The sequence below is a fragment of the Sporichthya polymorpha DSM 43042 genome, assembly GCF_000384115.1.
GTDB classification, from domain to species: domain Bacteria; phylum Actinomycetota; class Actinomycetes; order Sporichthyales; family Sporichthyaceae; genus Sporichthya; species Sporichthya polymorpha.
In genome coordinates this window covers 689303-745642 of sequence record NZ_KB913029.1, presented here as the reverse complement: position 1 = coordinate 745642, position 56340 = coordinate 689303, and the positions used below count along the sequence as shown (strand labels likewise).

Sequence of the window (56340 nt, the reverse complement as noted above, 5' to 3'; positions counted from 1 at the left end):
CACGAGATCGGCCCGGCACCGCTGTGGTCGGAGAACTACCTGAGCTACGCCTCGTTCCCGGACGCCGGGATCTCCATGTGGCTGCACCTGGGCCGACCCACCTACGACCCGCGGATCTGGCAGGAGATCGCGGTGGTGTTCCTGCCGGACGGGACGCTCGCGTTGGCCAAGGCCACCGCGCCGGCCCACTCCGCGGAAAACCCGGAGGCGGCGGCCCTGTCCTACCGGTGCGACGAGCCGTTCCGGACGTGGACCAAGACCTTCCACGGCGCCGCCCGCGTGGTGTCGCCGGACCAACTCGTCGGCGGCGCGCTGACCGACGGCCCAGCCGTCCCGCTCTCGTTCGATCTGCGGTGGCAGGCCCGTGGTCCCGCCTTCGACATGGACCTGTCCCAGCAGACCTGGGCGAGCGCACACTACGAGCAGAACTGTGATGTCACCGGCACGATCTCCTGGGACGGTCAGGGGCCGCTGGACATCGCGGGCGCGGGGCTTCGGGACCACTCCTGGGGGGCCCGCGACTACTCCAAGGTAGGCCGGCACTGTTGGCTGCACGCCCGGTGGGACGACGGGCGGGCGTTCATGATCTTCCACCTCGTCGCGCCGAGCGGACACGTGCTCTCCCACGTCACCATCGACCGCGGTAACGGCCCCACGCCGGCGAAGCTGATCAGTGAGGCGCCGCTGATCTCCGACCTCGCCGCCGCGGGCGGCGATTACGTCCTCGAGATCACCTCCGAGGACGGGCCGGTGACGATCACAGCCGACGTGGGGGACGTCGCGGTGATGTCCCTCACCGGCGAGAGCGAACTCGTCCTCGGGGCGGACCCGAGCCCGGTCAGCTCGCACTGGCTCTGCGAGGGCGCGACCCGCTTCACCTGGGACGGGGCGGACGGACACGGCCTCTCCGAGCGAACCGTGCGGAGGACGCCATGACCGCCCAGGATCTGACGAGGCATCCGCTGCCGCGCGGGCTGACCGAGCGGGACGAAGGGGTGCACACTCCGGTCGACCTGCCGGGCTGGTCGGAGAACTACCTCACGCAATTCTACGCGCCCGCGGCTGAGATCGGGTACTTCTTCCACCAAGGCCGCGCGGCGTTCGACGTCGAGCTGTGGAACTACTTCTTCGTCGCGTTCCTGCCCGGTGACCGATTCGCCGTGGCGAACTCCTTCGCCTACGGCGGAGGGTTGGCGGGACCGGACGGCTGCGGGTCGTTCTTCCGCTGCGAAGATCCGTTCCAGCGCTGGACCAAGGGGCTGCGCGGCGCAGTCAGCGTGGTCTCCGGCGAGCAGCTGCGCGCGGGTCCGTTCGCCGAGGGTGAGCACACGGTTCTGGAGACCGAGCTGGCCTTCGAGGCCTGGGGGCCGGCCTTCGACCTCGGGAAGCTCAACAACGACAGCTGGGCTACCGCGCACTACGAGCAGCACGGCTCCGGCTCCGGCCACCTCACTCTCGGCGCCGAGCGTGTCGAGTTCACCGGCTCCGGCCTGCGGGACCACAGCTGGGGGCCGCGCGACATGTCGCGCATCGACCGGCACATTTGGATCCACGGCCAGTTCCCCAGCGGGCGGACCTTCGAGCTGTTCCACCTGACCGGTGTCGACGGGCGGCAGGAGACCCACGCGATCGTCGGGGACCGCGAGAGTTACGCACCCGCCGAGGTGGACGTGACCGACCTGCCGCTGCTGAGCGATGCGACCAACGCGGCCGAGCCCTACAGCTTCACGCTGAGGACCGCCACGGGCGCGGTGACGGTGCGGGCTGAGGTACTCCAGGTCGCCCCGCTGTCGCTGGCCGGGCCCAGCGAACTCCTGTTCGGCATGCACGGTGCGGACACCGCGCACCACAACCTGCTCGAAGCGATGACCCGCTTCGAGTGGGACGGCGAAATCGGGCACGGGCTGACCGACCGCACGATCCGGCTCCGACCCCTTCCCTGATGCGACCCCGGATCCACCCAGGAGGAACGATGAACCCGTTCGACACCGACCTTCCCGGCGTCATCCGCTACCAGGTGGCGACCACCAGCAGTGGCACCTACGACGCGATCATCGTCGGTGGCGGGCACAACGGACTCGTCGCCGCGGCCTTCTTGGCGAAGGCCGGGCGTCGGGTTCTGGTCCTGGAGGCGCGCGAGGTGGTCGGAGGGCTGTGCTGGTCCCGGGAGATGACGAACGCGCCCGGTTACCAGGTCTCACCGTGCTCGCTGGAGTTCCTCCTCACGGGGGTCAAGCCCTCCGTCATCGATCAGCTGAACCTGGCCAAGTACGGCCTGAAGTGGGTGTACCCGACCACGCTGACCACCGGCCTGTTCCCCGACGGGTCCTACATGCCGTTCTACAAGGACCTCAGCAAGACCGTGGAACACATCCGTCGGTTCTCTCGGCGCGACGCCGTCAAGTACGAGCAGCTGGTCGGGCAGATTACGGCCACCTTGTCGGCCGCGATGCCATATTTTCAGGGCCATCCCTTCCGCGTGCGGCCCGCGATGCTGGCGCAGACCATGAAGCACCTGGCCAAGGGCCGCAAGGATGTCGCCCGCGGCGCTCGGGTCTTCCTCAATTCGATCGAGTCCGTGCTCGAGGAGAACTTCGAACGCGAAGAGGTCAAGGCGCCTCTGGGTACCTACTCCCTGGCCAGCTGGGGACCCATCGCCGAGCCCGGCAGTGGGGTGTACATGGCGGTGCTGACCGGCATCCACCAGTGGGGGGTGCGCCGACCGATGGGCGGGAGCGGGCAGTTCACCCGAGCCCTGGCCGCCTGCGTCGTCGATCACGGCGGTGAGATTCGCGTCGCGACCCCGGTGCGGCAGATCCAGGTCCGAGGCGGCCGGGCGACAGGGGTCGAGCTCACAAACGGTGAAGTGATCGCGGCCAAACAGGTGATCGGAGCGGTCGACCCGTACACCCTCATCGAGCGTCTGGTCGACCCGAAGGAGATCCCGGACGACACGCACGGCGAGATGCGCGGAATGCAGGTCTCGCGGCACGGGGTGTACATCTTCAAGTCCGACATGGCGCTCAGCGGTCGCCCCACGTTCCCGAAGCTCAAGGGCGAGGTCGACGACGAGGTGATGTCGACGCTCACCCTGTGCCCGACCCTGGAGCATCTGCGGCGGTCGGCCTATCTCGGCATGACCGGGGACTACGACGACAACATCCCGCTGACCACCATCGTGCCGTCGATCTCCGACCGATCGCTGGTGCCGCCGGGCAGCGGCGGGGACACGCTGTACATGTACGCCTTCAACACTCCGATCAAGCTCTCCGGCGGGCGGGACTGGGAGACCGAGTCCGAGCTGTACGTCAAGCGGGCGATGGCGGTGTTCGACAGTTACGCGCCCGGGACCAGCGACATGGTGCTCGACCGGTATGACACCAGCCCGCCCGAGTTCGAGAGCCGGTACCACGTCTACAAGGGCAACTACTCCCATGCAGACCTGAGTCTCGCGCAGCTGGGACCATGGCGGCCCACCCCGTCCCTGGCCGCGTACCGCACCCCGGTGAAGGGCCTGTGGCATTCCGGTTCCGGCGCGTTCCCGATGTCCTATCTGAGCGGGTGGCCGGGCCGGAACACAGCACGCGAGGTGGACCGTGCACTCGCCAAATCTGAGTAGGGCAGACGCAGTGCGTGTGGGCGAGGTGGCCAGGGTGGCCGGGCTGGCGGAGAACTACGCTGGGGCCACCATGACCGCAGTCTCCCCGTCGGGACCAGTGGGCGCGAAGCCCGACCGGCGAGATCTCGAGCGCAGCAGGCTGGTCATCGAGCAACTGTTGCCCGCGGTGGAGAGACTCCTCGCGACGGAGACGTACCCGGGTCTCACCGTTGAACGCATCATCGTCGAAGCCAAGATTTCCCGGTCGACGTTCTACAAGTACTTCGGAGACAAAACCGTCCTGTTGCAGGCGTTGTTGGCAGAGGTCATGGCCGACATCGTGGACGCGACGCGAAGTCTCTGGCAGCTACCGCCTGAGGCAACGCCGGCCGACCTCGAAGATGCGCTGCGCCACGTCTTCACCACTCACGCGCCGCATGCGGGCCTGATGCGAGCAGTCGCCGACGCCGCCGCGCACGAGCCGGCGACAGAACGCGAGTTCCTCGCCCAGGTCGAAGCCGGAACCGTGAACAACGCGGAGTACATCCGCGCCGGACAGCGAGCGGGAGTCTTCCGGGACGACCTCGACCCTGAGGTTGCCGCGGAGTGGCTCACCTGGATGGTCGAACACTCCCTCGCGCAGCTCAGCCTGCGCAAGGGCGAATTCGATCCGGAACGCGCGGTCCAGGCGGCTGTCGCCGTGTTCTGGAAGGGCCTCCATTGACCGATCAGGTCGGCAGATCCTCCAGAGGCCGTCTCGACTCACGGGGCCGCCGCGCTGACATTCGCGGCCGTTTGCTCGCGGCGGTCGAGAACCTCGCTGCCGATGGTGTCTCCTACTCCACCGTCACTGTCGAACGCTTGGCGATGGCGGCCGGCATCTCCCGCGCCACCTTTTACATCTACTTCGAGAGCAAGGCCGACCTCGCCGAGGCCTGGCTCGCGGAGACCCTGAAGGAGATCGCGCGTGCGGCAGTCGGCTGGGAAGAACTCGACGCCGCCCCGTCACCGGAGCGGCTCACTCTGGTCGTCGGCGACCTCATTGACGCCTACACCGCCCATGCCGCACTGCTCGTCGCCGTGCAGGCGGAGGCGACGCAGCATCCGTTGCTGCGGCGGCGGCTCGCCGAGGCTTCCGACATCGCGGTCGACTCGATCCGCGACCACATCGCGGCGGGTCAAGCCGCGGGATGGGTGGACCGCGACCTCCCGGCGCTGGAGACCGCGGCCTGGCTGTATTGGATGTTTGAGAGGGGGCTGCGGCAGCTGGTGACCGGCGCGAACGTCCAGCGCAAGCGCGCTCTGCGCGACAATCTGGCGTCGATCCTGTGGCACGTGCTGTACGGCCCGCCCGTCCCCGCGGGCGGTTCGGCCTGAGCGGCCGTCGGCGGCAGCGCTGGCACGGTCACCATGCGGACGAGTCGTCGATGCTGACGGTCCGGTGGACGCCGTTGATTGCCAGGCGGATGTCGAGCCATTCCCGCTCGATTTTCGATAGGCCTGCGAGTAGGGGCGAAGCCCCAATGCGAGTTCCCGAACGTGAGATGAGGACAGATGAGTGCGTCCGATGTGAGTGCCGATTTCGTGGTGGTCGGGACCGGTATTGGAGGCGTGACGGCCGCGATCGTCGCTGCCGACGCGGGGCTGGACGTCGTGCTGGTCGAACGGGCGGACAAGGTCGGGGGAGTGAGTGGCATCTCCGGCGGTCTGGTCTGGATGCCGCGCACCCGCTACGCAGAGGGATACGAGGGTTCCGCGGCCGCGGTCGACACGTACCTCGTCCACGTCGGGGCCGGATTCAGCGAGGAACCACTGCGGCGCCGTTACCTCGACACCGGCCCCGAGGCGGTTCACTATCTCGCGGACAACGAGCGGAGGGCCACGTCGACAACTTCTTCGGCTGGGCAGACGGCGCGCGGGAGGATTGCCGTGCCCTCGACGTGGAACCGTTCGAGGGCCCCGCTCTCGGGGAGTGGCAGCAACGCACGCTGCGCTCGAAGTTCTTCGGTGGCGGAGTCAACATGAACGAGGTCCGTGGCTGGGGCGGCCTCGGCGCGTTGCCCGCCTGGGACTATGCCCTGATTGCCGAACGGATGGGCCGGGACGCCCGCACGTGGGGCGAGGGCGTGATGGGCTACCTGCTGAAGGCCGCGCTGGTCGACCGCCGCATCCCTGTCCTGCTTGACACTCGCGCCGATCGCCTGATCATGGAGGGCGGTGCGGTCGTCGGAGTGGAGGCCGAGACCGGAAGTGGTGAACGCATCGCCGTGCGCGGGCGCGCCGGGGTCCTGCTCGCCACGGGTGGATACGGCTGAAACACCAACGGGACGATCGAAGCGGTGCCGAGTTTCGGATCGTCCTGCCCGCCCTTTCTGACGGGGGATCACCTGGTGATGGCCGGTGAGATCGGCGCACGTGCCGTGACGCTCCCGCCGATCGGCCTGCACACCGATTTCGGGACCACGTTCCCCGGCGAGGAGTTCGAGGGCCGTCCGCTGTGGCGTTGGCTGTTAGCCGAGATCGGGCAGGCTCACGCGATCCTCGTTAACGACCAAGGACGACGTTTCTGCGACGAGACCTTCTTCTACAACCAGCAGGCCCGCCTGCGGGAGTTCGACACCGAGCGGCGCCGTTACACCAATCTGCCGGCGTACCTGATCTTCGATCAGAACCATCGGGACAAGACCAAATTCGGTCCCTTTCCGCCCGGCGCCGACCTTCCGGACAGCGTCGTGCACCGCGCGGACACTCTGGCGGACCTCGCCGGCAAGCTGGGCGTGGACGCCGCGGGTCTGGTTGCGACCGTGCAGCGTTTCAACGGCTTCGTCGACGCGGCCGCGGACGAGGACTTCGGTCGGAGCAGCAAGCGGTTCGTGTCCTTCACCTTCATCTCTCCGGAAGGGGAGAACTGCATGCTCGGCCGCCTCGAGCACGGGCCGTTTTATGGCCTCGAGGTGGAGATCGGTGGGTCTGGGCGCGAACGCCACCGGGTTAAAGATCGACGAGCACGCCCGCGTGCAACATGTCCGGGGCCGTGCCATACCGGGTCTGTACGCCGCGGGTAATGCCGCCGCCCACACCGACGTCGGGCCGGTGTATATCAGCGGAGGGCTGATGTCCCGCGGGTTGCTCTGGGGCTACATCGCCGGCCGTCACGCGGCGGAGCGAGCCCACGCCGAGCCGGCGAACGCCGAGGCCGCGGGAGCCGCGGAATGATTGCGCCCGCGCTCCGGACGGTTGCTCTCCCTGGAGGGACGGACCGCCGTCGTCACCGGCGCGGCGCAAGGTATTGGCGCCGCGTGCGCCCGCACCCTTGCCGAAGCGGGCGCGAACGTGTTCCTCGGAGACCTCAACACCGCGGGCGCGAAGGAGGTCGCGGACGATTGTCGGGGTGCGGGGGTCGCGTCACCGCCGGGCATCTGGACGTCTCCGATGCCGCGGCGACAACGGCGGCGATCCAGGCGGCTGCCGCCGAACTCGGGGGGATAGACATCCTGGTCAACAACGCCGGCGTCTACCCGCCCACCCCGCTCGAGGACCTCGACGCCGAGGGCTGGTCGAGAGTGCTCGGGATCAACCTCGACGGCGCCTTCACCTGCGTGCGCGCCTGTCTGCCGTTCATGGTCGACGCTCCCCGGGGAGCGACGATCGTCAACATCACCTCGACCGGAGCCCACCGACCTCAGGCGGCCGGCATGACCGCCTACGTCGCTTCCAAGCACGCACTGGATGGCCTCGCCAAGTCACTCGCGTTGGAACTCGGTCCCCGTGGGGTCCGCGCCCTGGCCGTCGCCCCCACCATGGTCGCCACTCCCGGCTTGACCGCCTTGGCCGCGGGTGGGGATGTTGACGCTCTCGCGCAACGGATACACGAGGCCATTCCGCTGCGGCGGGTGGCGGCACCCGAGGACGTCGCCCGAGTCGTCCTGTTCTGTGTCAGTGACCTCGCGTCCTTCGTCACCGGCAGCACAATCTTCGTCGACGGCGGTGCGATGACTGTCTGAGTGCATGGCCTGAGGGTGGAGCCGGATCCCTCGAGCGACCAACCATCGACGCCGCCGGCACCGCCCGCGCCGCAGACCTGGCTACCCTCGACCCGCAGTCAGCCTTCAAGCCCACGGTTCGCGGGCGCGGGCCATGCATCCGCAGTGCCTGCCATGGACGTGCGCCACCTCTGCGGGCGCGCGAGACATCCGTTCATCAATCCTCACGCAGACCGGCCGCGACGGGCGGTTGCCCCGCGTCGGTGGGGGTTCTTGCGCGACCTCCGTCGCCGACTAGGTGCCGAGATGGAGGACTTCTCGCACTCCTCGGAGTACGCAACGCTGGCCCACGACCTGGTCGTGGCCATGGGCGTCATCCCCGCCGGGACCTGCGTGGCCAACATCACCGGTGGGCGGGCTGAGCCGGGGATCGATGTCCTGAGCATCACCAACATTGGTCGCTCACCCGCGACGTGCCTAGCTGGGAAGTGCGGCCGAACAGCCCCGCAGCCCCCGGCGTCGTCTATCCGGAGCGCGGCAACATCCCTAAAGTCAGCTGGGCACAGCTGGCGTGAACGCCGCCGGCTGGTCGATCGCCGCAGGAGTGGTGCCGTTCCTTTGCATTACATTGCACAACCTCACTAGACACAATGTGCATCCGTGAGGATCCTGAGCGCGACAGCGGTTTCACCAGGCAAAAAGGGTCGGACATAGCCTCTAGACATCATGTGCAAGTTCGCCCATCATGGTGGCAAGCGTTGGGCCGACCCTGACGGGTAGCCCCATTCGGCCCTCACCGGGTGACGCGTTTGCTGATCGCCCCCAACTGGATAACTCGGCTGCATCGACGTCAGTGAGCGCTCATTGATCACCACCGATGCCGACCCGAGCGAACTGCCGTCCCGGACGGAGAGGAAGTCTGCTGATGGATCTCGGACAGTGGCTGCGACTCGGCTGGGACCGAGCCGGCGCGTGGGCGTGCGTCGTGCTCGGCGTGGTGGCGCTGGTCGTCGGTTGGATCGGCGTCAGCGACAAGCTGTACACGGCGGAGCAGGTCCCTTACGTGATCTCGGCCGGGTTCGGCGGGCTGTTCCTGCTCGGTCTCGGCGGCATCCTGTGGCTGTCGGCGGACTTGCGTGACGAGTGGACGCAGCTGGACAAGATCGAGGACCTGCTGGCCGCTCAGTCGGAGGAGGCTGGCGCGACCGCCGCCCCGCGTGCGGATGCGCCGCAGTCGGACCACCTCGTGAGTTCGGTGAAGTGAAGACTCGTCAGCGACGGCGGCCGGTGGTTGCCGCCACCTTGTGGAGCCCGGCGGACCTGTTGGTCACGACGATCCTTGTCGCCGTCGGGGTTTGCCTGTGGTTTGTGGGCTGGTACAGCGCGTCGGACAAGTTGGTCGAGGGCGACCAAGTGGTGTCTCTCAACGTCGCGGCCGCGGGGATCATGCTGGCCGGCGCGGGCCTGGTGTCGTGGTTTCTCAACGGGCGGCGCGCGATCCGCAGCCGCCGCCGTCTGTTGATCGAGCGGCGCCGCGCGCAGCTGCGTACGGAGCAGGTGCCGGAGTCTGTCGGCGCTGTCCACGCCGCGTCGTTAGCGCCGCGCTCCTACTCCCCGGTGCTGGTGGCCGGTCCGGACCTGCGGCGATACCACCGCGAGGACTGTCCCCTCGCGGCCGGCCGGGACTGGCCCGCCGCCGCTCGCGAGCAGCACGAGAGCGCCGGTCGGACCCCCTGCGGAGCGTGTCTACCGTGACGACCTTGATCACCCGCGCCGGCAACCTGACCCGCGCGGGACTGAAGGGCAGGCCACAACAGGCCGCTCTGGCTGCCGTGCTCCTCGTCCTCGGCAGCTACTTGGCCTCGGCGAACAACGTGTGGCCGTTCGTCATCAACGGCATCTCCGACGGCTCGATCTATGCCCTCGCTGCCCTCGGTCTGGTGCTGACCTTCAAGACCTCCGGCATCTTCAACCTGGCGATCGGCGGTCAGGCCGCCGCGTCGGCCTACGTGTTCTACAGCTTCCGGATCGACGCCGGGCTGCCCTGGCCGGTCGCCGCCCTGCTGGCGCTGCTGATCGTGGGGATCGGCGGCTCGCTGATCCTGGAGCGGATGGCCTACCTGCTGGCCGAGGCACCGCCGGTGATGAAGATCGTCGCCACCATCGGCCTGCTCGTGTTCCTGCAGTCCCTGCTCACCGGTGCGTACGGGCCGGCGACGTTGCAGTTCTCCCAGTACCTGCCGACCGAGAGCTTCGCGGTCGGCGAGGTGAACGTGCAGGCGTTCCAGGTGATCATCACGGTGTTCGCCCTGGCCTCGACCGCCGGGCTCTACCTGTACTTCAAGCGCGCGCGACTCGGCGTCGCGATGCAGGCGGTGGTCGAGGACCCGAACCTGCTGGCCCTTGAGGCCACGAGCCCCATCGTCGTGCGGCGTTACGCCTGGGCCATCGGGTCCTCGTTCGTCTCGATCTCCGGAATGCTGATAGCGCCGGGCCTGGGCATCCAGGTCAACCAGATGCTCCTGCTCTACGTGACCGCGTTCGGTGCCGCGGCGCTCGGCGGCTTCTCCAGCCTGCCGCTGACGTTCGCCTCCGCGATCGGCATCGGCATCACGATGAACATCCTCTCGGACAAGCTCGCCGGCCAGACCGATGTCGTGCTGTCCCAGCTCTACACCCAGGTCCCGTTCCTGGTGCTGGTGGCGGCGTTGCTGCTGGTACCCAAGCGCAAGTTGATCGAGCGCGGGGCGAAGCGGGCCCGGCGTGCGACCCCGATCCGACCGATCCCGGTGAACCTGCTGGTGCCGGCCGGGGCTGTCGGGCTGGCCGCCGCGGTGATGGTGCCGTTCGTGGTGAGCAAGTCCGACATCAACCAGTACACGACCGCGATCGGGTTCGCGATCGTGCTCGCCTCGCTCGGTCTGCTGATCTGGACCTCGGGCCAGCTCTCGCTGTGTCACATGGCGTTCGCGGCGGTCGGCGCGACGACCTTCTTCCACGCCCAGAACGCGGGATGGCCCTGGCTCCTGGCGTTGCTGGCCGGTGCGTTGGTCGCCATCCCGGTGGGGGCGATCGTCTCAATCCCGTCGTTCCGCCTCTCGGGCACGTACTTGGCGGTGGCGACCTTCGGCTTCGGTCTGCTGTTCCAGAACCTGATCTATGCCACCGACCTCATGTTCGGTCCGGCCGACATCCGGTCGGTTTCCCGACCCGAGCTGTTCGGCCTGAACACCTCCAGTGACCGCGGTTACTACTTCACCGCGCTGGCCGTGTCGCTGGTCTGCGTCGCGCTGATTCTGACGGTGCGTCGCAGCCGTCTCGGGCGGTTGTTGCGCGGGCTCGGTGACTCCCCGGCGGCCCTGGCCGCCCACGCGACCAACACCCGGGTCACCTGCCTGCTGGTGTTCAGCCTCTCGGCGTTCTTGGCCGCGATCGGCGGTGTACTGATCGCGGGCGTGCCGCAGTCGGCATCGGGCAACGCGGGCGGGTCCTTCGGCTACTTCAACTCGCTGGTGCTGGTGGCGGTCCTGACCTTCTGCGGCCGTCGCCCGATCCTGTCCCCGGTCATCGCCGCCGTGCTGTTCGTGGTCATCCGGATCTACGAGCCGTTCAACAGTGAGTTCTTCGTCGACTACCAGGGTGCCCTGTTCGGTGCGCTGGCCCTTGGTGTGGCGATTGCCCCCGCACTGCGGGTGCCGACCGTGGGCCGCCGCGGCGTGGCCCGGGTCGGGCGACGGACGCCAATGGCTGTCCGCGCGCAGCGCGTCCGGGAAGGAGCACCCGCATGAGTAGGGAAGCATCCCAGCTGCCCGGCCTCGACATCGACGACGTCACCGTGCGCTTCGGTGGACTCGTCGCGGTCTCGGGGGTGACGCTCAATGCTCCGGCCGGCCAGATCACCGGGTTGATCGGCCCGAACGGGGCCGGCAAGACCACGACCTTCAACGCCTGTACCGGGGTCGTCCCCACGTCCTCGGGCCGGGTCCGCCTCGGCAACACCGTCCTCGACGGGCACGGGACCTCGAGCCGCGCCGCGCGTGGCCTGGGTCGCACATTCCAGCGCATGGAGCTGTTCGACTCCATGACAGTGGTCGAGAACGTCGAGCTCGGCGTCGAATCGTTCCTGGCCGCGGGCCGGCCTTTCGGCCAGTTGTTCTGCCCGCCGGGGGAGCGTAAGAAGATCGCGGCGCTCGCGAAGGATGCCGTGGAGCACTGCGGCCTCACGCACTTGGCTCGCCGGAACGCCGGTGACCTGTCGACGGGTCAGCGGCGGTTGGTCGAGCTCGCCCGCGCCATCGCCACCCCCTTCACGTTCCTACTGCTGGACGAACCGTCCTCGGGCCTGGACCCGAGCGAGACCGACCGCTTCGGCGAGATCCTGCGCGACTACGTCGCCGAGAGCGGGGTCGGGATCCTTCTGGTCGAGCACGACATGGCGCTCGTTTCCGGGATCTGCAGCTACATCTACGTGCTCGACTTCGGTCGCCTCATCCATCAGGGCCCCACTGCCGAGGCACTGGCCTCGCCGATCGTGCTCGAGGCCTATCTCGGCGCGGAGTCGAGCGCCCTGGAGTCCGCGGCCGAGGAGACCGCCCATGCTTGAGCTGCGGGGCATCACCGCCGGGTACGACACCGGCACTGTGCTGCGTAACGTCGACCTGATCGTTCCCGATTCCTCGGTCGTGGCTCTGATCGGTCCGAACGGCGCGGGCAAGACGACGCTGCTGCGCGTCGCCTCCGGGCTGCTCAAGCCCACCTCCGGTCAGCTGATTCTCGACGGGGTCGACGTCACGGGCCGCCCGCCCGAGGACCTCGCCCGCCGCGGTATCTGTCACGTCCCGGAAGGCCGCGGAGTCTTTCCCGGCCTGTCCGTCGCCGACAACGTCCGCCTCCAGGCGCCGGCCTCGGTGGACAAGCGCGCCATGACTCGCGCCGCCGAGGCGTTCCCGCGCCTGGGGGAGCGCGCTACCCAACTGGCCGGGACCATGAGTGGCGGCGAGCAGCAGATGCTCGCGCTCGCCCACACCTACGTCTCCGATCCCTCGCTCGTGCTCCTGGACGAGGTGTCGATGGGGTTGGCGCCGAAGATCGTCTCGGAGATTTTCGAGTTCCTTGAGGGTCTGGCCCGGTCCGGGAAGTCCCTGTTGCTCGTCGAGCAGTACGTCGCGCGCGCGCTCGAGTTCGCCGACTACGTCTACATCCTCAACCGCGGCCGGATCACCTTTGCCGGCGAACCCGGTGAGCTCAGCGAGAGCGCCGTGGCGGAGTCCTACCTAGGAGCGAGTCGATGACACGCATCGTGATTACCGGTGCCCGGTCCCTGCGGACCGTAGCCGGCCTGGGCGCTCTGGCGGTCCTCGCCGTCGGCACGCTCGTACTCACCGACTCGGTCGCGCACGCCGAGGCGCCCACCGATTACGAGTTGCTCGCCGGGGCGAGCGCGCTCGACATCCATATCGCCGACAACTCGCTCCCGGTGACCCAGACGGTCGACGCCAGCCCCTACGGCAGCACGGCCGCGCTGAGCAGCACCGGAGTGGTCAAGGCCGACGCCGGTGCGCCCTACGCGCCGTTCGGTTACTCCCTGCCCTCGACTCTGACCGGGCTCGGATCAGGTAACCTGCCGGCCATCCCGCCGTTCCCCGGCTACGTCTCCGCCAGCTATCCGAGCAAGTCGATCGACGAGCAGAAGACCGGTGGCTACGAACTGTCGGCGCGCACCGCGGAGCGGTCCTCGCTCGGCAGCGTCAAACTCGGCCAGATCGGATCCGACAACTCCACCGGCTTCGCGGTGGCGCAGGCCACCGCGAACGACGACGGCACCGTCACCACCGGCGGGGCGGCCGGGGCCTCGGCGTTCAGCTTCGGCGGAGTCCTCGACATCGGCCGGGTTTCTTCGGTGCTCTCGCTCACCCAGCCGCAGGGGGGCAAGCCCGTCATCACCGGTGCTACGGACTTGGGCACGGTAACGGTCGCGAGCAACTTCTCCTCCGGTATCAAGGACGACGGTTCTCTGGTGTTCGGGACTCCCATCCCGCTCACGCCGTCCTCGATCGCGACCCTGAACACGGTCCTGGCTCCGTCCGGCCTGGTACTCACCTACCTGCCGCGCACCTTCACCTACACCGACGGCACCACCAGCACCGGCGCGCAGCCCGACGCCAAGAAGACGATCCGGTCCGTGGTCTCCGGTGCGCTGCAGGTGGCCTCCACCCAGAATGTCCCGAGCCAGGGCAAGGTCGACATCGTCTACACCTTCGGCCGGGTCACCCTCTCCGCGACCAACGGAGCAGCCGGAGCGCTCGGCGGCGAGGTCGTGAACTCCACCGTCGGTGCCATCTCGCCCGAGCTCTCGGGCGCGGTCGACGCCGCCGCCGGACAGGTCGACGCCGTCGCGGGCGCAATCCCGCCCGGCGCCGGTGCAATTCCTGATGCAGCCTCAGGTGTCGCTCCCGGCAGTGTTCCGACCGTGGACCTGACGCCGGCGGCCTCGCCCCAGGTCGGACAGATCTCGCTCGCGGGCCGAGCCACCACCGACGGCGCGAGCGTCTACCTGATGCTCGTGTTCGCAGCGCTCGGCGCGCTCGGCGCCGCGCAACTGGTCCGCTTCTTCGCAGTCAAGTAAAGGGAAGCCCACCTATGCACGCGAACCGAACGGCTCCGCGCCGGCAGTTCACCGCCGGGATTCTGATCACGGCCCTGACCGCCACGCTTGCGCTCTCGGCCTGCGGCTCGCGCCGCGACGCCCAGGAGTTCGTGGCGGCCAATACCGGGACCGGCGTGGTGGCCGACGCCGGCACCGGTGTCGCGACCGACGGTGGGCTCGGGACGGTGCCGGCTCCCGGCGCGGTCCCCGCTCCCGGGACCGTCGCGGGCGCGACCGACGGGGCGACCAGCCCCGATGCGGTCGCGAGCCCGGGCGCCGCCAAACCCGGTGCGTCCGGGACGAACTCATCCGGCACGGCCGCGAAGGGCACCAAAACGGCAGCGACCGGCAACAAGTGCGCCACCTCCGGATCGGTCCTCATCCTCGGCAACATCAGTACCCAGTCCGGCCTGCTCGGTGAGCTCTTCAAGGGCCTGCCCGAGGCGCTGCAGGTGTGGGCGAAGGCCGCGAACGCCTGCGGTGGAGTGGGTGGACACCCTGTCCGCGTTCTCTCCGCCGACGACGGCGGCGACCCGGCGACCGCGTTGACCATCGCGCAGCGCATGGTGCAGAACGACAAGGTGCTGGCCTTCATCGGGCTGGACATGCCGCTGTCGGTCGCCGGGATCGAGCGGTACCTCAAGGAGGTCGGTGTCCCCTCCATCGGCGGCGACTCCTCCGAGCTGCCCTTCTTCACCAACCCGATGTTCTTCCCGATCGGGCCGTTCGTCAGCGTGATCGGCGCCGCCGACGCGGAGATCGCGATCGCGCGCGGGGCCAAGAAGCTGGCGGTCTTTTACTGCACGGAGATCCCGAACTCCTGCGGCCCGGTCGCGGCGAGCAAGGACCTGCAGGTCGGCTCCCCGGTGGTCAAGGCGATGGGCGGTGAGGTCGTGCTGTCGCAGAAGGCCTCGGTCGTCGCGCCCAGCTACACCTCCCAGTGCATCGCGGCCAAGCGCGCCGGCGCCGAGGCCATCATCGCGATCCTCGACGGACCCAGCGTCGGCCGCCTGGCCACGAACTGTCACGCCCAGGACTACAAGCCGCTGTTCCTCGGCATCAGCCTCGGGCTCAGCGGGAACCTCACCGACTATCCCGCTTTGAACGAGGACAACTTCTTCGCGCCGCTCAACACCTTCCCCTGGGTGGACACATCGCTCCCCGCGACCAAGAAGTACACCGACGACGTGCAGAAGTACTTCGGGCGGGCCCTGAGCGGTCCGAGCCCGGCGATGGCCTACGCATCAGGCGAGCTACTGGCCGCGGCTGCCCGGGCTGGCCTGCCGGCCAGTCCGACATCGGCGGACATCGTGAAGGCCATGTACACGGTCAAGAACGAGACGCTCGGGGGACTCGTCGCGCCTCTGACGTTCACGCCGAAGCTTCCCCGGGAGGGCATCACGTCCTGCTACTTCCTGGTGGCCATCTCGAAGGGCAAGTACACGGCGCCGGAGGGCTCCAAGTGCCTGAAGGTCAACGCGAGAGGCCCGCAGTAAGGGGCCAGGCCCGGGCGCGGCGCCGCGCCCGGGCCGTAACACGGCGGGGTTAGGCTCTGGTTGCCATGTCCTCTGCCTCCCCGTCGTCGACGAGCCGCCGTGCCGAGTCGCTCGACCGACGCCACATCGAGCGTCGTGAACTCATCTCGCGGTGGCTGCTGCCGGCTGTGGAGCGACTCCTCGAGGAGCAGACCTACCCGAGCCTCACGGTGGACCAGATGGTCGCGGAGGCCGAGCTCTCCCGGTCGACGTTCTACAACTACTTCGAGGACAAGAGCGACCTGCTCCGGGCCCTCACGGGCGACGTCATGTCGACGATCGTCGACGCCACCCGGATGTGGTGGCAGCTCGCACCGAGCGGGACCAAGGACGAGTTCCACGCCGCGCTGGCCCACCTCTTCGCGATCTACAGCCCCCACACCACGCTGATGCGGGCGGTCGCCGAGTCGATCTCGCACGACGCCCGGGTGCGGGAGGAATTCATGGCGTACATGGCCAGCGGTCAGCAGGGAATCGCGGACTACATCCGCACCGGCCAGACCGCCGGCGTGTTGCGTACCGACCTCGATGCCGACGCCACTGCCGCCTGGCTCACCTGGATGATGGAACGCGGGCTGTCCCAACTCAGCCTCGGGTCGGGGGAGTACGAGCCCGAGCGGGTCCTCGCCGCGGTCGTCGACATCCTGTGGAAGGCGCTGCATTGACGACCGCGGCGCCGCGCAACGGCAAGAAGCGCATCGACTCAAAGCAGCGGCGGCGGGAGATCCGCGACCGACTGCTCGCCGCCATCGACGCCCTCGCTGCCGACGGCGACACCTACTCGACGGTCAGCGTCGAGAAGCTGGCGACCACAGCCGGCATCTCCCGCGCCACCTTCTACATCTACTTCGAGGGCAAAGCCGACCTACTACAGGCCTGGTTTGCCGAGATCCTGGAGGAGTTCGCCGACGCCGCCGACCGATGGTGGTCATTGGGCGCGGACGCCACCCCGGACGAACTGGCCACCGCCCTGGACGCGGTGCTGGACGTCTACCTCGGCCACGCGGGCCTGATGGCCGCGATCAACGACGAGGCGACGCAGAACGACGAGCTGCGGGCCACGTTGAGCGGCGCCATCCAACGCGGGATCGAGGGGACACGCCAGCACATCGAGCGCGGCCAGGCCGAGGGCTTCGTCGACCCAGACCTGCTGGCGGCGGAGACCTCCGCGTGGCTGGTGTGGCTGATCGAGCGCGGTATGAATCAGGGCCTCGGAGCCGGCGACGACGAGCAATCCCGCCTGCTGCGGAGCAATCTCACCTCCGTGATCTGGCACGTCCTCTACGCGGGATCACCGGCACATCGGGCCGCGGCCGGGCGGGTCTGACCTCTCGTCCGGCGTCCCTGCACAAAGTCTCTGGACAGTCCGTCCGATCCGTTGCACACGTTGTCTAATCGAGTTACCGTGGCTCGACGCGGACGCCCCTGAACGGAGCACGGAGATGGTCAGGATTGGCCGAGGCAGCCCTCGCGCGCAGATCGTCGCGGTGCTGGCAGCCTTAGCACTGCTTGCAACCCTCACCGCATGCGGCTCCCGCCGTGACGCGCAGGAGTTCGTCGCTGCCAACCCACCGGCCGGCACGGTCGCCGGCGCGGCCGTCGATGGCTCCGTCGATCCGTCACAAGGGTCCACCCCGGGGGTGGTGGACCCCGCAACCGGAGTCGCGCCGCCGGTGGCATCCGGCAGCACCGCTCCAGGGGGGACCGCGGCGCCGCAAGCCGGCAAGCCGAGCGCCAAGCCTGGCGGAGGGGCATCGTCCAGCGGCGGCGCCACCGCGACGAACAAGTGCGCCACGTCGGGATCGACTGTGACCTTGGGGAACATCAGCACCCAGTCGGGCCTGCTCGGTGAGCTCTTCAAGGGGATCGCCGAAGCCCTGCAGGTGTGGGCGAAGTCGGCCAACGCCTGTGGCGGGCTCGGCGGTCACCCGGTCCGGGTGGTTTCCGGCGACGACGGCGGTGACCCGGCTACCGCGTTGACCCTCGCGCAGCGCATGGTCGAGAACGACAAGGTGCTGGCCTTCGTCGGATTCGCGGCGCCGCTGTCGGTCAACGGGTTCGAGAAATACCTGAAGGACAAGGGCGTTCCGTCGATCGGGGGAGTGTCCTCGGAGCTGCCGTACTTCACCAATCCGGTGTTCTTCCCGATCGGTCCCTTCGTCAGTGTGATCGGTGCGGCCGATGCCGCGATTGCGATCGAGAGGGGCGCCAAGAAGCTTGCCGTCTTCTACTGCGTCGAGCTTCCGGCCTCCTGTGGTCCGGAGGCGGCGAGCAAGGATCTGCAGGTCGGTTCCCCGGTCGTGAAGGCGATGGGCGGCGAGGTGTTGCTCAGTCAGAAGGCGTCGCTGGTCGCTCCGAGCTACACCTCGCAATGCATCGCCGCCAAGCGGGCCGGCGCCGAGGCGATCATCGCGATTCTGGACGGGCCGAGCGTGGGCCGTCTCGCGACGAACTGTGCGGCGCAGGACTTCAAGCCGCTCTTCCTCGGGATCAGCAATGGGATCGGTAGCAACCTGCTCACCTACCCCGCGGTGAACGGCAACTTTCTCGCGCCGCTGAACACCTTCCCCTGGGTCGACACGTCGGTGCCGGCGACCAAGGGCTTCGCCGAGAACATGCGGAAGTACTTCGGGCGCATGTTGGAGGGACCTGCCCCGGCGATGGCATACGCCTCGGGAGTGCTCGCGGCGGAGGCGGTCAAGGCCGGTCTTCCTGCCAACCCCACCCCGGCCGACGTCCTGAAAGCCATGTACACGATCAAGAACAACGACCTGGGCGGCCTGGTTGCACCCCTGACCTTCACTCCGAAGGTCCCGCGGGTCGGGATCCCGTCCTGCTACTTCCTGATCGCCATCGAGAACGGCAAGTACGTCGCCCCGCAAAAGAACAAGTGCCTGCCGGTGAACGCGAAGGGTCCGCAGTAGTCATTCCCCAGCTCGGTTCCGCGATTCACCGGTCCGATGCACAGCCTGCTGGACAGCGTGTCCATTTGGTTGCACACACTGTCTAATCAGGGTTATCGTGAAAATCCGCGAGACCCGGCACCCCGCCCCGACGAGTTCGAAAGAGGACAGCCGCATGGGATGGTCCGACCAGATCGACGTCTCCGACGAGCATTGGCACCAGGGAAGTACCGACCCGTACTGGAGCGAGAACACGCTCTTCGGGTTCACGGTGCCGGAGCGGAACATATGCGGGTTCGTGTACTGGTACTGGCGCCCCAACATGAACCTCGTCGTGGCCGGCCCGGCGGTCTGGGACCACACCGGCGAGGACGTTTACAACTGCCTGTACTACGGCTGGGACCAGCATCTGGCGATCCCGCCGAACTCGGACATGTACGACTTCACGCTCTCGAACTCGCTGTCGTGCGAGATGATCACTCCGCAGAAGGAGTACCACATCACCTACGACAAGAACGGGTTCAAGCTCGACCTCACATGGACGGCGACCGCCGAGCCGCACTACATGAAGTTGTCGAAGGGCGGCGAGGAGGACCCCGGGATCAAGAACTGGGTCGCCAAGGACGGGGACTACTCGGTCGGGCACTACGAGCACGCGGGTTGGTTCAACGGCCATATCGAACTCGAAGGCGAACGGATCGAGATCAACTGCGGCGCGCTGCGCGATCGTGGGTGGGGCCCGCGCCACGCGGACATCAAGGACCCGCTGCGGGCGGGGTGGCCCTACTGCTTCGCCTCGCCGCAGAGCGGCTTCCACCTCTACGACCCGCAGACCACGCTCTCGTTCGAGGAGGACCCGATCGAGGGGACCACCGAGACGATCACCACCGGCCTCTACATCCGCGACGGCGTCAAGGCTCAGGTCGTCAGCGGGACCCGCACCGCCGTGCGCGGCCGCGACGGTCGCGTGCTGTCCCAGGTCATCGACGCGGTCGACGAACTCGGACGCGAACTGCACGCCGAGGGCCAGACGATGAACTGGCTCAAATGGCCGATCAACAGCGACATCATCAACTGGTGGTCGATGGTCAAGTGGGAGTTCGACGGGCAGGTCGCCTACGGCGAGGACCAGGACTTCATGAACTTCCGGCACTACCGCCGCTACTGGCGCCGGCTGCTGGAGAAGGATCCCGGTCTTCTGCACTGCTTCCCGGACTCTCCCGACTACCCGCCGTACGGGAAGTAGGCCACTCATGTCGATCGTGAACTCCGTCGAGGAGATGACCGCGGACTGGTTCACCGGTGTGCTCGCCGGTGTCCTCGGATCCGCCCGCGTGGAATCGGTGGCGACCGAGCAACTCGGCGGTGGCGCCTTCGCCCGAATGGTGCGGGCCACGCTGACCTACGACGGCCCCACTTCCGCCCCGGCTTCGGTGATCGTGAAGATCCCGTCCACCGATCCGGGCAGCTTCGGGATGGCCAAGGCCATGGGCATGTACGACCTCGAGGTGAGCTTCTACCGCGACGTCGCTCCGCTCGTTCCCGACATGAGCGTGCCCACCTGCTACGCCGGTGAATCTGACCCCCAGTCAGGTCTGTTCACCCTCGTGCTCGCCGACCTCAGCGACGTGGCGAAGCCGCTGGCCAACGTCGGCGCCGGCTCATCGGTCGAGGACATGCTCGCGGCCTGCCGCGCGGCGATCACCGAGCTGGTGAGGTTCCAAGCCCCGCTGTGGAACTCCCCGCAGGTGGCGAAGCTCGAATGGCTGGCCGACCCGCGTCGCGCAATCGGAATGTTCGAGGCGATGGGCCAGGGCTTGGAACCCTTCGTCGCCCGGTTCGGCGACAGCCTGGACGCCCGGCACATCGAATTCTTCCGCACGAACCTGCCCCGCGCCGGCGACTGGGTCCGGAGTTGGAGTGCGCCGACTGTCGTCCAGCACGGCGACTTCCGCAGCGACAACCTGATGATGGGCACCGCCCCCGGAGCCCCGCCGGTCACCGTCATCGACTTCCAGACGGTGCGCCTCGGCCCGCCCGGAATCGACCTGGCGTATCTGATCGGCTCGTCCCTGCCGACCGAGGACCGTCGCGCGCACGAAAAGGACCTCGTCGCCAGTTACCACAGCCAGCTCGTGGCCGCCGGCGTTCACGACTTCGACGCCGATGCCTGCTGGAACGCCTACCGCGAAGGCGCCCTCTACGGAGCCTTCCTGTTCGTCGGCCTGGCCGCCCAGGTCGTCTCCACCCCGGAGCTCGACGCCTTCATCGCCGCCCAGGCGAAGCGCTACGCCGACATGGCGATCGACCTCGACTCTGCCGCCACCCTGAAGGGCATCTGATGACCGAGACACAGCAGCAGCCAGGAATGCTCGACATGCTGCGCAGCACCTGGGACACCTGCCCGATGTTCGGGCAGCTGCGCGAGGCCGCGCCGGTCATGTACGTGCCCGAGATGGACGCCTGGGTGCTCAGCCGGTACGAGGACGTCGTCGTCGCCGCCAAGGACACCAAGCGATTCGGCAGCATGCCCGCCGACCTCGTCGGGGAGGTTCCGGACGAGGTCAAGGACCAGCTCCCGCACGGTTACGCCCCTTGGATCCCCGCGCTGGTCAACACGAACCCACCCGAGCACACCCGGATCCGCCGCCTGGCGAACCACCCCCTGACGGCCAAGTCGGTCGCCCGCCGTGAGGATGCGATTCGTGAGGCCGCGAACGCTCTCATCGACGAGTTCGTGGCCGACGGACGCGCGGACCTTGTCGAGAAGTTCGCGACCCCGATGCCGCTGCACGTGCTCATCCGGTTCCTCGGCGTGCCGGAACAGGACCTGCAGCGATTCCGGGACTGGACGCTCGGCATCGTCGAGCTGTTCCTGCCGAGCATCGCCCCGGAACGCCGGCTGGAACTTGCGCGTGACCAGGTCAAGTTCAGTGAGTACCTGAACGAGGCGATCGCGGCCCGCCGGAAGGAGCCGGGCGACGACGCGATCAGCGAGCTGGTGCTGGCGCAGGAGGAGGGCGAGAACAAGCTCACCGACCTCGAGATCCTCGGCATCATCGGCCAGTTCATCATCGCGGGCTTCGAGACGAGCGCCGGTGGGATCAGCTTCTCCCTCTACATGCTGGCGCAGCACCCGGAGATCGCGGCCCGCCTCCGGGACGACCTCTCATTGGTTCCCAAGGCCGTCGAGGAGTCGCTGCGCCGGCTCACCCCGGCGCGCGGCATCGTGCGTCGCGTCCTGGAGGACGTCGAGTTCGGGGGCCAGAAGATCCCGGCCGGCTCGAACCTGTTCCTGCTCGTACAGTCGGCCAACAACGATCCGACGGTCTTCAACTGCCCGGAGAAGTTCGACATCGACCGCGAGAACTCCGAGATGCGCAAGAGCATCCACTTCGGCACCGGTCCCCACCTGTGCATCGGCGCTCCGCTCGCCCGCCTGGACATGCGGATCGCGCTCGAGACGGTGCTGACCCGCCTGCCGAACCTGCGAGTCGTGCCGGGCCAGGAGATCCGGGTGCAGGACGGGATGATCTTCCACCGGCCAGAGCGGCTGGAGTTCGAGTGGGACGTCTGACCGACGGCTCCTCCACCGATCCCGAGCAGATCGATCCGCTCGAGGCGTGGGATCCGCTGCACGCGTTCAGTCGGCCGGACGAGCACTGGACGCGGACGAACGTCGGCGAGGCGATGCCGGGGGTGCTGACCCCGCTCGGATGGACGTTCTGGGGCGGCAACGCCGAGCGGGCCTTCCGCGGCGTGATCGCCGACATGGGAGTGCTGACTGCGGCCGAGCGCGCCGTTCCCCTAGACCCGAACACCTGGACGATGCGCCCGTTCTACGGCCGGATCGGCTGGAACGTCGACTTCTTCGCGACCATCGGTGACCGGATGCCGGGCACCAGCGCGGAGAAGGTGGCCCTGTCCCTGCTCGGCCGGGTTCCGCCGACGCTGGCCTCGAACCCCACGAAGCGGTTCTACGCCCGGGTCGGTGCGAGCATGGCCCGGGTGGTGGCGACGTCGCCGCGGGAGGTGCGACGGGTTTCCGCGGAGACCGACCAGTGGTACCGGCGCACCATTCTGAGACTGCCTCAGATGGAGCTGCCCGAGGCGAGGCGGACCCTGGCGGAGGCCGGTGAGGTCTTCGTCCGAGTCCTGGTCGCCCAGGGCCACATGACCTTCGGACTGATCACTCCCCTCTACGAGGCTGTCGAGGCGTTGGTGCGCCGCACCGGCGTCGGGGACGCTGCGGTGCTCAGCGGGTCCGGCGGCGCCGAGGCGGGCATGTTGACCGACATGTGGCTCGTCTCGCGGGATCAGCTCGCCCTCGACGAGTTTCTGCTGCGCCACGGCTACCACGGACCCGCGGAGGGCGAGGCATCCAGCCGGTCCTGGCGCGAGGATCCGACCCCGCTCACCCGCATCCTCGACGGCTACCGCAGCTACGGCGACGACGAGTCGCCGGCCGCGCGGGACGCGGCGGCGCATGCGAACTACCGGCAGATGGTGGACGCGGTCGTGGCGGCTGTGCCGACCTGGCAGCGCCCGGGGGTGCGCGGGCTGCTCGCCGCGGCGGGCCGCTTCATCCCACAGCGCGGCGTTCCCAAGCGGGGGATGTTGCAGAGCGTGGACGTCTGCCGGGCCGTTGCGCGGCGGATGGGCGCCCTGCTCGCCGACGACGGAGTGCTGGCCGACCCCGAGGACGTCTTCTACCTCACGACCGACGAGCTGACCGCCGGGTCGTTGCCCGCGGATGTGCAGGACCTCGTCGCCCGGCGCCGGGAGCGCAGAGCGCTCTATTCGACCCTGGTGATCCCCAGCGAGTGGCGCGGCATGCCGGTGCCAAGCCGCGCCGTCGATGCAGCGGCCGAGATCCGCCAGTCGGTCGAGGGGCAGGACTCGGTGCGTGGCATCGGGGTCAGCCCGGGTGTCGTCGAGGGGGTGGCCCGGGTGGTGCTCAATGCCGACTTCGGCGAGGTGGACGACGGCGAGATCCTAGTCTCGCCGACCACGGATCCGAGCTGGGCCTCCATCATGTTCGTGTCGGCCGCCCTCGTCGTGGACATCGGCGGCGCGCTCAGCCACGCCGCGGTCGTCGCCCGCGAGCTCGGGCTGCCGTGCGTCGTCAACACTCGGGTCGGCACATCGGTGATCAACACCGGCGACCGGATCCGCGTCGACGGGGCGGCCGGCACGGTGGAGATCCTGGCGCGGGCCGAGGCGGTCGGGTCATGACCGATCCCCGCCTGCTCGACGTGGCGTCGGGTGCCGACAGCTTCAAGCGGGGCAGCCCCGACCCCTGGTGGAACGAGTCCGCCTGGTTCGGGTTCCAGATCCCCGACCGCGACATCAACGGGTTCTTCTACTACTGGGTGCGCCCGAACATGAACCTCGTCGCGGGTGGTGTCGCGGTGTGGGACGCCCACGGTTCGCGCCGCGACGACTGCCTGTACTACCACTGGTTCCCGTTCAACCCGCTGCCCGCCGATGCCGACATGTTCTCCTTCGAACTGAGCAACGGGATGAGCGTGCGCACAGTGGACCCGTTGCGGGAGTACCGCCTCGGCTTCTCCTCCGAGGCCTGCTCGCTGGACCTGAACTGGCGCGGCGTGACGCCCGCGTACGACGTTTCGTTCAGCACCGGAGGCAAGGACGGCACCGAGGACTTCGGCAACTTCCACTACGAGCAGATCGGTCACATCCAGGGCACGCTGGTCATTGACGGCGAGCGCCTGGACGTTGACTGCCACCAGATGCGCGACCGGTCGTGGGGGGTGCGCCGGCCCTTCCTGTCGCACATGCGGGGCGGCCTGGAAATGGCGTGGGTCTCGGACCAGCTCGGCTTCAGCGTCACGATGATCACCCCGGACGCCACCAAGGCCGAGACCGACGTCGACCACTTCGCGTACGGGATGATGCTTGTCGACGGCGTACTCTCCGTCCCGGTCTCCGGACACCGTCGCGTCACCGAGCGGGCCGCGGACGGTGCCCCTCTCGCGGTCCAGGTCGAACTTCGCGACCCGGACGGCCGCGCGATCTCCGCGACCGGCCGGATGCGCAACCGGTTGCGTTACGTCGACCTCTGGTACGTCGACTGGTGCCTGGTCGAGTGGGAGGTCAACGGCGAAGCCGGCTGGGGTGAGTCCCAGGACATGGCATCGGTCGACGACGTCCGCCGTCGCCAACGCCGCGCCCGTATGATCTGACGAAGGGTCAACAATGCCCGCGATTCCGCAAACCTCCGCCTTCTTGTGGGGAGACCGCCACTTCCCGCCCGCCGTGGTTGCCCAGCAGGCTCAGGCCCTGCAGGCCAGCGGTGTAGTGGACTTCATGTCACAGTCCACCCAGATGGGTAGCTTCATCCCGCCGCAACTGTGGCGCACGGAGAACGCGCCGATGGCCGCGATGCTGCGCGACCCCGACTCCATGCACGACGCGTTCCTCATGACCTCCTACACGCATGCCGCGGCGCCGGAGCTCGGGATCTCGGTGCTCACCGACGGTCTGCGCATCGGACCGGCCCAGCTCACCCAGATGCTGCTCACGCTTGCGGACATGGCGCAGGGCCGCATGGTCGTCCATGTCGGGGGCGGTGAGGTCAAGCAGACCGGTCCCTTCGGCTACAAGCGCAGTCGTGGCATCAAGAGCCTCGAGGACTTCGCCCGGATCTTCGACGCCTTTCTCACCAGCGACGGCCCGTTCGACTACGAGGGCAACCACTGGCAGATGAAGCAGGCCTTCCTCGGGTCCGCCCGCGCGCACCGCCCCCGCATCCACGCCATGGGATCGGGCCCGATGCTGCTGGACGTCGCAACGTCGTACTGCGACGGCCTGTCCTCGGCCGCGCCCTGCGCCTGGGGCACTCCCGAAGAAGCCGCTGAGGTCATCGCGCAGGTGCGCAAGGACGTGGAACGCAAGGGCCGGGACCCCGAAGCCTTCACCTTCGGCATCTTCTGCCCGGTTCTCATCCACGAGGACGAGAACGTCCTCGACAAGGCGCTGGACAACCCGATCGTGCGCTGGATCGCCGCCACCTTCGGCCGCATCCAGGGAAGCGACTGGGCCAAGGCCGGGCTGCCCTCGCCGACCCCCGAGGGCTGGGCCTACTTCAAGGACTTCCTGCCCAAGGCGACGCCGACGGCCTTCATCGACGACGTGCTGTCCAAGACCACCCGCGCGCACGCCGAGGTGGGGTACTTGTGGGGTACCCCCCAGCAGGTGGCGGACAAGCTGCTCGCCTACGCCGAGGCGGGCGTCAGTTTCGTGGCGCCTGCAGATTACCTGCCCGTGGTCTGCGACCCCGAGGATGCGGCGCTCGGTCTCGATCGCAGCATCGCCTGCCTGGGAGCGGTGAAAGGCGGGTGAGCGCGCCGCCGCAGGCCGGAGTGAACCCCGCGGGCCTGGTGCCGAATCTCCGAGATCTTGGAGGCTTCAGCCTCGCGCAGGGGGGCGTGACCCGCTCGGGGGTGCTGTTTCGTAGCGAAGCGCCCAACTTCCTGTCGGAAGCCGATCGCCGCGGTCTCGACCAGATTCAGCTCGTGTTGGATCTGCGGTCGCCGGGGGAAGGCGCCGCCCGGGAGGAGCTTTGGTTCGCCCCGCACGCGCCCGAGACGGTGGCTCTGCCGCTGTGGTCGAACACCCGGCTGTCGGCCGAAGCCGCGTTGGAGATGTGCCGCGACGAAGAGGTCGCCTTGGACTACATGGAGCGCACCTACCGGGAGATCGTGGAGGCCCTGCCCCGCGTCGCCCTGGCCGAGGTCGCGCACCGCCTCGGTGAGCGCGAACAGGTTCCGGCGCTGATCCATTGCACCGGTGGCCAGGACCGGACCGGCGTCCTCGTCGCCGTGCTGCTCCTCGTTCTCGGCGCCTCGCGCGAGGCCGTTCTCGAAGACTACGCCCGCACGACCCTCTCCTGGGACCTGGAGCGCATGTCTCGACACATGCAGGCGATGCTCGGTGCCGAGGAGCGCGACCTCGTCGACACGGCGGTGGGGCGAATCGTGGCGGACCCGCGGTATCTGGAGGGGGCGCTGGCTCAGATCGAGAGTTCGTACGGTTCCGTCGCCGGTTACTGGGCGGCAGGTGGTGTGGACAGCGCAGCCGTCGAGCGGATGCGTCGGGTGCTCTGCGTCGCCCCTGCTTTCGCGCCCGTCGAGGACGGAGTGCCCGTATGACCGCGGGGGTGGAGGCGCCGCCGAAGAGGCCGGCGCAGGAGGTGCACGTCCCGGGTGAACCGGGGCTGTGGGTGTTCCTGCTCGGCGACATGGTCGTGTTCGGCATCTTCTTCGGCACCATCCTCGTGCTGCGGGGCCGAGAGACCGAGATGTTCGTGTCCTCGGCCGAGACGCTGCACCTCGAGTGGGGCGTCGCCAACACCATCGTGCTGCTGACGTCGTCGCTGTTCGTCGTCATCGGCATGCATCTGGCCCGCGAGCGCCACCCGCACGCGCCGCGGTTCTTCCTGGCCGCGATTGCCTGTGGGCTGATCTTCGCCGGCGTCAAGGCGATCGAGTACACCTCACTGGTACAGGACGATCACACCGCCTCGGTGAACGACTTCTACACCTACAACTTCATGTTCACCGGCATCCACCTCGGGCACGTGGTGCTGGGCATGGGGGCGTTGCTGGCCGCGTCGCGCATCGCGCGGCCGGCCTCGACCGGGACCCACCGGACGGCGGCGCTGGAGGGCATCGCCAGCTTCTGGCACCTCGTCGACCTGCTGTGGATCATGTTGTTCGCGACGCTCTACCTGGTGCGGTGACGGCCCGATGACGCTGCTGGGCAGTTCGGCCACCAAGGGTTCCGTCATCGTGTGGGCCGCCCTGGTCGTTTTCACCGTGCTCTCCTTCGCCCTCGGCGGGGAACACCTGATCGACGACAAGACCCTCGCCGCGGCGATGGTGATCGGTATCGCGGCGATCAAGATCCGCCTCGTCGGCCGGCATTTCATGGAACTCCGGGGTGCACCCGTCGCGTTGCGGGCGGCCTTCGAGGGCTACTGCGCCGGGCTCTTCGTCGTCCTGATGGGGATCTACGTCTTTGCCTGACGCCTGCACGGCGACCCGACCACCTTCGAAAGGACGCCACGCGTGAAGCGCTACATCGAATTGGTCTGCGCCTCCGGCGGGATGATCTTCGCCGTCCTGTTCGGAATCGGGTTCGTAGGAATCGCGCAGTTCGTGCCTCCGCTGGATCCCAGCAACACCGCTGAGGAGACCGCAGAGATCTTCCGGTCGGACACCAACGCGATCAGGACCGGGCTCCTGGTGTGCTACATCGCCTGCCCGTTCTACCTCGCGTTCGGTGCGGCCATCAACGCGCAGACCCGCCGCATCATCGACCTGCCGAAATCGCTGGTCCAGCTTCAGGCCGCCGCCTTCTCGGCCAGCCTGATCCTGATCATTGGGCCGTTCATGCTCTGGTGGGTGGCCGCGTTCCGTCCCGGCGAGATCTCCCCCGAGCTGACCCAGACTGTGAACGACATGGCCTGGATCAGTTTCCTGATCGGGTGGGTCCCGTTCGTCACGTGGTACGTGACCACCGGGCTGGCCATCCTGTGCGACACCACCGCCGCGCCGGTCTACCCGCGCTGGGCAGGCTACGTCGCCGTGATGATGGGGATGGGTCAGACGTCGGCCACGTTCTTGATGTACTTCAAGACCGGGCCCTTCGCCTGGGACGGCATCTTCGCCTGGTGGCTGCCGGCTACCTGGTTCTTCATCTTCTTCATGGTCATGACCGTCACCACCTGGCAGGCGATCAACCGACAGTACGGGCACGACTCCGACGTAGTGCGGTCCGAGTCACCGCTCCCGGCAAGCAGCACGCTTTGAGCAGGCGGACGTTCGTCCCGTCATGTGCCATTGAACAGCGGGGGGCGGCGTTCGAGAACCGCGGCCAGCCCTTCCCACGCGCAGCAGGAGGTACGTCGCCGTACGAAGGCCGACGAGCTGGGTCAGAGTAGCGGCATCGGCGTCGGGAGCCATCGACGTGGGGTCAAAGCTATGGGTGACGTGCCAGAACAACGGCTTCCTGGCCTTGACGTTCAGCAACGGCGTCTATCCGTTCAACTGATCATCGGCGGCGGGGCGCTCCTGCTGGTGGGGGCCATCTTCGGTGCGGCCCGCGCCGTTGCTCCCGATCACACCTCGTCGGCCGACACGCAGGCAGTGGGGGTCCCGGGTGAGGTGGACATCGGGTTCAGCCAGGACATGGTGGTTCACCACCATGAGATCGGCATGATGAGCGGCTGGCTCGCTCTGTGGCACGCGCCGCCGGTCAGATCAGGCCCGTCGATGGCCTGGATGCCTGGCCACGCGGGAGGACGATGCCGGGATGGTGACTTCGGCCGACCTGGACGCGGTCGCTGAACTTCGTGGCTCTGCGACGACCCGTCGCACTGTCGAGCTGATGGTCCGTCACTACGAGAGGGGCCTGGAGATGGCGACCTACGCCGGCGCGCATGCCAGCGCGGGTCGTTCCGGCTGCTGCCCGCATGCTCCTGCGGGAACGCCAGGAGATCACCTTGATGAGGCAGTTGCTGGCGCCGCCGGCCTGACGAGCGACGAGCACCTAGAGGGGCTCCGAGCGGGAGCAGACGGCTGCAATCCTCGTTCCAGCCCGATTGGCGCCGGGTCAGGAACCGTCGGGGGTCGACCCCGCGAGGAAGCGGATCGTGTTCCCGGAACCGGCCACGGTCGGACCAAAAGGTGCGAGGGCCGGGGAGTATGACGTCCCGAAGTCCGTGACAGCGGTCGCGAGCTGCTCGATCACTGGATTCGCGACCGGGTTGAACTGCTCGGCGTACGGAGCCTGAGCGACCTTGCCCTGCTCCACGAACGAATTGCCCTGTTCGGCGAACGTGGCGCAGCCCTGGTCGATGCCTTCGGTGATGGCGCTGCCCTGCTCGGCCGCGTTGAACTCCTGGAACCCCGATCCGAGGCTGGCGGACAGCGTGCCACAGAGAACGGGGGCGCCGACCGTAGTGCCGAAGCCGAAGAAGTCGAGCAGAGGACCGACCACGGCCGTCTTGTCGCCCTCAGCGGCTTGCGCGGGAGATGCAGTGGCGGTGCTCAGAGGAACGACGCTCAGCGCCGCGGCGGCCCCGGCCGCGCTCAAGCGGCGGCCCATCGCAGACGGCTTGCGGTGCCTGTTCGCGTGTCCCATGGCGACGTCCTCTCCCTCGCGGTCTCCATCGCGCGACCGCTGGTTTGGTTACCGGCGTTCATTTTGTCTGGACACGGTGTCCGCGTCAATGCACGCTGTGTCTATCCATGGAAGCACGGACCGCCGTGTTCAGGTAGACGAACCCGAAGTTCTCTCGGATCACGCCTTGTCGGCGGGTGACCGGGATTGCATCGGGCATGATGTCCGGTCATACTGTCCGAGTTGTCGAAGCAGGCTCCGGAGGTTGGTACGTGCGAATCGTTGCCGATCACGCCAAGTGCACCGGCCTCGGCATGTGTGAGGCGGAGGCGCCGGAGTTCTTCGAGGTGCAGGACGACGGAAGTCTGAAGGTGCTCAAGGTCAACCCAAGCGCCGAGGAACTCGCCGCGGTGCAGGCGGCCATCGACTCCTGCCCGACCGAGGCTCTGACATTGGTCGAGGACTAGTCGGTTCGACCGGCCCGCCTTCAGTCTCAACCTCCCGAGGAGCACACGTATGGCCTTCTTCGCCGAAGCCAGCGAGGTCGACAAGTACATCGGTGGGTCTTCCGCGCCGCTGTCGAGCATCCCGAGTCCGGGCCGAAGCTGAAGGCAGCCGACCTCGTCATGAAGGTCGTCTACACCGACCCCGACGTCGAGATGAACCTCGTCATGCGCGAGCCCTACCAGGTGGTCTTCGGGTCGATCCCGGAGGACGCCGACGTCACCCTGATGATGAAAGGCCGACACGGCAGACAAGTTCTGGCGCGGCGGGCGCCCAAGGCTGGGCATGGGCGACCTGACGGGTCAGATCACGCGGGAGTACGAGCGTGAGCAGTCATACGGAGCGCTCGCGGTCGAGCCCGGTGACATCCCGCTCTCCTACGAGGCGATCAAGCCTGCGTGGTTCGATGCGTTGGCTCGGTGGACGTTGACGATCGCGCCGTCCTCGGGTCACTCCGACGAGCCGCCGCCGGACGTCCAGCCACAGGGAGCGTCTCTTGCCTTCATCGGGACGGATGGCGAGCGCGATTCGACGAACTGGCCGCGTTGAGCAGCTTCAGCTGACGGTCCGGGCCCTACTCCCTTTGCGCACGCCTGACTGCGCACAACCTTGGACAGGTCCGGCCGGGCGGATGGATCGAAAGCGAAAGGACAGGTCGACGTGAAGGAACTCGTCTTCTCTCGGACTCTGCTGCCGGCGTGGCAGATGCACGGCGACGCAGTCGGCTTCATCAACGCGGCCACGGGGGAGGAGCGGTCCTTCCGCCAGCACGCGGACCGCGTCTCGCGGCTCTGCGCCGCGGTCGAAACCAAGCTCGGTGTCACGCGGCGGGACCGCGTCGCCGTCCTGAGCGTGAACAGCATGGAGTACCTCGAGCTCTGGCACGCCGGGTTGCTCGGCGCCTTCGTGGTGAACCCGCTGAACCTGCGGTTCGCCCCGGACGAGCTGATCTACGTCCTGCGGGACGCCGAGAGCACCGTCTGCTTCGTGGATGCCACCTTCGCCCCGTTGATCGAGAAGATCCGCGACGCGGCCGGACTGAAGCACGTCGTCCTCATCGGCGGCGGCGAGGGCGCCGCCGATATGCGCTACGAGGACCTGCTGGCCGATGCGGGCAACCGGTGGCCCGAGGTGCCGGAGGAGGACGACCTCTGCGTTGTCATGTACACCGGCGGCACCACCGGCAAGCCCAAGGGCGTGATGCTCGACCAGCGGGCCGAGGTGCTCAATCAGTACCACGTCGCGATGAGCGTCCCGTGGGAACGGGGGGACACCTATCTGTTGGCGACCCCGATGTTCCACGGCGCGACGATGCTGGGTGTCGTGGGTGCGGCGATGTTCGGAGTGCCCGTCGTCATCCAGCCAATGTTCGAGCCCGAGGGGTTCATGACGGCGTGCGAGCAGTATCAGTGCACGGCGACGGTCCTGGTGCCGACCATGATCGGCATGATCGTGAACCACCCGCAGTTCTCGGCGGAGCGAGTCTGTTCCCTGAACAGACTGATCTACGGCGCGTCTCCGATGCCCCGGCCGCTCCTGGACAAGATCCTCGATTTGTTGCCGAGCACGCGCATCATCCAGGGCTACGGCATGACCGAAGCGGCAACGGGACTGACGCTGTTCTTCGATGAAGACCATCGCGAAGGCTCGCGGCTGGGCTCCTGCGGCCGAGCCTTGCCGGGTATCGAGATCAAGATCGTGGACACCGACGGCAACGACCTGCCCCCCGGTGCGGCCGGCGAGGTGTACGCCCGCGGCGGAAACTTCATGCAGGGCTACCTCAAGTTGCCCGAGGAGACGGAGAAGGCGTTTCGCGACGGCTGGTACGCCACCGGAGACGTCGGCTACCTCGACGAGGCGGGCTACCTGTTCCTCGTCGACCGCGCGAAGGACATGATCATCTCCGGCGGCGAGAACATCTACTCGGTCGAGGTCGAGAACGCGATTGCTTCTCACCCGGAAGTTCTGCAGGTCGCGGTCATCGGTGTCCCCAGCGAGCAGTGGGGCGAGGCGGTGCACGCGATCTGTGTGGTCAAGCCGGGCTCGGCGCTGACCGCCGAGGACGTCATCACCCACGCGCGTACGTCGATCGCGGGCTACAAGGTGCCCCGCTCCGTGGACTTCCGCACCGACCCGCTTCCGCTCTCCGGCGCGATGAAGATCCTCAAGAGGGACCTGCGCGCCCCTTACTGGGCAGGCAAGGACCGGGCCATCAACTAGATGAACGATTTCAAGGGCTTGGTGCCAGCGCGCGGAGACGGCTGAGCGTTGAAGCGTGTCCAGGGTCGACGTTGCAGCCCATGACGTCGAACCCCTGGAGGTCCTTCGACGGACGCCGACCTGGACACCTTCGCCACCGCACTGTACGCGCGCGCACCGACGAAATGCTGAAGAGGGCGCCGGAGTTGTCTCGGCGCGTCCCGCGGTCGGGATCCGCCGCGTATCGGCGACTCCGAGATGGTCGTGCTGGCGTTACTGCAGGCTCTGCTCAGATTCACCAGCGAGGCCCGCTGGCTGCGCCACGCCCGGGCCCATCTGCGCCAACTGTTCCCGTACCTGCCCCAAGCAGACTGGTACAACGAGCGGGTGCGGCGCCTGGGCCCCACGATCGCGGCCCTGGTCCGGGTCCTGACCCGCGACACCACGTTGGGGAGCGATGACGTGTGGGTGGTCGGCTCCACCGGTCGAGTGCGCCCGCTCGTGCGAGACCGTGCAACGACATCTGCGGGACGCTCACGGCCACCCAACACGCGCTGGGCGCGCTCACAACCAGTCGGGACGAAGTGCCCGACGCGATGACCGAACGAATCCGATCCGGGTTCGATCGGTCATCGCCCAGTTGCGCGTGATGACGGGGAACTTGATGTCATCGAGGGCATGATCAAACTCGGTTTTGGGGATGACCCGGATGCGCGAGGGCGGACCGGAAGACGGGGTCCATCTCACGTAGCACCGATGCTGACCGGCCCCGCTCCGCGCTCCTGGGCCCGGCATCAATTGCGCGACGAGGTTTCCGGGGGCCGGAACGAGACCAAATTGGCTGCTGCCAAGCCTGCGTAGCATCCGCGACATGTTGCGTATGACCGGAGTCACCGGCAGCCGTGCGCGCCGCAATGCGCACCGTCGCTGCGCGCTGGCGGGGTTCTCCGCCGTCGTCCTCCTGCTGTCCGCCTGCGGCACTCGCGTCAGCGACGAACGACTGACGGCCGCGGGCAGTCTTGGCGGCGCGCAGTCCGTGGCCGTGCAGACGGACACGCAAGCGCCCGGGGCCGCGGCCGATCCACGCGTGTCCGGATTGGCGCCCGCGACAGGAGCGCTTCCTTCGAACGAGGTCCCGGGGACCGCCAAGAGTGGTGGGACGGCTGCGCCCTCGGCCGGCGTGGCCGGCCCAGCCGCGGGCGGCCCGACCGGGGGCCCCGAGGCGAACCCCGTGGCCGCCGTGGGCGACGCGAAGGTCGCGGCGGCGGAGGCTCCGTGCACGCGTCAACTCGAACCGATCTCCCTCGGCCAGGTCGGGGCGTTCAGCGGCTTCCTGGAGCCCACCCTCGGTGGCTTCCGCCCCGGTCTCGCGGCCTGGGCCAGCGAGGTCAATGCGCGTGGCGGCGTCCAGTGTCATGCCATCCGGCTCTCCCAGCGTGACGACGGTTCCGATCCCGCCCGGACGACCTCGGCCGTCAAGGGTCTGATTGAGGATCAGAAGGTCGTCGCGCTCGTCGGAGCCGATGTACCGATCACGCTCGCTGCGTATCGCGCCGCGGCCACCGCAGGGGGCATCCCCACGATCGGCGGCGACGCGATCAACCCGGAGTGGAACACCGATCCCCTCATCTACCCGCCGGGCGTCGTGTCCCTGACCGGATTCGCCGGCGCCATCAAGGCCATGGTCGGGGACACCGGCAAGAGCAAGCTCGGCCTGATCTACTGCGTCGAGGCCTCCATCTGCGGGTTGATCCGCGACTCGATCGACGACATGGCCAAGCGGGCCGGCGCCACCGTGGTCACGAAACAGTCGGGCTCCTTGACGCAGACCGACTTCACGTCGCAGTGCCAGAACCTGAAGAACGCCGGCTCCGAGGTCGTGTTCACCGTCCTGGACAGCTCCGCGGTGCAGCGATTCTTCAAGTCGTGTGCCTCCATCGGCTTCCGTCCACCGTCGGCGACCACCGGCATCGCGGTCGGGCCGAGCACGGCGGCGGACCCGAACGTGCAGGCCGCGTCCATCTACCTCAACTCGCCGACCCCGCCGTACTTCAACGACTCCCTGCCCGGCGTGCGGGCGTTCCAGGAGGCGATGAAGCGGTACGCCCCGGGTGCGCGGGTGGACCAGTCGGCCATGGGTGGGTACGCCGCTGGAAAGTTGTTCGAGGCCGGGCTGGCCAAGGTGGCCGCGCAGGCTCGCAGTGGCCCGGTCACCACGAAGATGATCATCGAGGGCATGAACAGCCTGAAGAACGAGACGTTGGGCGGGCTCACCTCGGCACCGCTGACCTTCAAGGCGGGACCCCACCCGACCGAGGCCTGCTACTTCGTGACGCTGATCAACAAGCAGGGCGTTTCCGACCTGACGAAGGGTCGCCCGCAGTGCCTCTGAGGCGCCCTTCGCGCTCGTCGCGTCGGGGTCGCCGCCTGACCGGCGCTGCCGCGGCGGTGGTCCTGCTTGCCGCGTGCGGTACGCGGGCCAGTGACGAGCAGTTGGTCGCGGCGGGCAGCCTGCGCACGGACGGCGGTCAGGTCGCGGCGGTGCCGCAGTCTGGCGGCGCTCCGGCAGCGGCGAACGCTGCGGCAGCGGAGCCGGGAGCAACGACGCTGACTGCGGTCGAAACGCCCGCAGTCGCGGGCAGGCCCGCTCCGGCCGTACCACGCACCGGCACACCAGTGGGAGCACGACCCGCTGGCGGCGCGCCGGCAGCGGTCGCGGGCGCCGCCGTGGCCGCGGCGGACGCGCCTTGCACGGCGCAACTCGCACCGATCTCCCTGGGTCAGGTCGGCGCATTCAGCGGCTTCCTCGAGCCGACGCTGGGCGGGTTCCGCCCCGGCCTCGCCGCCTGGGCGGCCGAAGTGAATGCCCGCGGCGGGGTGCAGTGCCACCCGATCCGGCTTTCGCAGCGCGACGACGGCTCTGATCCGGCGCGGACGACGTCAGCGGTCAAGAGTCTGATCCAGGATCAGAAAGTGGTGGCGATGGTCGGGGCCGACATCCCGATCACCATCAGCGCCTACCGAGCGGCTACCGCGGCCGCGGGCGTCCCCACCGTCGGTGGCGACCTGACCCATCCGGACTGGAACCGGGACCCGTTGCTGTACCCCTCAGGAAACGTGTCGCTGGCCGGTAACACCGGTGCCATCAAGGCGATGGTGCAGAACACGGGCCTCAAGAAGATCGGCCTGATCCACTGCGTGGAGGCGGAGATCTGCGGGTTGCTGCGCGACGGACTGGAGGAGATGGCAGCAAAGGCCGGCGCAACTCTCGTGTCGACCCAGGCGGCATCGCTGACCCAGACCGACTACACCTCGCAGTGCCAGAACCTGAAGACGGCCGGCGCCGAGATCATGTTCACCGCTCTCGATACCTCCGGCAATCAGCGCTTCTTCAAGTCCTGCGCCTCGATCGGATTCCGCCCGCCATCGGCGACGAGCTCCATTGCTGTCGGCCCCAACACGGCGGCCGATCCCAACATCCAGGCGGCGAGCGTCTACTTGAGCTCCTCCAACCCGTCGTACGTCAACGATTCCATCGCGCCGGTGCAGGCGTTCCTCAACGCCATGAAGCGATATGCCCCCGGGGCGCGCATCGACCAGTCGGCCATGGGCGGTTACTCGGCCGGCAAATTGTTCGAGGCGGGGATGGCAAAGGTTGCCGCGAAGGCCCGAAATGGCCCGGTTACCACCGCTCTGATCATCGAGGGAATGGACAGTCTGAAGAACGACACCATCGGCGGGTTCTCGTCGGTCCCCCTCACCTTCAAGCCCGGCGGTCCGCATCCCACTGGTGACTGCTACTTCATCACGTTGATCAACAAGCAAGGTCTCACTGACCTCACGAAGGGCCGGCCGCAATGCCTCTAGTGCGCTCGTCACGCCGGCGTGCCACAGCCGCCACATCCTTGGTCGCGCTGACCGTCGGCGCGGGGTACACGATCATCGGCATCAGCCCCGCGAAAGCCGACTTCGCGCCCTCCGCCGCGTTCGACGCCTACGCGCAGGGCATCGCGGTCAATGCCACCGCGCGCAACCAGAGCTTTCCGCTGGGCGTCGTGATCGAAGGCATCGGCCCGGAGGCGTCGTCCCGGTTGACCTCGAGCGGGCAGTCCGATGCCGAAGCGTCGTTCCCCTACCTCGGCCCGGTCGTACCCGGTTTGCCGGGGATTGCGGCGGGCTTGTACGGCCTGCCCTCGCCGGGATACCCGTTGCAGGCCGCTACGGGGGCAGGTGACGCACCGGCGGATGTGGCGTATCCGGGGATCAGGTTGCACGCCGAGAGTGGGCAGGAGTCGAACATCGGTTCGGCGTCGGTGGTGAGCCCGTCCGGAGGCGGGACCGCGGATTCCCGGATCTCCGTGGCGCCCTCGGGTGATGTCCGCGCCTTCGCGGACTCCGCGCTGGACGGCATCGTGATCGGTGGAACGGTCCGCATGTCCGGGGTGCATTCGACCGCGGTGGTGCTGGCGGACGGGACCACCGGCAAGCTCACGCGCTCGTCTTCGCTGAGCATTGCGCGGATCCACGTTCCGGGGTTGGCGATCGCGGTGCCGAAGACGACACCGGGCTCGGCTCCGGTGCCGGTTCCGATTCCGGGGGTGCCGCAGTTGCCGGACACTCCCTTCCCGCCGATCCCGCTGCCGTTCGGGGGGCAGACTCTGCCGGCCCCGGACATCGGGTTCAAGGACGGGTACTTCTCGATGACGTTGCCGGGGTTCGGCGACAACCAGTACGCGGTCCCGGCTTCCTCGGTGCTGGACGCGTTCAAGCAGGCCGGCTACGGCATCACGTATCAGCCGGCCACGGAGACGCCGACCGGCATTGAAGGCGCCTCCTTCAACTTCACCTACGAGGCACCGGGCTTCCCGGACAATCCCTACTTCTCCGGTCCCGTGCCGATCACCTACACCGTGGGCAAGGTCCTGGCCAACGTGACCCTGAACCCCGCGACCTATGACGCGACGGCCGGCGTGACTGACTCCGCAGCGGCCGGTACCGGCAGCGTGGGGACCGGGGCGGCCGGCGCCGCGCCGGGTGGAGTCCTGCCGAGTCTCGATGCCGCCGGGATCGGGGGGCTGGTGCCCGGTGGCGCTGCGGTCGGCGCAGCGCCAGCCGCTGTGGGTGCGGGCGTGGGGACCGGGATCCCCACCGCGACGTTCGTACCAGCCGGCGCTGCAATCAACTTCAGCGATTCGACCAATCTCTATCTCTTGTTCGCCGCCATTGCCGTCGCGGCCCTGTTGTCCATGATGGCTCTGAGCCTGGTGGGAGTGCGTTCGCCATGGAAATCCTGACACTGCTGCGTGCACAGTGGGACCGGGCGCTGGCGGTAGCGCTCACCGTCGCCGGCGCGATCGTCCTGGTGGTGGGGTGGGTCGGGGTGAGCGGCGCCGAGGCGGTCGTGAAGCAGATGCCGTACATCACCTCGGCCGGGGTCAGCGGGATCGTGCTGGTTGCGATGGGCTCCGTGCTGTGGGTCTCGGCCGACCTGCGTGACCAGTGGCGCGAGCTGCGGCTGGTGCGGACCACCCTGCAGGAACTGGCGGGGTCCGGCCGCCCTCTGCCGGCCCTCCCTCCCATCGCCGGGGCGGGCGTGGAGGTTGACCGCCTGAGTCCGGCTGGGTCATCTGCCCACCGCAGGGCCTGATCGGTGACGACGCATCAGGTGAGCGTGCCCGCCCGGGCGCGGCGCCGCAGTGAACCCGCCGCCCCGCAGCCCGAGCCCCTGCTGTTCGCGGTGCCCGACCGCGCCGAGCCGTGGCAACGCAGCCACGCGCTGGGCACCGGGGTGCTGATCGGAATCGGCCTCGTCGGCATGGTCGTGTGCTGGTACGTCGGGGCCGGAAAGCTGACCTACGACGACCAGGTTCCATGGCTGGTCGGCAGCATCGCTTCGACCGGCGTCGTCGTCCTCGGCGGGGTGTACTGGCTGATCTGCGCGTTCCGCCAGGTCACGGGCATGGAGCGGGCCGTCGCGCTGTACCTCGGACCCTGGCTGTCCGAAGCGCAGGCTTCGGTACGCCCTGCGGTCAGCCTCGCGGCGGACGAGTTGGTCACGGCAACCGGGATGGGTCGCGCGCACCGTCCGCACTGCCTGCTGGCGCGGGGCAAGAAGAACCTGCGCCCCGTCACCGCAGCCGACATGGCCGCCCTCGGGCTGGCCGGATGTGGGGCGTGCGGGTCATGAGCGAGTACCTGCCCTACCTCATCTTCGGACTCACTGCCGGAGCCATCTACGGCATCTCAGCGATGGGTCTGGTCCTCACCTACAAGACCTCGGGCGTGTTCAACGTGGCGCACGGTGCCATGAGCGCGGTGGGGGCGTACATCTTCTACGAGCTCCGTCAGGAACAGGGCCTGCCCTGGCCGGTGGCCGCGGTCATCGCAGTCCTGATCTTCGGTCCGTTGTCCGGGCTGTTGTTCGAACGACTGGCGGCGGCGCTCGCCGGCGTCACCGTCACCTACAAGATCGTCGCCACCGTCGGGGTGTTCGTCTGCATCCAGGCCGGGGTCGGCCTCATCTACGGGCCGCAGTCCACCTTCGTCTTCGAGACGTTCCTGCCGCAGGACGAGGCTTTCGCCGTCGACAACGTGTCGGTCACGTACGACAACCTCGCCGACATGGCGTTCGGGCTCGCGCTGGCCGTGGGGTTGTTCCTGTTCTTCACCCGCACTCGGGCGGGACTGAACATGCGCGGCGTCGTCGACGATCCCTCCCTGCTCGACATGACCGGTGCCTCTCCGGCACGGGTGCGGCGCAACGCCTGGATGATCGGGTCCACGTTGACCGCGGTCTCCGGTGTCCTGTTCGCCTCCACCCAGCAGCAACTCGACATCAACGTGCTGTCGCTGCTGGTGGTACAGGCCTTCGGAGCGGCGGCGCTGGCCCGGTTCACGTCCCTGCCGATGGCTTTCGTCGGCGGCATCGTGGTCGGGGTCCTGCAGAAGCTCGTCGCCAAGGAGGTCGCGACCTACCCGGACCTGCAGGGCCTGGATCTCAACGTCCCGTTCATCATTCTGTTCATCACCCTGCTGGTGGTGCCGCGCCACAAGCTGGTCGAGGTCGGCCGCCCGATCAAGATGCGTCCGCTGCCGCCCAGCCCATTCTCCAAGCGGAGCCGGATGACGACCTATGGCGTGATCGCCGCGGTCAGTCTGATGGTCCCTCACTTCGCGGGCGCCCACCTCATCGCCTGGACCCAGGCCGCCAGTCAGGTCGTCCTCTTCCTCTCTCTGGGTCTTCTGGTCCGAACCTCCGGGCAGATCTCGCTGTGTCACGTGGCCTTCGCGGCGATCGGCGCCGCCGGCTTCGGGCACTCGCTCGACGGTGGCCTGCCCTGGGGCGTCGCGGTCCTCATCGGCGGTCTGGTGGTGATCCCGGTCGCGGCGTTCATCGCGATCCCGGCCATCCGGCTCTCCGGGCTCTACCTGGGTCTGGCGACCCTGGGCTTCGGCATCTTCGTGGCCCAGTTCGGGTACACCAAGAACTTCATGTTCGGCATCGGTAGCCTGGACACGCAACGCCCGGCCGGGTGGGAGTCCGACACCCGCTTCTACTACCTCCTGCTCGGCATCGCCGTCGCGGCGATCGGGCTGGTCGTGCTGATCGAGAGTTCCCGCCTCGGCCGGCTGCTGCGCGGTCTCGGTGACTCTCCAACCGGCCTGGTGACCCTCGGTCTCAACGTCAACATGTCGCGCGTCATCGTCTTCTGCATCTCCGGTTTCCTGGCCGGCATCAGCGGCGCCACCTTCGCCTCGCTGTTCGGCTCGGTCAGCCAGGAGAGCTTCGGCTACTTCCAGTCGCTGCTGCTGCTCGCCGTCCTGGCCATCTCCGGCCGACGCCTGGTGACCTCCGCGATCGTCGGCCCGATCCTGCTGTTCGTTGTGCCCAACTACATCGACGACGCCAAACTCAACTATCTGCTGCAGTTCGGGTTCGGGCTCTTCGCCATCCTGGCCGCCGCGGCCTCCCAGGGCGGCGTCGCCGCCCTCATCGGCCGGCTCAACGTCAGATCCCGGCACAAGCTCAACGGCCCGACCCAGGACCGCATCGAGATGGTCCGGGCCAGGAAGGCCGCAGCCGTACCCGAAGCCGCTCGAGAGAAGGTAGGGGTCTAGATGACGGACGTCACCAGCGTGACCGAGACCAACCGGGCCACCGTCGCGGCGTTCTACGAGGCGGGGATCCGAGGCGATCTCGAGGCCCTGCTCGCGATGATGCATGACGACGTCGTCGTCCACGAGCCATCGTTCCTGCCCTACGGCGGTGATTACGTCGGCAAGGGCGCCTTCGTGGACATGTTCTCCGTCGTGGTGAAGTACCTCGACGTCAGCGGACTGAAGGTCCAGTACCTGGTCGCGGACGGTGACCGGGTTCTCGGCATCATCCGGATTCCGGATCTGAACACGGGTCAGGAGACGCTGCTCGCCGAGGAGTCGACGCTGCGCGACGGAAAGATCGCCTCGGTCCGGGTCTTCTACTTCGACGCCCAGTCCATGATCAGGCAGGCGCTGGGTCAGTGACGGTGCGGTGACGTCGGCTGATCTCCAGGAACCCGTAGCCGACCTCGCCGTCGAGGTCGAATCGGCACAGCACCTCACGGCAGGACCACAGCGGCTCCGTGGACCCTGATTCGTAGCCGAGGATGATCTCCGAGGGTGCGGCGACCGTGAAGTAGAAGCTGGGATCGAGCAGCTCACCGGTGAACGTGACGTCGTTGCCGCCGGCGCCCGTCGTCACGGTGAAGCCGGCAGGCTCGTAGAGAACCAATCCTTCGGGCCACTCCGGGAACTCCAAGGTCTTCTCGTCGCGGAGTTCGCCGTCGAGGACGCTGTAGGAGTTGATGTGCCGGCGGGCGTCGTCGGCGAAGGACAGAGTGATCAGGCCGAAGTGCCGTCGACTCTCGGGGAAGCCGGCGTGCAGCCAGGTGTGCCCGATCCCCTTCGAGAGTTCCCGGGGCCCCATGCTGTGGTCCCGGTAGCCCGGGCCGGAGAAAGTGATCGTCTCCCCGCGCCAGCGCAGGTGGCCACGGACCACTCCGGACTGCTCCAGGTGCATGTGCCAGATCGAGTGGTCCTCGGCCTCCTCGGCCGACTCGCCACCGATGCTCCAGATCGGCGTGCGGGCGTCCCAGAGCAGGTCGAACTCGACGGGCTCGGGCTGTGCCGTGGCCGGTAGGAAACTCGTCCGGTTCTCCTCGCGGGTCGTGCGCGCGGCGACCCCGTCGTACTGGATCCGCCATCGTTTGAGCGGCTCGATGCAGGTGGCGCGGAACGCCCCGGCGACAGGCCCGGTGGTGCTGAGGTCCTTGCCGTAGTTCTTCCAGGACAGAAGATCGCCGCTCGGCAGGGTGCACTGGAAGACCGAGCGCCAGTAGTGCGGGTTGCCCGCCATGCGCCCGATCAAGTGGTAGAAGAAGATGCCCTTCTCCGGATCGCTGCCCTGGAAGATGTAGTTCTCGCTCCACAAGGGAACGTCCAGGCGCGGTGGCGACTGGTTGTAGTCCATCGCCGGTGAGATGCCGTACGGGTTCGCCAGCACACCACTCATGACTGCGCGATACCTCCGTCGATCGACAGCGTGACGCCGGTGATCGAGGCCCCGGCGTCGGAGGCGAGCAGCACGGCGGGCCCGACGCAGTCGGCCAAGGTCGGGGTGCGGCCGGTCGCGGACTGCTGGGCGAACATCGCGGAGAGGTCATCCACCGAGCCCAGGCCGAGCATGGGAGCGATGTCCGCACCGATGTTGCGCGCCAGGTCGGTCTCCGGAATGTAGCCGGGGCAGAGGCAGTTGACGGTCACGCCGGCGCGACCGACCTCCTTGGCCACCGCCTTGGTGAAGCCGTGGATCGCGTGTTTGGCGGCGCAGTAGGCGCTGATCATCGGCAGGCCCACCTTGCCCTCGAGCGAGGAGATGTTCAGCACTCGCCCCCACCCCTTGGCCATCATGTGCGGAAGCGCCCGGCGGGTGGCCCAGAACGTGGCGTGGAGATTGAGATTGATCGTGTCCATCCACCCGTCGTCGGACAGATCCCAGACGGTGCCCAGGGTCTGGATGCCGCCCGCGTTGTTGACGAGGATGTCCAGGGCTCCGAAGTGGGCGACCGTGCCGTCCACGACCTGGTCGACGCTCTCCCGGACCGTCATGTCGCCCGCGAGAAACGTCGCTCGATCGCCGGCGTCGAAGCTGTGCAGGGCCTCCTTGCCGTTGGCCTCGGACCGGCTGCTGATGACCACACGCGCGCCCTCGTCGAGGTAAGCCTGCGCGATGGTCCGGCCGATGCCGCGACTGCCGCCGGTCACGAGAGCGACCTTGCCGTCGAGCTGTCCCATGGGTGCTTCCTCCTGTTGCTTCAGGCGTGCTGTCGGGCGAGGCGTACGACGCCGGTGGTGCCGTTCACATGGATCCGGTCGCCCGTGCGGCAATGGCGGACCGCGTCACGTGTGTTGATGACGCAGGGGATGCCCAGCTCCCGGGCGACGATCGCGCCGTGACTCAGCGGGCCACCGACGTCGATGACCACCGCCACGCACTGCAGGAAGAGCGTTGCCCAGCTCGGGTCGGTGGCTTGGCACACAAGGACCGCGTCCGGGCCGAGGTCCTCGACGAGCGAGGGATCCGTCACGACCACAGCGACCCCGTCCACCACGCCGCCGCTGACGGCGAGACCGCAGAGCTCGGTCTCCGCCGCCCGCGTGACCTCGACCTGAGGTGCGGCCGTCGGCATGCCTCGCCACACCTCCTCGATCTGGAGCTGCGCGTGCTCCTTACGGCGGCCGCGCCGCAAAGTCACGGTGTCCTGCGTGGAGGCCGGCAGCTCGCCGAGGGCCTCGGTCATGGTCAGGAAGAACACGTCATCCGGATCGGTCAGCATTCCCCGGCTGCACAGGTCGGAGCCGAGCACGCGCGCGGCCGCGCGAGCCACGTCCACCGCGTGCAGGAAGGAGGACTTGCCGAGCTCGCGCAACGGCACGAACGTGCGGGCCATCCGTAGGGTGGCCTTCACCTGCGCGCGGCGCAGGCGGGGGGTGGCGTCCAGCAGGCGGGCCTCGGCCGCCAGCCGAATCGCCCGGGCGCGCTCCGTCGTCGCCTGGGGTCCCTCATCCTCCGTCATGCTCCGGTAGCGCGCCAACAGCGTCTGCACCGGAGCGGGGTCCTCGCGCCACGAGCGGCTGGAGAGCTCGGACTCGAAAGGCCCGTGGTACCCGTGCGAGGCGAGGAACTCCTCCACCGGGAGCTCGCCCCGGGCGGCCCGCCACAGGTCGCCGACGAGCGAAAGCTCCACGAGCGAGCCGTAGCCGGTGACGAGATCCCGCTCGAGGCCAGGCGCGCCCACCCGGGCTGCGGCCAGGGTGAGCTGTTCGAACTGGCCCTGGGCCAGCATCGTCCCGAGAGAGTGCAGGAAGAACGAGTGGCGGAAGTGGTCCCACGCCTCGGACAGAACGGCGCGGGCGGTCCGCGGCTCCAGGCGGGTGAGCGAGTCGGTCCGCCACCGGATGACGTCGGTGTGATCCGCGCGGAGGCGCTGCGGTGCCGTGAGCATCGCGCTCGGCAGCTTGACCGCGACGACCGGGTAGCGGCGCAGGGTGTTCTCGCCGGCCCCGCCGACCTTGACTCCGCCGAAGAGCGCCGTCTCCATGGCGTCGCCGGAGGTCATCGGCATCCGGGCGGCCATCTCGCGGAACAGGTCGACGTTGAGGGCCGGACGGCCGTGGAAGATGGCGCAGCTGCTCTGGTCGGGTGACCGCGGAGCCCTCAGCTCGACCCGCGACAAGGCCCCGAGCGCGTGGAATCCTCCGAAGAACGCCTCGTCGATACCTCGGGCGAAAAACGTCCAGGTCAACGGAGTGGGGACCTCAGGCAGTGCTTCGCTGACGTTGACGGTGGTCCAGGCCGCGGTGGACTCAGGCCCCTGCCAATGCAGCGGATCGGGATGGGCCTGAGGGCTCGTTGACATCTGAGGGCTGGTCAGTGACCGATGTCGGCGCCGACGTACTGGGTGAACACGTCCTCGCCTTCCAGTTCGCTCGGTTCACCGGCGAAGGCCACCTCGCCGCGGTTGAGCAGGTACACGTAGTCCGCCACGGCCAGAGCCCGGGTGACGTACTGCTCGACCAGCAGGAGGCTGGCTCCTTGTCCGCGCAACAGGGTCAGGAACTCGAAGATCTCGTCCACGATTTTCGGGGCCAGCCCCATGCTGACCTCGTCGAGCAGGACGAGGTTCGGGTGCTGGACGTAGGTGCGCGCGAGGGCGAGCATCTGCTGTTCGCCGCCACTCATCGTGCCGGCGGTCTGGGCGAGGCGCTCGCCGAGGCGGGGGAAGGCCTCGACGGCGCGTTCGAGGGCCTCTTTCTCCTCACCGCGGGCGGACTGCAGGATCAGGTTCTCCTGCACAGTCAGGGAGGAGAAGACCCCGCGTCCTTCGGGGACGTGACAAATGCCGCGGCGGACGAGTTCGTGCGGGCTGGAGCGGGTGACGTCGTTGCCGTCGAGGAGCATCTGGCCCTCGGTCGGGTGCAGCAGGCCCGAGGCCACGCGCAGCAGGGTGGTCTTGCCGGCGCCGTTCGCCCCCAGCAGTGCGACGACTGCGCCGTCGGGGACGATCAGGTCCACACCTCGGAGCACGGTGGTCCCGCCGTAACCGGCGACGATTCCTCGGAGCTCGAGCATCAGACACCGGCCCTGTGGTTGCTGTGGTCGTGGGAGTCGACGGCGTCCTCGACGGCCTCGCTACCGAGGTAGGCGGCGCGGACGATCTCGCTCTCTCTGACCTCGGCGGGCGTGCCCTGGAAGATCGGCTCGCCGAAGTCCATGACGTAGAGGTAGTCGCAGACGCTCATGACCAGCGCCATGTCGTGTTCGACCAAAAGGATCCCGACGCCGTTGTCCTGGATGAGCGAGCGCAGGATCTTGCCGAACAGGACGGTCTCGGTCTTGTCGAGGCCGGAGCTGGGTTCGTCGAGCAGCATCATCCGGAACCCGCCGGCGATGCAGCGGGCGAGTTCGACGAGGCGGCGCTGTCCGGTGGACAGGTCGGCGGGGCGGCGGGTGGCGAGGGACTCGATGCCGCACTGGGCAAGAGCAGCTTCGGTCGCCTGGCGGACCTTCGTCCCGTCGCTGCGGGCTCCGCGTAGGTGCCGCCAGGGCAGGCTCCCGGCCAGCCCGGCCTCACGCCCAAGGGCCACGTTCTCGCGCACGCTGAGGGAATCGAAGAGCTCCATGCGCTGAAAGGTCCGCCCCAGCCCCCGTTGGGCCCGCAGCTGCGGCGGTGCGTGCGTCACGTCCTGGCCGAAGAGGTTCACGGTGCCGCCCGCGGGCCGGACCAGGCCCGTGCAGGCGTTGAAGGTGGTCGTCTTCCCGGCCCCGTTCGGCCCGATCAGGCCGACCAGGCCGCCCAGGGGCGCGAACAGCGAGATCCGGTTGACCGCGGTGTGCCCGCCGTACTTGACGACGATGTTCTCGACCACCAGGCCGTCGGCGCTCGCGTCACTCACGACGTCCTCCGTGTGTTGGCTGGCCCGTTCTGTGCCCGGAGTGTGGCCTGCCCAGCGGCGCGGCAGAACAGGCTGTTCCGGGATGTGAACCGGCGTGAGAGGCCGCGTTCAGCGATCCGGAACTTGTCTGTCATCTGGTCGGCCCGGTCGCCATGGTGAGTGTCACAGCGCCGCCAGGGCGCTCAGCCTCACGGATGCGGAGGGACGTATGTCTCGACGGTGGGTTCGGGCATTGCCCCTGCTCGGCGTGCTCGGAGGGGTCGCCGCGTCGTCGCTGATGCTCGCCAGCCCCGTGGGGGCGGAGACGAGTTACGACGCCTACGCAAAGGCGGTCGGCATCGACTTCACGCTGCGCAATCCTTCGATTCCCGTGGGTTTTGTCGTGCAGGCGATCGGGCCGGAAGCTGATGCGCACCAGACGAGTCTGTCGACCCGGGATGCCAATGCCTCGTTCCCCTACTTCGGCGACGTCGTCCCGACCCTGCCGGGTCTGGGATCGGCCATCACGGGTTTTCCGGTGCCGCCCTACCCCTTCATCGCCTCCTCGGGCGCTGGACAGAAGCCGGTCGTTCGGTCGTACCCCGGCATCACGCTGCGCGCCGAGAGCGGTACGACCTCCACGATTGCGTCGGGTGTCGCCGGTACCACCGCCTTCGGCGGCAGCGCCGACGCGCGCGTGGACGAGGCCGAGGACGGGTCGGTGACCTCGACCTCCGAGGCCGAGTACAAGGCCGTGGACCTGTCCGGGGTTTTCAAGCTGTCCGGGGTCCGCTCGCGGGCCGAGACGACGGCAGACGGAACCACGGGCAAGCTCACGCGCTCCAGTTCACTCAGCATCGGTTTGATCTCGGTGCCCGGGCTGTCTTTCACCGTGCCGAAGAGCTCGCCGGAGGCGATCCCGATCCCGATCCCGGTGCCGGGCGTGCCCAACGTGCCGCCGATCCCTGCACCGCCGTTCCCGTTCCCGGCCGGGGGGACGACGTTCGTCGCCCCGCAGCTCGGGATTCAGGACGGCTACTTCGTGGTGACGGCACCTGGCCAGGAGACGCAGAAGTACACGGTCCCGGCGCAGCCGGTGATCGATGGCTTGAAGGCAGCCGGCGTCACGTTCACCTACCAGGCCGCCGAGATCACCAGCAACGGCATCATCGCGCCGGTCGCGAACTTCAGGTTCGACATCCCGGCCCCACCGGAGAATCAGTACTACTCGGGCCCGACCCCGGTCACCATGACCACCGGCCTGACGGTGGCGAACGTCGACCTCACTCCGCTCGGATCGGAGGTGCCCACGGGCATCCAGCCGAGCGGTGCGGAGGGCGGGACGGCGGCCCCCGGGACCGGAGTGGCGGGCGTGGACGCAGCAGGCCTGGGAGTGCTGCCGGGAACCACGGCAGGAGTCGCCGGTGGTGTGCCCGTCGCTGGTTCCGGAGTGCCAGGAGTCTCCGGGGCCGGCGAGGAAACGGTTGCCGCTGAATTCGTGCGAGTCGGCACTGCGCTCAAGGGCGCCGGCGGCCTTGACATCTATCTGGCGCTGGCTGCCGCCGGTGTCGTCACCTTGTTGGCCGCTTGGGCCCTGGGACTGATCGGAGTGCGACGGCTGTGGACCTGATCAAGTACGTCCGGACCCAGTGGGACCGCTCTGGCGCGGTCCTGAGCGTGGTCGCCGGCCTCCTCGTGCTTCTCCTCGGCTGGGTGGGGACCTCGGGCACCTCGCACGTCGCCGGGCAGATTCCCTACGTCATCTCCGCCGGATTGCTGGGCATCTTTCTGCTCGGGCTGGGCGCCGCGCTGTGGCTGTCCGCCGACCTACGCGACGAATGGCGCGAGTTGAGGGAGCTCAACGGTCATCTGAACCGCCTCGATGTGGATCGTTCCGGCGGTCGCGCTGAGGCCGGCGCCGGCGCGCGTCACCGCTCATGAGCGCAACCGCGGCTCCGGCGCGAGCCATGGTCGCCCGCCGCCGCCCCCAGGCCGTGTTGCCGGTGGCGAGGATCGACGAGCCGTCGCCCTGGACTGCCGTGGACCGGCGCAGGGCCGCGATCCCTGCCGCTCTGGGCCTGATCGGCATTGGGGTCTGTTGGTGGATGGCCAGCGGCGAGTCTGCCCTGCGTGACCAGGAGATCTGGCTCGTGGTCGGGATTGCCTCGCTCGCTGTGTCCGGCCTCGGACCCATGGTCTGGCTGGCGGCCGGTTTCCGTCAGGTACGGGCCGCCCGGGCGATGCTCCTGCCGCGGGTGTACCTCGCCTATCCGGTTCGGGCGGTCTCCGTGGAGGACCTCGGCAACGAGCTCCTCGTCGGGTCCGCGATGACGCGGGCCCACCGCGCCGGGTGTCTGCTCATCGCCGGTAAGGACGTGCGGCCGGTGTCGGAGAGCGCGCTGGCCGAGGCCGGACTGCGCCGATGCGGAGTGTGCCGGCCGTGAGCGAGTGGACTCCTTTCATCGTCATCGGGATCGTCACGGGATCGGTCTACGGCATCTGCGCCATGGGCCTGGTGCTGACGTACAAGACCTCTGGCGTGTTCAACATCAGCCACGGCGCTGTCTGCGCCGCGAGCGCCTATGCATTCTTCGAGCTCCGCCAGGAGCGTGGTCTGCCCTGGCCGGTGGCGGCGGCTCTGGTCGTGCTCGTGTTCGCCCCGCTCGCCGGGCTGCTTCTGGAACGTCTGGCCGTCGCGCTGTCCCCGGTTCCTACGGTCTACAAGATCGTCGGCACCGTCGGTCTGCTGGTGGCGATTCGCTCGACGATCAGCCTGATCTTCACCGATCAGGGCAAGTACTTCGCCCCGTTCCTCCCTCGCGACACCGCGTTCACGGTGGCGCAGGTCGGGATCACGGTGGAGCAGCTGATCATTGCCGGCATCGGTGTGACGTCCGCCGTAGGGCTGGCCTTGTTCTTCAAGCGGACCCGACTCGGGCTCGCGATGCGCGGGGTCGTCAACGACCCGCAGCTCTTGGACATGACCGGTCAGGCTCCGGCCCGTGTTCGTCGAAGCGCCTGGGTGATCGGGTCGTGCTTCGCCTCCGTCTCGGGCATCCTTTTCGCCTCGACGCAGGCCCAACTCGACGTCAACGTCCTGACCCTCTTGGTCGTCCAGGCGTTCGGGGCCGCCACCATCGGGCGTTTCCAGAGCCTGCCGCTGGCCTTCGTGGGCGGCCTGGTTGTGGGCGTGGCACAGAAGGTGGGCAGCAAGGCCGTTGGCACCCACGAGTACTTCCAGGGCCTCGACCTGGCCGTGCCGTTCATCGTGCTGTTCATCGGGCTGCTCGTGATCCCGCGTCACAAGCTCGTCGAGGTCGGCCAGGTCGTCAAGTCTGTCCCGGCTCCGGCGCCGCTGGCGATTCGGACCCGCACCCGGCTGCTCGCCTATGCCGCCGGCGGCGCCTTCATCCTCGGCATTCCCCACTTCGGCTTCGTGGGGACCCACCTCCCTGCCTACAACCAGGCGCTGACGCAGGTCATCCTCTTCGTCTCGCTGCATCTGCTGGTGCGGACCTCGGGCCAGATCTCCCTGTGCCACTTCGCCTTTGCGGCGATCGGAGCCTGCGGGTTCGCACACATGCTGGGACGGGGAGTGCCGTTCGGGCTCGCCGTCTTGATCGGCGGCCTGGTCTGCGTCGTGCCCGCCCTGATCATCGCGGTGCCCGCCATCCGACTCTCCAGTCTGTATCTGGCGCTGGCCACGCTGGGCTTCGGCATCTTCGTCGCGCAGTACGGCTACGGCAAAAGCTTCATGTTCGGCTTCGGCGCTCTGGAATCGGGCCGTCCCAGCGGCTTCGACGACGACAAGAAGTACTACTACCTGCTACTCGCCTTCGCGGTGGCGGCGGTTGCGCTCGTCCTCCTGCTCGAACGGTCGCGGATGGGGAGGCTCCTGCGCGGGCTGTCGGATTCCCCGACGGCCTTGGTCACCCTCGGCCTGTCCGTCAACGTGGCTCGAGTACTGGTCTTCTGCATTTCCGGGTTCCTGGCCGGAGTCAGTGGGGCGTTGCTCGCCTCGCTGTTCGGCTCGGTCAACCAGGACTCCTTCGTGTACATCCAGTCCTTGGTGGCGCTGGCCGTGCTCGCCATCTCGGGGCGCCGCACCATCACGGTCGCGATCGTCGCACCGGTGCTGCTCTACGTCGTGCCCAACTACATCAGCAACCCGGACGCGAACATCGCCCTCCAGATCAGCTTCGGCGTGATCGCGATCTTCACCGCGATCAACTCCCAGGGTGCCGTGCAGAAGCTCCTCGCAACGGGTGCCGTGAAGAACGCCAAACGCAAGGCGGGCCCGGCCGGGGTACGGATCGCACTGGGCGAACGTCCGCGTGAACTGAGCAACGCTTGAACCGTCCCACTCCGCTGGGCGTGGCCGATCCGTTCCTAGGGAGCAACCAGACATGATGAAGTTGCAGTCAAGCAAGGGAATCGCCGCCCTGGTCGTGTGCGGCTCCCTGATCCTGGCCGGGTGCGGCACGCGCCAGTCGGAGGCCGATCTCGTCAAGGCCGAGGGCGGCGTGGTCTCGGTCGAGGAAGCGGGCCTGGGCGCCCTCGGCGAGTCCGACGCCGCCGTCGGGGCGACGACGCCGGACGCGACCGGCGCAGTCGTGGGGGCGCCGGACGCTGCTGCCGCCGTCCCGGGAGCGGTCGCCCCGGGGGGCGGCACGACGGCGACCACGAACACGGCCCAGACGAGCGGATCGACCAGCGCGAACACCGGTAAGACCAAGCCGGCGGCCGGGACGTCCACCAACGCCGCGTCGGCCACCGCGGCCGCCTGTACCAAGCAACTCGAGCCCATCGTCATCGGACAGACCCTTGCCGCGTCGGGCATCGTCGGTGCCTCCACCGGCCTGTTGCGCCTCGGTCTGCAGATGTGGGTCAAGGACGTCAACGCCCGGGGCGGGGTGCAGTGCCATCCCATCGTGCTCTACACGATGGACGACGCGTCCGACCCCACCCGGGTCCAGTCGAACTTCAACGAACTGGTCAACAACAAGAAGGCCGTCGCGATCGTCGCCGCCGGGGTGCCGATCACGGGTGCGGCGATGCGCCCGGCCGCGGAGAAGGCGAAGATTCCCGTCGTGGGCGGCGAGATGACCGCGCCGGAGTGGACGCAGAGCACCTACATGTTCCCGCAAGGCGGATCGCCGATTCCGAGCCTCGTCGGCTCCATCAAGACGATGGCGCAGGCAGCCGGAGCCAAGCGGGCCGGCCTGCTCTACTGCGTCGAGGCCTCGATCTGCGGCCTCAGCAGTAAGAACTGGGCACAGATCGCGAAGGACGCGGGTGTCGAGGCCGGCCTCAACAAGGCCGTGTCGCTCACGCAGTCGGACTACACCGCGGAATGCCAAGCGCTCAAGGCCGACAACAGTCAGGTGGTGTTCGCGTTCCTCGACGCCTCCGGGCTCTCGCGGCTGGTCCGCAGCTGCAACGCTCTCGGCTTCAAGCCTCCGTTCTCCACCGTTCCGCTCGCGATCGGGGCGCAGTCCTCGAGCGATGAAGCCCTGCGCAATGCGCCCATCTACCTCGGCACCTCCACCGTCCCCTTCATGGTGAGTGACTTCCCGGCGGCGAAGGCTTTCCAGGACGCGGCCAAGCGCTACGCGCCGGGCCAGACGATGGACCAGTCGTCGATCTCCGGGTGGATCGCGGGCAAGCTCTTCGAGGCCGCGCTCGCCAAGGTCGCCACCGAAGCGCGCAGTGGACCGGTGACCTCGGCGATGATCTACAAGGGCGTCACGTCGCTGAGGAACGAAACCCTGGGCGGACTTACGCCGCCGCTCACCTACCAGGCGGGTAAGCCCACCCCGATCAATCCCTGCTACAGCGTGGCCAAGCTCGGTACGGACGGCTGGACCGCTCCGCAGGGCAGCAAGATCACCTGCATCGGGGACTGAGGGCTCGGCCAGCAGGGACCACGAGAATCCCCCTCCGCGGGTCGCGGAGGGGGATTCTGTTTCGTTTCGTGGTCTTCCCGGCGGCCGACGGTCCGGCTTGAACCGCGATACGAGGCCGTCGGGGGAGAGGGCGGTCACCGCCCGGTCGCTGCCGACCAGGCTCACCGTGGCGGCTCCCGCGAAGGCGGCTGCACCGTGTCGGGTGCAGGACAGTGCTCCGTTGGCCCGCCGGTCCACGATGGATCTCGAGCAGACACGGGACACACAAAAGAATCCCCCTCCGCGTTCTGCGGAGGGGGATTTCCTCGTGTGGTCCAGCGGACGCCGGCTCAGGCGGTGCCCTCCAGGTAGGGACCCAGGCGACGCGACAGGCGGGCGGCCGCCTCCCGGACCAGGCCGGCGTGCTGGTCCGGCTTGAACCGCGTCACCGGGCCGTCGAGAGAGAGGGCGGCCACCGCCCGGTCGCTGCCGACCAGGCTCACCGGCGCCGCGACGCCGGCGAAGGCCGGCTGCACGGTGTCAGTGCAGGACAATGCTCCGGTCGCCCGGAGGCCGGCAGCCCAGGACTGCCGGCCCAATTGGGCCGGCTCCCCGCGTTCTGCAGCGCACACCTGGAGGACGCGTCCGATGGCCGTGGTGTTCGCGGCAACGCGCATCCCGACCTTGGTCCGCATGCGGCAGCCGCCGCGCCCGTTCACCTTCTCCAGGTAGAGCGCGTCCGGCCCGTCGAGCACGGCCAGGTGGACCGTCTCCCCCGTGCGCTCGAAGAGCCATTCCATGGCCGGTGCGGCGTGCTCCAGAAGGATCCCGTACTCGGACCAGCGGGCCACCGAACTCAGCTGGAGGCAGCGGGTGCCGACCCGGTACTTCGACCCGGTCCGGCCGACGAACCCGCGCTGCTCCATCGCCTTCAACAGGCGGTGTGCAGTGCTCTTGGGCATGTCGGTGACCATCGCGAGGTCGGAGACGCCGATGGCTCGGCCGTCGGAGAGAGCCATGACCTCCAGAATGACCAGGGCCTTGGACACGGATGACATCGAGTCCTCAACGGCGGTGGTGGCAGTCATGACGGTTTACCTCCGAGGGGGCGGGGGTCGTAGAAGCCGAAGGAGGCCACGACGTCGGTGTAGCGTTCGATGAACTCGGGGTCGCGGGGGTCGACGCCGAAGAGCATCTGGCACTGACTGGGGACGGCGAAAATGGTCGACGCCGCGCCGAGGAACAGGTAGCAGGCCATCGCCTCTTCCTCGGCGGTCACCGAGTCGGAGGAGGATCCGGTGACCTCGCCGAAGAAGTTGAGCGTCTCCTTGAGACCTTTGACCAGCCATTCCATCCGGCTGGACTCGTCCGCGCCGTGCACGATCAGCAGGCGGAAGAACTCCGGGTGCTTGCTGGCGAAACTCACGTAGATCTTGAGCAGGACCTTGGCGCGTTCCTCGGGAGAGACGACACGCAGCACGCCGCGATACTTCGTCATCTCTTCATGGAACTTGGCCATCAGCAGGTCGATGCACGCCCGCCACAGCTCTTCCTTCGATCCGAAGTGGTAGGCGATCAGACCGCGGTTGACCCCGCAGGCCCGTTCGACCTCACGGACGCTCACACCGTCGTAGCCGGTGGAGGAAAAGGCCTGCAGCGCGGAAATCACCAGCCGCTCGCGAGTGCTGATCGCATCGGCCTCGTCGAACAGGAGTTCCGCCATTCGTGCGCCGCTCATTGCCAGAAACTAGCACGAAAAGTTCGTCACCTGACAAGTCCCACGGTTAAAGTTTCGTCAGCTGTCATGGGATGAGCTGCCTACACCTGCTCACTGACCAATTTCGACCCACACCTGGCCGTCGTCGATCAGGACCGGGTAGGTCTTCAAAGGCTCGGTGGCGGGGAAGCCGGTGGCCTCGCCGGTGCGCACGTCGAACCGAGCCTGGTGCAGGGCGCAGATGACCTCGTAGCCCTCGGTTTCGCCGTCGTCCCCGAGGGACCAGTCCTCGTGGGTGCAGGTGTCGTCGGTAGCGAAGAATTCGCCGTCAACCCGGAACAGGGCGATGGTCGGGCCTGCCTTCAGTTGCATGCAGCCGCCGTCCGCCAGATCGTCGACCCCGCATGCCCGCACCCTGCCCATTACGCCGTTCCTCTCTTGCCTGCTGACTGAGTTCTCCTGCGGTCTACTGTCCGGCATCCCCCGGTCGCGTCCTGCCCGGGCGTTCCGTCGGTCGGCACATCGACCGCTCCGGAACCCGGCAGGGCGCGACAATCCTCGAGCGATGACGACAACTTCTCCCGTGCTGCGAACGCGGGTCACCGAGATGCTCGGGGTAGCAATCCCGATCCTGCAGGCGCCGATGAGTTGGGTGTCGCGGGCGCAGCTCGTGGCGGCGACGTCGGAAGCCGGTGGGTTCGGCATCCTGGAGGCCGGCTCGGGGGACCTGGCCGCCATGACGGCCGAGGTCGCCTCGATGGCGGATCGGACCGGCAACCCGTTCGGCGTGAACCTGCCGCTGAACCTGCTGCGCAACCGCAGTATCGAGGTGGCCGGCTATCTCGACGTCGTCCAGGCCGCCGGGGTGAAAGTGCTCACCACCTCGGCGGGGGACCCCCGCCCGGTACTGCCCATGCTCAAAGCACGGGGTTTTCGCGTGCTGCACGTAGTCGGCACGCTCGCCGCGGCGCAGCGCGCCGAGGAGGCCGGGGCCGACGGCCTCATCGTGGAGGGGAGTGAGGGCGGCGGATTCAAACAACCGGGCGGCGCCTCGACCATGGTGTTGCTGCCCCTGGTGACCAGCAACACCGATCTGCCGGTCGTCGCCGCCGGGGGCGTGGTGGACGGCGTGTCGATGGCGGCGGCCTTCGCGTTGGGCGCCGAGGGCGTGCAGATGGGGACGGCGCTGGTGGCCTCGCAGGAGTCACCCGTCCACGCGAACTACAAGGCGGCTCTCGTGGCGGCCGCCGAGACCGACACCGTGCTGCTCAACGAGAACACCAAGCCGACCATTCGCGCCCTGCGCACCGCGCATTCGTTGGCGCTGTGCGGCCAGGTCGTGACCCTCGCCGAGTTCGACCGTGCCGACGACCTCTACCGCGACGGCGACATGGACGCCTCGCTGGCCGGAGCCGGGCAGTCGGTGGGCCGGATCGACCGGATCCGGCCGGTGGCGGAGATTCTCGCCGACACGATCGCGGAGTTTCACGCGACGGTGGCCCGGCTCGCGGCCTCGTGCGCCGCGACGGGAGCCAGAACCTGACGTACCGTCAGTCCGCGCCGCTCACCCCGCAGTGACGGCACCCGGTGCGGGTCGGGCTCTGCGCGAGCCGTTCCAGCGCCTCCTCGACGTCGGCCCAGGCCAGCGCGACCGCCCGTCTGCGCGCGGCGAGCAAGGCCGCCTCGTTGACCAGATTGGCCAGCTCGGCGGGGGAGCGCCCCGCCGTGGCATCGGCGACCTGGGACCAGTCCACCTCGGGCTCGCACGGCCGTGCGCCCGCGTGCAGGCGCAACACCGCGAGTCGGCCATTCCGACCAGGGAGTGGCACGGCGATCTTTCGATCGAACCGGCCCGGCCGGACCAATGCCGGATCGAGCAGCTCGAGCCGATTGGTGGCTGCCAGGGTCACGACGCCGGTCGCCCCGAGAAAGCCGTCGAGCTCGACGAGCAGCTGGTTGAGGGTGTGGTCGAACTCCCGGTCCCCGGCGCCGTCGCTCCGCCGGCGGCCGGCGGCGTCGATCTCGTCGAGGAACACGATGCAGGGTGCGTCCGCGCCGGCGGTGTCGAACAGCTCCCGCACCCGGGAGGCGCCGAGGCCGACGAACCGCTCTACGAAACTCGTGGCAGAGACGAAGTAGAACGGAACGCCGACCTCGCCGGCCAACGCCCGCCCGAGCAGGGTCTTCCCGCACCCGGGTTCGCCGTGCAGCAGGATGCCGGTGGGCGCCCGCGCGCCGAGCAGGTCGAACCGGGCCGGGTCGGCCAGGTAGTCCACGATGTCCCGCAGCTCGGCGATCACCTCGTCCAGCCCGGCGACATCGGCGAAGGAGTAGGTGGACGCCGAGTCCGTGAAGCGCAGGGGTTCTTCGTTGGGGGATCGGACCTCGGGCGCTCGGCGGAAGACCCTCATGGTTTCCACAGGTCCCGTCGAACCGTGTGCAGATAGGGCAGGAGCACGAGAGGCCCGAGGAACGGCACGTTCACGAGCAACCAGAAGCCGATCACGCCGTAGTCCGAACTACCGAATCGCAACGGGTAGTCCTGCATCATGTTGGTGAGGTAGACCATCCAGAACGCGAAGTACATCCAGTACGAGATCAGCGTCCACTGCAGGCCCCACTGCTTCAGCCGGAGAAAGCCCCAGGCGGCCACCATCTTGATCGGCATGCCCATCAGCACCATCGCGAGCTGCACGGACTTCTCACCGTTGTCGGCCACGCCGCCGAGCCGGTCGGTGTTGTAGTCGTA

At 68.3% G+C, this 56340-nt stretch carries 58 protein-coding genes and 1 pseudogene (2 of these 59 only partly in view); 48 read left to right on the top strand and 11 right to left on the bottom strand.

Features of this window, described 5'->3' with window-relative positions:
- From SPOPO_RS0103720 to SPOPO_RS34710, 31 genes are all read left to right on the top strand, one after another.
- Positions 1-936 carry the 3' portion of a DUF7065 domain-containing protein gene (locus SPOPO_RS0103720; RefSeq protein WP_019873435.1) on the top strand. 69 nt of this gene lie to the left of the window's left edge, so 936 of the gene's 1005 nt are visible here — the last part of the coding sequence; the start codon falls outside the window, past its left edge; its stop codon occupies positions 934-936.
- Positions 933-1943, top strand: coding sequence for a DUF7065 domain-containing protein (locus tag SPOPO_RS0103715; RefSeq protein ID WP_019873434.1), 1011 nt, complete (start codon positions 933-935; stop codon positions 1941-1943). Before SPOPO_RS0103720 ends, SPOPO_RS0103715 begins: the two co-directional genes overlap by 4 nt.
- A 29-nt stretch (positions 1944-1972) precedes the next feature.
- Positions 1973-3619 carry a phytoene desaturase family protein gene (locus SPOPO_RS0103710; RefSeq protein WP_019873433.1) on the top strand — a complete coding sequence of 549 codons (1647 nt, stop codon included), beginning with the start codon at positions 1973-1975 and terminating at the stop codon, positions 3617-3619.
- Positions 3620-3653: 34 nt separating this feature from the next.
- Positions 3654-4322 (top strand): TetR/AcrR family transcriptional regulator, encoded by a 669-nt coding sequence (locus SPOPO_RS27550; protein ID WP_245541694.1) that lies wholly within the window; start codon positions 3654-3656, stop codon positions 4320-4322.
- A 71-nt stretch (positions 4323-4393) separates the two neighbouring features.
- A complete protein-coding gene (locus SPOPO_RS27545; RefSeq protein WP_019873431.1) occupies positions 4394-4975 on the top strand; it encodes a TetR/AcrR family transcriptional regulator in 582 nt (193 codons plus the stop codon).
- A 177-nt stretch (positions 4976-5152) separates the two neighbouring features.
- Positions 5153-5623, top strand: a complete 471-nt coding sequence (locus tag SPOPO_RS33550; RefSeq protein WP_084670873.1) for an FAD-dependent oxidoreductase — start codon at positions 5153-5155, stop codon at positions 5621-5623.
- Positions 5620-5913: an FAD-binding protein gene (locus SPOPO_RS0103695; RefSeq protein ID WP_084670872.1), complete on the top strand. Its 294-nt coding sequence runs from the start codon at positions 5620-5622 to the stop codon at positions 5911-5913. The genes SPOPO_RS33550 and SPOPO_RS0103695 overlap by 4 nt, the downstream gene beginning before the upstream one ends.
- Before the next feature lie 24 nt (positions 5914-5937).
- Positions 5938-6663: an FAD-binding protein gene (locus SPOPO_RS0103690; RefSeq protein ID WP_169577152.1), complete on the top strand. Its 726-nt coding sequence runs from the start codon at positions 5938-5940 to the stop codon at positions 6661-6663.
- Positions 6563-6814, top strand: coding sequence for an FAD-binding protein (locus SPOPO_RS36120; protein ID WP_425424119.1), 252 nt, complete (start codon positions 6563-6565; stop codon positions 6812-6814). Before SPOPO_RS0103690 ends, SPOPO_RS36120 begins: the two co-directional genes overlap by 101 nt.
- Positions 6815-6981: 167 nt before the next feature.
- Entirely contained in the window at positions 6982-7602 is a 621-nt protein-coding gene (locus SPOPO_RS31905; RefSeq protein ID WP_019873428.1) for an SDR family NAD(P)-dependent oxidoreductase, read from the top strand.
- A gap of 904 nt (positions 7603-8506) precedes the next feature.
- On the top strand, positions 8507-8845 hold the full coding sequence (locus tag SPOPO_RS0103675) for a hypothetical protein (protein ID WP_019873427.1): 339 nt from the start codon (positions 8507-8509) through the stop codon (positions 8843-8845).
- A 23-nt stretch (positions 8846-8868) separates the two neighbouring features.
- Positions 8869-9336, top strand: coding sequence for a hypothetical protein (locus tag SPOPO_RS34715; protein ID WP_019873426.1), 468 nt, complete (start codon positions 8869-8871; stop codon positions 9334-9336).
- Complete coding sequence (locus SPOPO_RS27535) at positions 9333-11369, top strand: branched-chain amino acid ABC transporter permease (protein WP_051098272.1); 2037 nt, start codon at positions 9333-9335, stop codon at positions 11367-11369. Before SPOPO_RS34715 ends, SPOPO_RS27535 begins: the two co-directional genes overlap by 4 nt.
- Positions 11366-12184 carry an ABC transporter ATP-binding protein gene (locus tag SPOPO_RS32340; protein WP_051098270.1) on the top strand — a complete coding sequence of 273 codons (819 nt, stop codon included), beginning with the start codon at positions 11366-11368 and terminating at the stop codon, positions 12182-12184. The genes SPOPO_RS27535 and SPOPO_RS32340 overlap by 4 nt, the downstream gene beginning before the upstream one ends.
- Entirely contained in the window at positions 12177-12872 is a 696-nt protein-coding gene (locus tag SPOPO_RS0103660) for an ABC transporter ATP-binding protein (RefSeq protein WP_019873425.1), read from the top strand. The genes SPOPO_RS32340 and SPOPO_RS0103660 overlap by 8 nt, the downstream gene beginning before the upstream one ends.
- Positions 12869-14206: a hypothetical protein gene (locus tag SPOPO_RS0103655; RefSeq protein ID WP_019873424.1), complete on the top strand. Its 1338-nt coding sequence runs from the start codon at positions 12869-12871 to the stop codon at positions 14204-14206. Before SPOPO_RS0103660 ends, SPOPO_RS0103655 begins: the two co-directional genes overlap by 4 nt.
- Positions 14207-14220: 14 nt before the next feature.
- Complete coding sequence (locus tag SPOPO_RS0103650) at positions 14221-15723, top strand: ABC transporter substrate-binding protein (protein ID WP_019873423.1); 1503 nt, start codon at positions 14221-14223, stop codon at positions 15721-15723.
- Positions 15724-15788: 65 nt separating this feature from the next.
- Complete coding sequence (locus SPOPO_RS27530) at positions 15789-16427, top strand: TetR/AcrR family transcriptional regulator (RefSeq protein ID WP_019873422.1); 639 nt, start codon at positions 15789-15791, stop codon at positions 16425-16427.
- Positions 16424-17089 carry a TetR/AcrR family transcriptional regulator gene (locus SPOPO_RS0103640; protein ID WP_019873421.1) on the top strand — a complete coding sequence of 222 codons (666 nt, stop codon included), beginning with the start codon at positions 16424-16426 and terminating at the stop codon, positions 17087-17089. Before SPOPO_RS27530 ends, SPOPO_RS0103640 begins: the two co-directional genes overlap by 4 nt.
- A gap of 115 nt (positions 17090-17204) precedes the next feature.
- Positions 17205-18686, top strand: a complete 1482-nt coding sequence (locus tag SPOPO_RS0103635; protein WP_084670870.1) for an ABC transporter substrate-binding protein — start codon at positions 17205-17207, stop codon at positions 18684-18686.
- Between the two features lie 154 nt (positions 18687-18840).
- Complete coding sequence (locus SPOPO_RS0103630) at positions 18841-19911, top strand: hypothetical protein (protein WP_019873419.1); 1071 nt, start codon at positions 18841-18843, stop codon at positions 19909-19911.
- A 7-nt stretch (positions 19912-19918) separates the two neighbouring features.
- Entirely contained in the window at positions 19919-21007 is a 1089-nt protein-coding gene (locus SPOPO_RS0103625) for a phosphotransferase (RefSeq protein WP_019873418.1), read from the top strand.
- The gene (locus tag SPOPO_RS0103620; protein WP_211210846.1) at positions 21007-22242 is read left to right on the top strand and encodes a cytochrome P450; all 1236 of its coding nucleotides are present in this window, start codon (positions 21007-21009) and stop codon (positions 22240-22242) included. Before SPOPO_RS0103625 ends, SPOPO_RS0103620 begins: the two co-directional genes overlap by 1 nt.
- Positions 22230-23900 (top strand): PEP-utilizing enzyme, encoded by a 1671-nt coding sequence (locus tag SPOPO_RS0103615; protein WP_019873416.1) that lies wholly within the window; start codon positions 22230-22232, stop codon positions 23898-23900. The genes SPOPO_RS0103620 and SPOPO_RS0103615 overlap by 13 nt, the downstream gene beginning before the upstream one ends.
- Positions 23897-24871 (top strand): DUF7065 domain-containing protein, encoded by a 975-nt coding sequence (locus tag SPOPO_RS0103610; RefSeq protein ID WP_019873415.1) that lies wholly within the window; start codon positions 23897-23899, stop codon positions 24869-24871. The genes SPOPO_RS0103615 and SPOPO_RS0103610 overlap by 4 nt, the downstream gene beginning before the upstream one ends.
- Positions 24872-24995: 124 nt before the next feature.
- Entirely contained in the window at positions 24996-26030 is a 1035-nt protein-coding gene (locus SPOPO_RS0103605; protein ID WP_169577150.1) for an LLM class flavin-dependent oxidoreductase, read from the top strand.
- Positions 26027-26839, top strand: coding sequence for a tyrosine-protein phosphatase (locus tag SPOPO_RS0103600; protein WP_019873413.1), 813 nt, complete (start codon positions 26027-26029; stop codon positions 26837-26839). Before SPOPO_RS0103605 ends, SPOPO_RS0103600 begins: the two co-directional genes overlap by 4 nt.
- On the top strand, positions 26836-27429 hold the full coding sequence (locus SPOPO_RS0103595; protein ID WP_019873412.1) for a cytochrome c oxidase subunit 3: 594 nt from the start codon (positions 26836-26838) through the stop codon (positions 27427-27429). Before SPOPO_RS0103600 ends, SPOPO_RS0103595 begins: the two co-directional genes overlap by 4 nt.
- A 7-nt stretch (positions 27430-27436) precedes the next feature.
- Entirely contained in the window at positions 27437-27715 is a 279-nt protein-coding gene (locus SPOPO_RS0103590) for a cytochrome C oxidase subunit IV family protein (protein ID WP_019873411.1), read from the top strand.
- Between the two features lie 42 nt (positions 27716-27757).
- Positions 27758-28501, top strand: a complete 744-nt coding sequence (locus SPOPO_RS0103585) for a hypothetical protein (RefSeq protein WP_019873410.1) — start codon at positions 27758-27760, stop codon at positions 28499-28501.
- Between the two features lie 171 nt (positions 28502-28672).
- Positions 28673-29038: a DUF305 domain-containing protein gene (locus tag SPOPO_RS34710; RefSeq protein ID WP_169577149.1), complete on the top strand. Its 366-nt coding sequence runs from the start codon at positions 28673-28675 to the stop codon at positions 29036-29038.
- Between the two features lie 265 nt (positions 29039-29303).
- Here SPOPO_RS34710 and SPOPO_RS0103580 read toward each other — a convergent pair whose 3' ends face one another.
- The gene (locus tag SPOPO_RS0103580; protein ID WP_156869533.1) at positions 29304-29834 is read right to left on the bottom strand and encodes a hypothetical protein; all 531 of its coding nucleotides are present in this window, start codon (positions 29832-29834) and stop codon (positions 29304-29306) included.
- Between the two features lie 251 nt (positions 29835-30085).
- Here SPOPO_RS0103580 and SPOPO_RS0103575 point away from each other — a divergent pair, with 251 nt between their 5' ends.
- The 11 genes and pseudogenes from SPOPO_RS0103575 (at position 30086) to SPOPO_RS0103525 (ending at position 41039) form a co-directional block, all read left to right on the top strand.
- A complete protein-coding gene (locus tag SPOPO_RS0103575; protein WP_019873408.1) occupies positions 30086-30280 on the top strand; it encodes a ferredoxin in 195 nt (64 codons plus the stop codon).
- A gap of 322 nt (positions 30281-30602) precedes the next feature.
- Positions 30603-30866, top strand: coding sequence for a hypothetical protein (locus tag SPOPO_RS0103565; RefSeq protein ID WP_019873406.1), 264 nt, complete (start codon positions 30603-30605; stop codon positions 30864-30866).
- A gap of 111 nt (positions 30867-30977) precedes the next feature.
- Positions 30978-32537 carry an AMP-binding protein gene (locus SPOPO_RS0103560; protein WP_019873405.1) on the top strand — a complete coding sequence of 520 codons (1560 nt, stop codon included), beginning with the start codon at positions 30978-30980 and terminating at the stop codon, positions 32535-32537.
- Between the two features lie 120 nt (positions 32538-32657).
- Positions 32658-33036, top strand: a pseudogene (locus tag SPOPO_RS36115) (IS982 family transposase); the annotation flags it as partial.
- A gap of 351 nt (positions 33037-33387) precedes the next feature.
- Positions 33388-34908, top strand: coding sequence for an ABC transporter substrate-binding protein (locus SPOPO_RS0103555; RefSeq protein WP_245541693.1), 1521 nt, complete (start codon positions 33388-33390; stop codon positions 34906-34908).
- A 56-nt stretch (positions 34909-34964) separates the two neighbouring features.
- The gene (locus tag SPOPO_RS0103550; protein ID WP_245541692.1) at positions 34965-36383 is read left to right on the top strand and encodes an ABC transporter substrate-binding protein; all 1419 of its coding nucleotides are present in this window, start codon (positions 34965-34967) and stop codon (positions 36381-36383) included.
- A 38-nt stretch (positions 36384-36421) separates the two neighbouring features.
- A complete protein-coding gene (locus SPOPO_RS0103545) occupies positions 36422-37810 on the top strand; it encodes a hypothetical protein (RefSeq protein ID WP_028984489.1) in 1389 nt (462 codons plus the stop codon).
- Entirely contained in the window at positions 37798-38163 is a 366-nt protein-coding gene (locus SPOPO_RS0103540) for a hypothetical protein (RefSeq protein WP_019873402.1), read from the top strand. The genes SPOPO_RS0103545 and SPOPO_RS0103540 overlap by 13 nt, the downstream gene beginning before the upstream one ends.
- Before the next feature lie 3 nt (positions 38164-38166).
- Positions 38167-38703, top strand: a complete 537-nt coding sequence (locus SPOPO_RS0103535; RefSeq protein ID WP_156869530.1) for a hypothetical protein — start codon at positions 38167-38169, stop codon at positions 38701-38703.
- A complete protein-coding gene (locus SPOPO_RS27525) occupies positions 38700-40634 on the top strand; it encodes a branched-chain amino acid ABC transporter permease (protein ID WP_245541691.1) in 1935 nt (644 codons plus the stop codon). The genes SPOPO_RS0103535 and SPOPO_RS27525 overlap by 4 nt, the downstream gene beginning before the upstream one ends.
- Positions 40635-41039, top strand: a complete 405-nt coding sequence (locus tag SPOPO_RS0103525; RefSeq protein WP_019873399.1) for a nuclear transport factor 2 family protein — start codon at positions 40635-40637, stop codon at positions 41037-41039. It abuts the gene before it with no gap.
- Here SPOPO_RS0103525 and SPOPO_RS0103520 read toward each other — a convergent pair.
- The 5 genes from SPOPO_RS0103520 to SPOPO_RS0103500 all read right to left on the bottom strand — a co-directional run bounded on the left by SPOPO_RS0103520 (position 41017) and on the right by SPOPO_RS0103500 (position 46010).
- Positions 41017-42066: a hypothetical protein gene (locus tag SPOPO_RS0103520; protein ID WP_156869529.1), complete on the bottom strand. Its 1050-nt coding sequence runs from the start codon at positions 42064-42066 to the stop codon at positions 41017-41019. The two genes, SPOPO_RS0103525 and SPOPO_RS0103520, sit on opposite strands and share 23 nt — an antisense overlap.
- The gene (locus SPOPO_RS0103515; RefSeq protein ID WP_019873397.1) at positions 42063-42848 is read right to left on the bottom strand and encodes an SDR family NAD(P)-dependent oxidoreductase; all 786 of its coding nucleotides are present in this window, start codon (positions 42846-42848) and stop codon (positions 42063-42065) included. The genes SPOPO_RS0103520 and SPOPO_RS0103515 overlap by 4 nt, the downstream gene beginning before the upstream one ends.
- A 20-nt stretch (positions 42849-42868) precedes the next feature.
- A complete protein-coding gene (locus SPOPO_RS0103510) occupies positions 42869-44359 on the bottom strand; it encodes a PEP-utilizing enzyme (protein ID WP_019873396.1) in 1491 nt (496 codons plus the stop codon).
- 125 nt (positions 44360-44484) lie between these two features.
- The gene (locus tag SPOPO_RS0103505; protein ID WP_019873395.1) at positions 44485-45186 is read right to left on the bottom strand and encodes an ABC transporter ATP-binding protein; all 702 of its coding nucleotides are present in this window, start codon (positions 45184-45186) and stop codon (positions 44485-44487) included.
- Positions 45186-46010 (bottom strand): ABC transporter ATP-binding protein, encoded by an 825-nt coding sequence (locus tag SPOPO_RS0103500; RefSeq protein WP_019873394.1) that lies wholly within the window; start codon positions 46008-46010, stop codon positions 45186-45188. Before SPOPO_RS0103500 ends, SPOPO_RS0103505 begins: the two co-directional genes overlap by 1 nt.
- 232 nt (positions 46011-46242) lie before the next feature.
- Here SPOPO_RS0103500 and SPOPO_RS0103495 point away from each other — a divergent pair, with 232 nt between their 5' ends.
- The 5 genes from SPOPO_RS0103495 to SPOPO_RS0103475 are packed head-to-tail and all read left to right on the top strand — an operon-like array spanning position 46243 to position 51895.
- On the top strand, positions 46243-47619 hold the full coding sequence (locus tag SPOPO_RS0103495) for a hypothetical protein (protein ID WP_019873393.1): 1377 nt from the start codon (positions 46243-46245) through the stop codon (positions 47617-47619).
- Positions 47610-47930 carry a hypothetical protein gene (locus tag SPOPO_RS0103490; protein ID WP_019873392.1) on the top strand — a complete coding sequence of 107 codons (321 nt, stop codon included), beginning with the start codon at positions 47610-47612 and terminating at the stop codon, positions 47928-47930. The genes SPOPO_RS0103495 and SPOPO_RS0103490 overlap by 10 nt, the downstream gene beginning before the upstream one ends.
- Complete coding sequence (locus SPOPO_RS0103485) at positions 47927-48433, top strand: hypothetical protein (RefSeq protein ID WP_156869528.1); 507 nt, start codon at positions 47927-47929, stop codon at positions 48431-48433. The genes SPOPO_RS0103490 and SPOPO_RS0103485 overlap by 4 nt, the downstream gene beginning before the upstream one ends.
- A complete protein-coding gene (locus tag SPOPO_RS27520; protein WP_156869527.1) occupies positions 48430-50343 on the top strand; it encodes a branched-chain amino acid ABC transporter permease in 1914 nt (637 codons plus the stop codon). The genes SPOPO_RS0103485 and SPOPO_RS27520 overlap by 4 nt, the downstream gene beginning before the upstream one ends.
- Positions 50344-50395: 52 nt before the next feature.
- Positions 50396-51895 carry an ABC transporter substrate-binding protein gene (locus tag SPOPO_RS0103475; RefSeq protein ID WP_019873389.1) on the top strand — a complete coding sequence of 500 codons (1500 nt, stop codon included), beginning with the start codon at positions 50396-50398 and terminating at the stop codon, positions 51893-51895.
- Positions 51896-52224: 329 nt separating this feature from the next.
- Here the strand turns inward: SPOPO_RS0103475 and SPOPO_RS0103470 are convergent, their stop codons facing one another.
- From SPOPO_RS0103470 to SPOPO_RS0103460, 3 genes are all read right to left on the bottom strand, one after another.
- Positions 52225-52962: an IclR family transcriptional regulator gene (locus SPOPO_RS0103470; RefSeq protein ID WP_019873388.1), complete on the bottom strand. Its 738-nt coding sequence runs from the start codon at positions 52960-52962 to the stop codon at positions 52225-52227.
- Complete coding sequence (locus SPOPO_RS0103465) at positions 52959-53612, bottom strand: TetR/AcrR family transcriptional regulator (protein ID WP_156869525.1); 654 nt, start codon at positions 53610-53612, stop codon at positions 52959-52961. Before SPOPO_RS0103465 ends, SPOPO_RS0103470 begins: the two co-directional genes overlap by 4 nt.
- Before the next feature lie 90 nt (positions 53613-53702).
- Positions 53703-54014, bottom strand: a complete 312-nt coding sequence (locus SPOPO_RS0103460; RefSeq protein ID WP_019873386.1) for a non-heme iron oxygenase ferredoxin subunit — start codon at positions 54012-54014, stop codon at positions 53703-53705.
- Between the two features lie 160 nt (positions 54015-54174).
- Here SPOPO_RS0103460 and SPOPO_RS0103455 point away from each other — a divergent pair, with 160 nt between their 5' ends.
- Positions 54175-55134, top strand: coding sequence for a nitronate monooxygenase (locus tag SPOPO_RS0103455; protein WP_019873385.1), 960 nt, complete (start codon positions 54175-54177; stop codon positions 55132-55134).
- 7 nt (positions 55135-55141) lie between these two features.
- Here SPOPO_RS0103455 and SPOPO_RS27515 read toward each other — a convergent pair whose 3' ends face one another.
- Positions 55142-56002: an AAA family ATPase gene (locus SPOPO_RS27515; protein WP_019873384.1), complete on the bottom strand. Its 861-nt coding sequence runs from the start codon at positions 56000-56002 to the stop codon at positions 55142-55144.
- On the bottom strand, positions 55999-56340 hold the end of the coding sequence (locus SPOPO_RS0103445; protein ID WP_019873383.1) for a hypothetical protein. 366 nt of this gene lie beyond the right edge of the window; only the last 342 of its 708 coding nucleotides appear in the window; its start codon lies beyond the right edge, outside the window; its stop codon occupies positions 55999-56001. The genes SPOPO_RS27515 and SPOPO_RS0103445 overlap by 4 nt, the downstream gene beginning before the upstream one ends.

Coding starts and splice junctions, on each gene's coding strand:
- SPOPO_RS0103650 (WP_019873423.1), top strand. CDS start 14,221: ATGCACGCGAACCGAACGGCTCCGCGCCGGCAGTTCACCGCCGGGATT.
- SPOPO_RS0103465 (WP_156869525.1), bottom strand. CDS start 53,612: ATGAGCGGCGCACGAATGGCGGAACTCCTGTTCGACGAGGCCGATGCG.
- SPOPO_RS34710 (WP_169577149.1), top strand. CDS start 28,673: ATGGGTGACGTGCCAGAACAACGGCTTCCTGGCCTTGACGTTCAGCAA.
- SPOPO_RS0103485 (WP_156869528.1), top strand. CDS start 47,927: ATGAGCGCAACCGCGGCTCCGGCGCGAGCCATGGTCGCCCGCCGCCGC.
- SPOPO_RS0103580 (WP_156869533.1), bottom strand. CDS start 29,834: ATGGGACACGCGAACAGGCACCGCAAGCCGTCTGCGATGGGCCGCCGC.
- SPOPO_RS27515 (WP_019873384.1), bottom strand. CDS start 56,002: ATGAGGGTCTTCCGCCGAGCGCCCGAGGTCCGATCCCCCAACGAAGAA.
- SPOPO_RS0103515 (WP_019873397.1), bottom strand. CDS start 42,848: ATGGGACAGCTCGACGGCAAGGTCGCTCTCGTGACCGGCGGCAGTCGC.
- SPOPO_RS0103520 (WP_156869529.1), bottom strand. CDS start 42,066: ATGAGTGGTGTGCTGGCGAACCCGTACGGCATCTCACCGGCGATGGAC.
- SPOPO_RS0103595 (WP_019873412.1), top strand. CDS start 26,836: ATGACCGCGGGGGTGGAGGCGCCGCCGAAGAGGCCGGCGCAGGAGGTG.
- SPOPO_RS0103555 (WP_245541693.1), top strand. CDS start 33,388: ATGTTGCGTATGACCGGAGTCACCGGCAGCCGTGCGCGCCGCAATGCG.
- SPOPO_RS0103625 (WP_019873418.1), top strand. CDS start 19,919: ATGTCGATCGTGAACTCCGTCGAGGAGATGACCGCGGACTGGTTCACC.
- SPOPO_RS0103675 (WP_019873427.1), top strand. CDS start 8,507: ATGGATCTCGGACAGTGGCTGCGACTCGGCTGGGACCGAGCCGGCGCG.
- SPOPO_RS0103540 (WP_019873402.1), top strand. CDS start 37,798: ATGGAAATCCTGACACTGCTGCGTGCACAGTGGGACCGGGCGCTGGCG.
- SPOPO_RS0103525 (WP_019873399.1), top strand. CDS start 40,635: ATGACGGACGTCACCAGCGTGACCGAGACCAACCGGGCCACCGTCGCG.
- SPOPO_RS0103715 (WP_019873434.1), top strand. CDS start 933: ATGACCGCCCAGGATCTGACGAGGCATCCGCTGCCGCGCGGGCTGACC.
- SPOPO_RS0103695 (WP_084670872.1), top strand. CDS start 5,620: ATGAACGAGGTCCGTGGCTGGGGCGGCCTCGGCGCGTTGCCCGCCTGG.
- SPOPO_RS0103660 (WP_019873425.1), top strand. CDS start 12,177: ATGCTTGAGCTGCGGGGCATCACCGCCGGGTACGACACCGGCACTGTG.
- SPOPO_RS27530 (WP_019873422.1), top strand. CDS start 15,789: ATGTCCTCTGCCTCCCCGTCGTCGACGAGCCGCCGTGCCGAGTCGCTC.
- SPOPO_RS33550 (WP_084670873.1), top strand. CDS start 5,153: ATGAGTGCGTCCGATGTGAGTGCCGATTTCGTGGTGGTCGGGACCGGT.
- SPOPO_RS27525 (WP_245541691.1), top strand. CDS start 38,700: ATGAGCGAGTACCTGCCCTACCTCATCTTCGGACTCACTGCCGGAGCC.
- SPOPO_RS0103655 (WP_019873424.1), top strand. CDS start 12,869: ATGACACGCATCGTGATTACCGGTGCCCGGTCCCTGCGGACCGTAGCC.
- SPOPO_RS0103470 (WP_019873388.1), bottom strand. CDS start 52,962: ATGACTGCCACCACCGCCGTTGAGGACTCGATGTCATCCGTGTCCAAG.
- SPOPO_RS0103590 (WP_019873411.1), top strand. CDS start 27,437: ATGACGCTGCTGGGCAGTTCGGCCACCAAGGGTTCCGTCATCGTGTGG.
- SPOPO_RS0103605 (WP_169577150.1), top strand. CDS start 24,996: ATGTCACAGTCCACCCAGATGGGTAGCTTCATCCCGCCGCAACTGTGG.
- SPOPO_RS0103565 (WP_019873406.1), top strand. CDS start 30,603: ATGGGCGACCTGACGGGTCAGATCACGCGGGAGTACGAGCGTGAGCAG.
- SPOPO_RS0103475 (WP_019873389.1), top strand. CDS start 50,396: ATGATGAAGTTGCAGTCAAGCAAGGGAATCGCCGCCCTGGTCGTGTGC.
- SPOPO_RS32340 (WP_051098270.1), top strand. CDS start 11,366: ATGAGTAGGGAAGCATCCCAGCTGCCCGGCCTCGACATCGACGACGTC.
- SPOPO_RS0103710 (WP_019873433.1), top strand. CDS start 1,973: ATGAACCCGTTCGACACCGACCTTCCCGGCGTCATCCGCTACCAGGTG.
- SPOPO_RS0103630 (WP_019873419.1), top strand. CDS start 18,841: ATGGGATGGTCCGACCAGATCGACGTCTCCGACGAGCATTGGCACCAG.
- SPOPO_RS0103460 (WP_019873386.1), bottom strand. CDS start 54,014: ATGGGCAGGGTGCGGGCATGCGGGGTCGACGATCTGGCGGACGGCGGC.
- SPOPO_RS0103635 (WP_084670870.1), top strand. CDS start 17,205: ATGGTCAGGATTGGCCGAGGCAGCCCTCGCGCGCAGATCGTCGCGGTG.
- SPOPO_RS0103620 (WP_211210846.1), top strand. CDS start 21,007: ATGACCGAGACACAGCAGCAGCCAGGAATGCTCGACATGCTGCGCAGC.
- SPOPO_RS0103610 (WP_019873415.1), top strand. CDS start 23,897: ATGACCGATCCCCGCCTGCTCGACGTGGCGTCGGGTGCCGACAGCTTC.
- SPOPO_RS0103505 (WP_019873395.1), bottom strand. CDS start 45,186: ATGCTCGAGCTCCGAGGAATCGTCGCCGGTTACGGCGGGACCACCGTG.